Genomic DNA, 57,671 nt, shown 5'->3' on the forward strand with positions numbered 1-57,671 from the left:
GCATTAGAACCACCAATAGGTACAATATAAGCATCTTGCAATCTAAGGGATTCAACTAACGCTTGCATTTGTAAGCTTGGGTCGGTTAACTCATCACAAAAATAACAGCGGGCATTAAATAAATCTGTCAGTTGTTTATTACCATTTGTTAAAAATAATGAATTCAAACTCTGTAATGGGTTTTCTAATAATGCGACACATTCCAGACCATACATTGATGCTATTGCAGCTGTTTGGCGAACATGGTTTGATTGAATAGCCCCTGCCGTAACAATCACCTTAGACTTTTTTTGTATCGCATCTGCAATAATATATTCCAATTTTCGCAGTTTATTGCCCCCCATTGCTAGGGGGGTCATATCGTCACGCTTAATATAAATATCACGGCCTAAATATTCTGAAAGATTATTTAATTTTGCTAACGGTGTTGGTCCTCGAAGTAGATCTATTTTATTTATTGCAGCTAATCGTTGTCTAATGCTCATTATATTATTCACCTTATTAATATGTGAAACCTAAATAGAGATAAACCATCAGCGCAAAAGCGGCAGTCACCGTGGCATAAGGCATTTGGGTACGAATATGCTCAATATGGTCACAATCTGTTGCCATAGAGGCCACAATCGCATCACTGGAAATGGGTGATGTCATATCCCCATAAATTGAACCTGCTATTGCGGCACCAATCATATATTCAACAGGCATTCCGACTGAAAGCCCTAATTGCACACCGATTGGGATCATAATCGCAAATGTCCCCCACGATGTTCCAGTTGCTAATGACATCACCGCACTAATTAAAAATATAAAACCGATTGAGAAAGCCGGTGAAATGACACCAGAGGTAATTTCAGCTATATAAGCACCAGTGTTTAAATCTGAAGAAACGGTTCCCATTAAAAAAGCGAGGATCATCACTGAACTAATTTTTACCATGCTGGCATAGCCGATGTATAACTCTTTAAAGAAAGTCTCAATATTAAGCACACGACGCGCTAAGAACCACACAAAAGAGACTAAAGTTCCAAACATGACTCCCCAATATACCGATGTTGAGCCACTACCTTTACTAAAATCACCATTACCAGTGATATAAAGCGCAATAGGTACCATTAATACTGTTGATAAAATTGGAATAAAAAAGTTAAGAGAGGTATGGCAATTAGGATGCTCAATAATATCTTCATCATCCTGCTCAGTTTCTTCAGCAGACAATAAAGTTAAAGCTTGCTGCTCTGCGCGTAAATCCGCTTTTTTCATTGGTCCCCAAGAAACATTGGAGAAAATATAAAATAATACTGAAGCTAAAGAAAACCACGCCATGATATTAAATACCATTGAGCCTGCTAAAATTTCAAATGGCTCTCCAGTAATTAAACCTTTAGATATTTGTACACCAATAACACCCATCATTGCCGCTCCCCAGCCGTTAATCATGGCTGATGAACAAACTGATACGCAGGAAGTTTGTACAATATAGGACATTTTTTCTGGCGAAACACCGTATTTCTTCGCTAATGTTTTTGTTGATGCTCCAGCAATTAATTGGTTAATTGAACTTTCAATAAAAATTAATGACGTAATAATCATCGCCATTAATTGAACAGCTTTTTTATTTTTAATTAGCCTTGTTTTATTTGTTAATAATTTAACTAATGATCGCACACCACCAGTAACAACGACTAGCCGCATAATACCGCCAATCATTACCATAAATAGGATAGTTTTTGTATTTCCCGGTGATGCAAACGTATTAATAATACCATCGAGCGTTCCGTTTATACCCAATAATATATTATGGTCATATATAACGGTAAAACCAACTATAATCCCCAGCAATAACGATAATATAACTTGTCGTGTAAAAATGGCTAAAAGTATCGTCACCATTGGCGTGACGATGGTCCAAATTCCATAATCATTCATTAGATGCTCTCTTATTATATTTTAATTTTATTTTGATTTTAATAAATTAAGATAGTGCGTTTTCTAAATCATTTAATAAGTCAGTGATATCTTCAATACCTACAGATAAACGTAATGTGGTGTCATATACATGGATACTTTCCCTTTCTTCTTTTGTCATCGACCCATGTGACATCGTTGCCGAATGGTTTACCATGCTTTCAACACCACCCAATGATTCGGCTAATACAAAGTAATTAACTTTAGATAAAAACGTTTTAGTATCTTCAATATCCCCTTTCAATTTAATTGTCACAACTGCTCCACCTGTACGCATTTGCTTTTTACATAATTCATATTGAGGATGTGAAGCTAATCCTGGGTAATAAACCTGTTCCACTTTCGGGTGCGTAGACAAATAGCTAGCAACTTGCGCTGCATTGCTGCATTGTGCCGCCATACGTAACGCTAATGTTTTTAATCCACGTAAAGCAAGGTAGGCGTCAAAAGGAGAAGCAATTGCTCCTAAAGTCGTTTTTAGAAAATCAAGGCGGCTGGCTAAGTCTTCCCTTTGGGTGATCACAGCACCACCAATTAAATCGGAATGACCGCCAATATATTTACTTGCCGATAGCATCACTAAATCAGCACCTAATTCTAACGGCTTTTGGTTCCAAGCTGTTGCAAATGTATTATCAACACAAGTCAAAATATTATGTTTTTTTGCAAGTGAACAAATCGCATTGATATCAACTAACTCCAATAATGGATTAGTTGGGCTTTCAATCCAAATTAAACGCGTATTCTCTTTTATTTTTGTTTTAACTTCATCAAGGTTATTCAAATCTACATAATCTATTTGATGACCGCTATTAATGGTTGAAACTCGTTCAAATAACCGAAATGTTCCACCATAAACACCTTTCATCGCAATAATATGCGAGTCTTTTGGTAATAAATTTAAGACTAAACTTGAAGCCGCCACACCGGATGAGGTTGCTGTTGCATAACTTCCACCTTCAATTTCTGCTAATAAGGTTTCATATGCATAACGCGTTGGGTTGCTGCAACGTGAATAACAATATTCACCATGCTCTGTTAAACTTTGCTGAACAAAAGTACTGGCTGTTGTAATAGCAGGGAAAATAGCATGATTAACGGTATCTTGCTGCTTTCCACCATGAATTAAAATTGTAGCAATATTCTTAGTCATAATCTAAAACCCAATATAGTAAAATAAAAGTGATATCTTTATATTTGTTGCTAAAAAGAATATGCCATAGGGAAATAGAAAATTTTTTCTAAAAATTGGTGTCTTTATTCAAATTAAGAGAAAAATTTTCTATTAAAGAATTAATTTCCTTTTAATTCATAATGTTGATGCGTTTCCCATAAATGAGCGAGCCGTCACAATATTATTATTTTGTTTATCTTCCACAACCGACCAATCCATAAAAAATACATAACCCACTAAAACAAAACAATAAATGTTTTATTAAAGTTAAATATATCATCACGCAATGTAATTATTTAGTAGATATTCTGTCGTTGATTTAACATGAACCCTAGTACTCATACCTATTTTTCCTCTTCTTATACTGCACAATAGGCATATAAGAGAAAGTTATTCTCTTTTACTTTATTTCTTATAATGAGCTATATCACTTGAAAGCTATAACAATTCGATTAATGCAAATCAACACGCAAAAGAATGGCTATCAAGCAACAATATGCTCAAGGACTATTTATAAGATAGGCACAGAGACTAAATTTGATTGAGTTATTTTTAATTTAATCACCCCAATTTTTTGTTTAAAAAAAGTACAATAACTATTACAAACTATGATAAATGAAATGCTACCGCTATTTAAATTATTAGAAAAATGCATGACCACTATATATTTTATAAATTATTCTAATCACTTTTTCTTAAAGAATCTCTATTTAGCCTAGTGCAGAACTATTCATTATAAATTCAAATTTGCTCGAACAAATTCAGTAATGTATTCCATATTACATATCTTCGTAAAATTACTCTCTATATGGGTTTAATTTTTTAGTGAAGAATCATCTTGTATACAAATTATTTATTATGATACAGTCAAAAAATGCCTATGATTCAAGCATCAAGTATCGATATTGGTTATATCCTTTACTGTGATATGACTCGCTTGAGCATAAAAATTTGGGGCATTAGTTTTCCACAATACAAACAATGAGAATCAAAAAAAAACACAATTATTATTTGTAAATTTGAATTTTATCTTTTGTTCTTATCTTTAATAAAAGCCACGTTTTATTTAGCGAAAATCTGAATTATATAAATTTAACTTAATATAAACTCTGTTTTTATATTACCTAAAATTAAATTTACCACAATAAAAACAACTTAATTTTGTAGTAGAGACAATATAAGGAAACAATTATGAATAATAACTTTTCAGTGCATGAAGCCAGTATGCTTGCGCTACTTAAACAAGTAGTCAATATTGAATCAGGTTCTTATGACAAAGAAGGTGTAGATAACCACGCTGCTGTCTGGTGTGAAAAATATCGCGAAATGGGGTTCGAAGTCGAAATCATTGAAAATGAATCACTCGGTAATAATTATCGAATTTATCACCCATCAACAAAGGCTGATATATTAATTTTATTGCATTTAGATACCGTTTTTCCTAAAGGTACCGTTACTGAACGTCCTTTTAGCATTGAAGGTGACCGCGCTTATGGCCCTGGCGTGATTGATATGAAAGGCAGTCATGTCATGGTATATCAAGTCATGAAACAACTTTATGATAATCAAGACATTCGCTATAAAAATATTGAGATTCTCCTCAATTGTGACGAAGAAATTGGTTCTATTTCATCTCGCGGTGTCATTGAACAATGTGCTTTAGGAAAACGCTACGCACTTGTGATGGAACCTGCGCGTGCCAATGGCGCGATAGTGAGTGCTCGCCGTGGTGTTGGGACTTATGTGTTAAATATTGAAGGGAAAGCCTCACATTCAGGTATCGCACCTGAAGCAGGTATTAGTGCAATTCAGGAACTATCATATAAAATTCAAAGCCTACACGCACTCTCAGCTCATGATAAAGGCCTATCCGTTAACGTTGGTTTAATTTCTGGCGGAACCTCCGTTAATACTGTCGCACCGAATGCCAGAGCAGAAATCGATGTTCGTATCTCGTCTGAAGAACAGGGTATTGAAATCGATAAAAAAGTCAGGGAAGTGTGTAGTACACCAATATTAGACGGTATCAAACTCACCTTAACCGGCGGAATTAATCGCCCACCTATGGCTAAAACGGATGAAAGCACCGTTCTTATCAACATCATTAAAGAAGAAGCTGCACAACTAAATATTGATTTACTCGATGTTTCTACTGGTGGTGGCTCTGATGCCTCTTTTACTGCGGGTGTCGGAACTGCCACTGTAGATGGGTTAGGCCCGATTGGTGGTTACCAGCACAGTGATAAAGAATATTTAGAAATACCGTCGCTCACAGAGCGTGCTCAACTATTTTTCAATGTATTACAACGCATTACACAATAAAAAATAATCCAATAGGAAACTCTATGACAACGATGTCAACAAACACAACAACACCACCTAAAAAACGTTCTGAAGGCTTAAATCCTTATGTGCTTTTGTTTTTTATCTTAGTATTGGCAGGCATTGCGACGTGGATCGTTCCCGCGGGGCAATATGCATCAGAAACAAAAGTCATCACCATGGTAAAAGATGGTATAGAAACAAAAGTATCTAGTTCTTATACCATTCCCGGTAGTTATGAGCGCTTACCTGAACAACATGGCATTTTGCCAGGACAAATTTTCACCTCAATTGCCGATGGTCTAATCAAAGCAGCTCCTATTATCTTTTTGATTATTTTCACTGGAGGTGCTTTACATCTTCTTGAAGAAACTGGGGCTATCAAAAAAGTACTCAATAATATCTCGCGCAGTAAAAGGCTTAATGACTTTTTACTAATCAGTATATTCTTTGTCGTTTTTTCTATTTTAGGAACAACAGGAATTGTCGTTAACTCAATTATTGCATTTGTTCCTATCGGTCTTTTAGTTGCTAAATCCGTGGGAATGGACGATAAATTTGGTGCCGCTTTAGTCTATGTCGCGGCTTATTCGGGCTTTAACGCCTCAATCATGGCACCAATGACAGTTGGCCTATCTCAAGGTTTAGCCGACGTCCCGTTGTTATCCGGTCTCGGTTTTAGAATGGCAATTTATATTGCATTTGTTATCGCGGGTATTTTATTTTTAACGATTTATACCAAAAAATGCCGTAACAAGGGTATGGTTCGGCCTGATATTGAGATTAATACTGACGAACACCAAACCTCTAAAATTTCAGCTTTACACGTCATTACCCTTTCCTATAGCGCATTCTGCTTAATCGGATTTATTTTCGGTGCCGTTGAGTGGAGCTGGGGAGAAAAAGAGATGATGGCAATGTTTATCATTTTAGGCGTTGGCGTGGGTATTTTAAACCGTATGTCGCCTAATACCATTGCCACTGGTTTCTTAAAAGGTTGTGCAGGAATGGTAGGCGGCGCGTTTATCGTTGGTATGGCTCGTGCTATTGCTATCGTATTATCTGATGGCATGATTCTGGATACCATCGTTAATGCCATTATTTCAATGATGGACGGTTTACCGAAGACTTTATCTGCCCTTTCCATGTTCGCAACCGCAGCAATTATGCACTTCTTTATTTCATCTGGTTCTGGTGAAGCGGCAGTGCTTGTACCTATTTTCACGCCAATGGGAGATTTATTAGAAATTACTCGCCAAACGACGGTGCAAACTGTATTACTTGGAGAAGGTGTTGTTAACTGTATTAACCCAACATCTGGAATTTTAATGGCTGTACTTGCAACGGCAAAAATTCCTTATACACAATGGGTGAGATTTATTTGGCCATTAGTCTTCACATGGATAGCCATTTCTATTGTCGCTCTCATATATGCAGTAATGACAAATTTAGGTCCTATCTAAAATATCAATATTGAATAATCCACTCTTCTTAGCACCGCTTTTTAGTGGTGCTAAGGGTTGTTGATACAAAATAGAGTAAAAAGGTGTTTTTCTCGTCTTGTGTTATCAACCGCTGTTGTAAATTTTCCATTTCATCACTTCCTGTTGATTTGATTTTGAACTATATCAGTGATAGCCAGGTTCTACATTAATAACGAATTAAAAACAGACAGAGTAAGGTAGGAATAGTATTATTAGCGCCATTATGCCTTTTATTCTATTTGAGATTGTATTGTGACTTCATTTGCTGACCTAAATGCGCTTTCTGCGGAACAACTCGCTAACTTGCAAGAGTTAGGCTACCTAAACATGACGCAGATCCAAGCTGCCGCTCTTCCTCCGATCCTTGCTGGTAAAGACGTTCGAGCACAAGCTAAAACTGGCAGCGGCAAAACTGCTGCTTTTGGTCTGGGCTTATTACAACATATTGATGCCAAGTTATTTAAAACTCAGTCATTAGTTTTATGCCCAACTCGCGAACTTGCAGATCAAGTCGCCAATGAATTGCGCCGTTTAGCTCGCGCTATCCCTAATATCAAAATTTTAACACTCTGCGGTGGTGTACCTTTTAGCGTACAACGCGACTCCCTTGCTCATGCAGCACATATCATTGTTGCTACACCGGGGCGCTTACTTGATCATCTAAATCGTGAAACAGTACAACTTGATGCCTTGCAAACATTGGTTTTAGACGAAGCAGACCGAATGCTCGATATGGGCTTTATGCCAGATATTGAAACCATCATTGACTACGCACCAATTAATAGGCAAACATTATTATTTTCAGCTACTTGGCCAGATGAAATTGCACGAATTAGCCAGCAAATTCAAAATAATCCACAAACCATTGAAATCAATAGTGTTGATGAACTTCCCGCGGTTGAGCAGCAATTTTATGAAGTTGCGCGTCACGAAAAAATTACATTATTACAAAAGCTCTTGAGCCGTGAACAGCCCGCTTCTTGCGTCGTTTTCTGTAATACTAAAAAAGATTGCCAAGCTGTTTATGATGCCTTAACTGCAAGCAAACAAAGTGTCCTAGTGCTTCATGGTGATATGGAACAGCGTGAGCGTGACCAAACTCTTGTGCGTTTTGCTAATGGAAGTAGCCGTGTATTAGTGGCTACGGATGTCGCATCCCGCGGGTTAGATATTAAAGCCCTCGAAATGGTGATTAACTATGAATTATCATGGGATCCTGAAGTGCATGTTCACCGCATCGGCCGAACTGCACGCGCCGGTGAAAGCGGTTTAGCAATTAGTTTATGTGCACCAGAAGAAGCCCAGCGGGCCAATGCTCTAGAAGAAATGTTAAACATGAAGCTTAATTGGCAAGCCGAACCAACAGGTTTACGAGTCACTCCATTAGAAGCGACGATGGTGACCTTATGCCTTGATGGCGGTAAAAAAGCCAAAATACGCCCCGGCGACATTTTAGGTGCCTTGACCGGAGAAGTTGGCCTCAATGGCGACGATATTGGCAAGATTGTGATCCACCCTACCCATGCCTATGTGGCACTCAAACGTGAGGTTGCCGAACATGCTCGCAAGCATTTACAGCAGGGGAAAATTAAAGGGAAATCCGTTAAGGCTAGGTTATTAAAATAATCGGTGTGATTCGTGTTTCCTTCTGCACAATGTTAGTACGCAAGGAAACACGATAATTTTCTTACTTTTTTATGATGTGGCGTTATTCTCTTGCGGTAAGGCAGATTTAGGCAATCCAAAAATCTTATCAAAGGCCCAATTAAAAAAGAAAGTATAAATTGGGATAAAAATAATTAAGGCGAAGTCGAGTATTAACGCCTGTAAAAGACTAATTGATAACCACCATGCAATTAAAGGAATTAAAAAAATCACTAACGTTAATTGAAATAATATAGCGTGTACAAACCGGCGCCTAAAGGTTCTAATGCGTGATTTTTGTTTTGATTCCCAATATTCAAATGCAGTATTGAAAATAAAGTTCCAGCTCACTGCAATAGTCGTTATGACTAAAGCTAATGGGCCTGTTGTTTCCGCTGAATTACCGGAAAGAAAAGCCAATGCCAACGCTGAAATTAACCAGCCAATAACCTCATAAGCCGTTACAAAAACAATTTTACGTTTAATCCCCTGCATTTTCCCACCTCCAAAAATATCATTATCAACAAGGTGGTAAAATAAATATTATTCAATGATAATAAAAGTCAGCTTCTATCAATTTTATTGAAAGGTCAATCATGCCATTTAATAGCGATAACCTAACGATTTTTCTCACCGTGTTAGATAAAGGCTCATTTTCTGCAGCGGCTAGGGCATTAAAACGCGTGCCATCTGCGGTCAGTATGGCAGTCGCTAATCTAGAAGCTGAACTTGGATTTGAACTATTTGATAGACACTCTCGGGAGCCTAAACCCACTGAAAAAGCACTGTCATTAGCCCCCTATGCACGACATATTGTCGCTAACTTATCGCAGCTCAATACGTTTTCTTTAGAATTGACTCAAGGCGTTGAAAGCACGCTGACTATTGGTATTGCGGCAGGTATTAATGCCAATTTACTCTTTGACGCTCTACATATTTTAAGCCAGCGTTACCCTTTACTGCATATTGAGCTGATTACCGCACCTCAAGATGATCTTTTACCGTTACTACATGAACAACAAATTCATCTCGCGATTGTCTTTGGCGGTTTAAATGTTAATTCCCAAGAGCAATTTCATTACATTGGCGAAGAATCAATTATTGCCACCATTTCGGCTAAACATCCCTCTTTGCAAAATAAAACGTCACTCTATATCGAAGACCTTGTTGAAAGCCGCCAAATAATTATTGCAAGTCGTCAACGTGAATTGAGTGATATACGCATTCTAGTTTCTAGTAATTATTGGAAAACAGACAGTTTTTCTTTAGCTCTCGGTTTAGTCGAAAGTGGTATGGGATGGGGAAATTTTCCTTTATCACTGATTAAAGATAAATTACACGATGGTTCACTAAAACCCCTTGAGTTTAAAAATACTCCAAATGGCTTCAAACTGCCTATTCATGTGGTATGTTTGCAAGGTCATGCGCTTAAACGTGGTGCACAAGAATGCATTGAATTACTGAAAAATAAGGTAATTTAAACCCTCAATTATTTATTTTTCCTATTTTTAATTCCATAAATTAAATTATTTCTGGACACATTAATTCTTTTAAACCATCAACGAAAACGTTTGCTTTTTATTTTGATGGCTATAAAATGCGTCGGATTTTTTTGGCCTGATAAAAATAACTGGAGACAATCGTGCCTGACGATAAAAATTATAGCCATGGCCCCGTGCCCATATCCGCGCGGAAAGGCGGACTAGCATTAACCTTTGTGATGCTAGGTTTAACGTTCTTTTCCGCCAGTATGTGGACCGGAGGCGCTCTCGGTACCGGTCTTGATTTTCATGATTTCTTCCTCGCAGTTCTTATCGGTAATCTTCTTCTTGGTATCTACACCGCATTTCTTGGTTTTATTGGTTCTAAAACAGGCTTAACTACCCACCTTCTTGCTCGTTATTCCTTTGGTATTAAAGGCTCATGGCTCCCCTCTTTCCTATTAGGTGGCACACAAGTCGGCTGGTTTGGTGTCGGTGTTGCGATGTTTGCCATTCCTGTTGGTAAAGCCACGGGTTGGGATATCAACTGGTTGATTGGTATTTCAGGGGTCTTAATGACCGTTACGGTTTTTTTCGGTATTTCTGCTCTAACTATACTGTCAATCGTTGCAGTTCCTGCCATTGCGATACTCGGCAGTTATTCCGTCTACCTTGCTATCACTGACATGGGTGGAATGAGTGCATTGCAGGCAGTCGTCCCCGCAAAACCTATCGATTTTAACCTTGCCTTAGCCATGGTAGTGGGGTCTTTTGTGAGTGCTGGAACATTAACAGCTGATTTTGTGCGTTTCGGACGAAAACCTAAGATTGCGGTGCTTGTCGCCATTATTGCTTTTTTCCTTGGTAATTCATTGATGTTTATCTTTGGAGCTGCTGGTGCGGCATCATTAGGTATGGCAGATATCTCCGATGTGATGATTGCCCAAGGTTTACTATTACCCGCAATTATCGTTTTGGGTTTAAATATTTGGACAACTAACGATAACGCCCTATATGCGTCAGGTTTAGGGTTTGCCAATATCACCGGCTTATCCAGCAAAACCTTATCCATTGTCAATGGACTGGTTGGAACGCTATGTGCGCTGTGGTTATATAATAATTTTGTTGGCTGGCTAACTTTCTTATCTGCGGCTATTCCCCCTATTGGCGGAATTATCATCGCCGACTACCTCATGTACCGCCACCGCTACGAAACCTTTGATCGCAGTAAAATGCGTGATGTCAACATCAGTGCATTAATCGCCGTTGCCGCTGGGGTTATCGCAGGTAACTGGTTACCAGGTATTGTTCCTGTCAATGCCGTGTTGGGCGGTGCATTATGTTACGCTATCCTTAACCCATTATTAAATCGCCGCCATACTACTGATTCGGAGATGACCCGTGCTTAACCAAACTATCAAACATATCCATAATGTCCGTTTACCTGAGCGTGATGGCCTGTGGCGTATTGATATTGACAATCAAAAAATTCAAGCCATTCTTCCACAACCTCAAGGTGAAGTATTACCAGACAGCTTAGACGGTGAAGGTGGATTAGTTACGGCTCCCTTCGTTGAGCCACACATTCACTTGGATACCACTCAAACCGCGGGGCAACCAAGTTGGAACCAGTCAGGAACACTCTTTGAAGGCATCGAACGTTGGGCAGAGCGTAAAGCGATGCTCACCCACGATGATGTTAAAAATCGAGCGTGGCAAACCCTTAAGTGGCAAATTGCCAATGGTATTCAACATGTTCGTACTCATGTGGATGTGTCAGATCCGACATTAACCGCACTGAAAGCGATGTTAGAGGTAAAACAAGAAATCGCACCTTGGGTTGATGTGCAAATTGTGGCTTTTCCACAAGAAGGTATTTTGTCTTATCCAAATGGCGAAGCCCTGTTAGAAGAAGCGTTACGCCTAGGAGCCGACGTCGTTGGTGCCATTCCACATTTTGAATTTACTCGTGAGTATGGCGTGGAATCACTCCATAAAACATTTGCTTTAGCACAAAAATATGACCGCTTGATTGATGTCCACTGTGATGAAATCGATGATGAGCAATCCCGTTTTGTTGAAACAGTCGCAGCGTTAGCACATGCACAAGGGATGGGATCTCGCGTCACCGCAAGCCATACCACCGCAATGCATTCATACAATGGCGCTTATACTTCCCGTTTATTTCGCCTACTAAAAATGTCTGGAATTAACTTTGTCGCTAACCCACTAGTAAATATTCACTTACAAGGCCGCTTTGATACTTATCCAAAACGCCGTGGAATTACGCGAGTGAAAGAGATGCTAGCCGCGGATATTAATGTGTGCTTTGGTCACGACGATGTATTTGACCCATGGTACCCATTAGGTACAGCCAATATGTTGCAAGTACTGCATATGGGGTTACATGTCTGCCAATTAATGGGTTACCAGCAAATCAATGATGGGCTGAAACTGATTAGTGAATACAGCGCACGTACATTGAACTTGCAAGATTATGGTGTGAGTGAAGGAAACCGAGCTAGTTTATTAATTTTACCTGCAGAAAATGGCTTTGATGCCGTGCGTCGTCAAGTCCCTGTTCGTTATTCTGTTCGCGATGGCCAAGTTATCGCTAATACCCAACCCGCAGTAACCCAAATTCATTTAGAACAAACAGAAGCAATCCATTATGGATATTCTCCAAAAATCTAATCATTGAATTTTTATTCCTAAATGGCTCTCTATAATCATAGGTGAGCCATTTGCTCTACGCCTCATCATTAATTTCAATAAAATCAGCCCAAAAAACCAATCTTAATCAGATAAAAAGCAACAAATAACGTTTTTTTTCACACAAATGTCATTTCTATATACTAGACTTATTCCAATACTCATTGAAGAGCTTGAAAAGCTTTGATGAGCAAATAATTGTCTTATAAGAACTCTTTTTTTGGTTATAAGTGCCATTTCTAAGTATTAAGTGCAATTTCTATTGAAATTCAATGTGAACGTTTTATATTTTTTATAGAGTTATCTGAAACTGGATTTGAGCTTTATTTATAGCAACAATAACGCTAATACACTGACTGTCGTGCAGCGGTGGTCAATATTCCTGTTTTGCTGTACCACGAATACGTCACAAATAAAGTTCTCTGAATCCCACTTTGATAAAAATTGGAGATCAGATGAGTACTGAACAAGTCGTTAACCAAAAAACCACTATCGACTCTTGGCAACGCATTGCTACTGAATTATTGAGTGAAGCTGGCATTAAAATTAATGGCTCCCGCCCTTTCGATATCCAGGTACACAACCACCATTTCTTTAAACGAGTGCTACAACACGGCTCAATAGGATTAGGTGAAAGCTATATGGATGGTTGGTGGGATTGCGAGCGTTTAGATATATTTTTCCAATATGTCTTACGCCATAAACTCGATAAAAAAATACCTCATAATTTCAGTGATACATTGAAAATTGCTGTCGCACGTGTTCGCAATTTACAAACCCTAAAACGTGCTCGTATTGTTGGAAAAGAACATTACGACCTCGGAAATGACTTGTTTTCCCTGATGCTCGACCCTTATATGCAATATTCTTGTGGCTACTGGAAAGGTTTAGAAACGGTTCCTGAAAACCTTCCTCTCGCGCAAGAACAAAAATTAAATTTAATCTGCGAAAAACTGCAATTAAAACCCGGTATGCGATTACTTGATATCGGCTGTGGCTGGGGGGGACTCGCTGCCTATGCAGCAAAAAACTTTGGGGTTTCTGTTACGGGTGTCACTATTTCCGCTGAGCAACAAAAATATGCTCAAGCTCGCTGTGCAGGCTTAGATGTTGATATTAAATTAGAAGATTATCGGAATCTTAACGACCAATTTGACCGTATTGTCTCTGTAGGTATGTTTGAGCATGTCGGCCCTAAAAATTATGCGACTTACTTTGATGTTATTCAACGCAACCTAAAAGCTAACGGTTTGTTTTTACTTCACACCATTGGTTCTAATCAAAATAAAGTGAATGTTGACCCATGGACTAATAAATATATTTTTCCAAACGGCTGCCTACCTTCTGTGCAAAATATTGGCGAAGCCAGCGAAGGTAAACTGGTCATGGAGGATTGGCATAATTTTGGTGCTGATTATGACCATACTCTCATGGCATGGTATTCCCGTTTTCAAGCCGCTTGGCCTGAGCTCGAACATAATTATACGCCTCGTTTCAAACGCATGTTTTCTTATTATTTAAATGCTTGCGCTGGTGCATTTAGAGCACGAGATATCCAATTATGGCAAATACTGTGGAGCCCACAAGGTGTGAGCGGTGGCCTGCGTGTTGCGCGCTAAATCTTAGCCCTGAACATGGTCTTCAACAGATAAAAAGCAGCTAAATGAACCTTACTGGTTATTTGAAGAATCAATGCGCTCTATTCAACCATTGCTCAATAGCCTGTAAGCCTTGCTGTATATCATTTTTCAGTTGAGTATCCGCCATTGGCTGCTGCTCTAATAATGCACAGCTTTGTACTGCACTTTGCATTCCTAAACTAGCACAACTGCTTTTTAACTGGTGAGCAAGGCGTTTTATTTGTTCTGTGTTATTTTCTGCTCGTGCAATATCAATTTGGTCGATTAGCGGCAGGGAATGCTGTTTAAAAATACTCACCCATTCACGAATTTTTGAGAGCCCCATTAATTCAGCATCACTAATAAGCTGTTGCAAATCTACAAATTTTTCCTGAACACTAGAATCGGACAACGTATACTCACCGCCTGAAATATATTTAACGATCAACTGGTTTAACCTATCTCTTGGTACTGGTTTTTGAATGATACCGCGAAAAACTTGACTCGTCCGTTGGTGCAATGTTTCATCAATCACATGAGCACTAAAACCAATCAAAACCAATGCGGGGTAGGCTTTCGCTATTTGTTTAGCCAAGGTGATCCCATCGATATCAGGTAAACCAAAATCCACCAACGCTGCCGTAAATTGTTGCCCAGTTTGTAAAGCAGCTAATGCTTCTGCCGCAGAACCAACAGTGGTTACCTGTGCCCCACTTCGAGTTAACATTTCTCCACTTATTTTCTGAGTCAATGGGTTGTCTTCTATGAGTAATAAATGTACGCCTCGCATGTCTGATGGTAGATCCGCCGATTTACTAACTGGATGCGAGGCGATAGATAACGGTAATGTTAAACGAAAACAGCTTCCACTCCCTAACTGGCTACTAACCGTCAATTCACCGCCCATCGCTTGTGCTAAACTTGCACTAATTGTCAGCCCAAGCCCTGTTCCACCCCGCTGGCTATCGACTTGCACAAATGGCTTAAAAATATCAGTAAATCGCGAGTTATCAATGCCACACCCGGTGTCTTCCACTTCAATAAACCAATATTTGCCATAACGGCAACTACGCAAAGTAATCCGCCCCTGCTGAGTGAAACGTAGTGCATTACTGAGTAAATTCGTGATAATTTGCCGGATCCGGAGCGGGTCCCCTTGTAAGGCAGTAGGTAAATCATCTGCAATATCAGCAACTAACTGAATGGCATGATTTTTATTACTGGCATTCATTAAATACAAGGTACTTTCCAATAATGGCTTGGGCTCGAAAGGTTCCTCATTGATAGAAACATTTTGTCCCCCAGCTTCAATAGCAGAGTAATCCAAAATGTCATTTAAAATAGCCAATAAGGATTCACCTGAATCCGTAATTGCATATAAATCATCATGATATTGATTAAGCGCTTTATTTTCTAATAGCAATTGCGCTGTCCCCAAAATTCCATAAAGTGGCGTGCGAATTTCATGGCTCATTGCCGCCAAAAATGCCGATTTTGCCTGATTGGCTTTTTCTGCTTCAGCGCGAGCTTTGCGGTGCTCAACAACCATCACCCGCAGTTCTGCCGTTCTCACTTTGACTTGGTCCGCTAGTTGTTCACGCTGATTATTTAAAGCATGGACACTCGCACGAAATGCATCCATTAAACGGCCAATCGTATCAAGCTCTTTCACGCCTGCGGTTTCAGGAAATGCAGAGTCAATATCGCCCTCAAGCAAGCGCTGAAGCGCTTGGGTTTGCTGTGCCAACGGCTTTGTCACTAAGCGGTAAACCACTCGCCAAAGGATCAAAATCAATGAGAGTAATGAAACAATACTTAATGCTAACAACCAATTTTGCCCCCGTTCACTGGCTTGTTTAAGTTGCCCCAATGCGGTTTGGTTACGAAGTTCAATGATGTCAACTAATTGAGCTACTTCACTACTAAAACGTGCAAATTGGTCAATATTATTTTGCGATAAAATCTGTAAACGAGTTGTGATGTCGTTATCTTGGCGATACAACGTAATTAACTCGGTATAACGCTTAACGCTATTTAAGGCATTTTCTACCTGGCTTCTCACGGCAGGGTCTTCAATATATTTTTGCCGACGTTGTAAGATTTTGACTGCAGAATTCAGCTGATTTTCTAATTCTGCCATATTACGATTGGGTTGGTTTGAACCTAAATTAAGTACCATTTGCTGTACGCGCATAGCGCTTAATCGCAGCTCATTCATTTGGCTAGCATATTCAAGATCAATATCAATAAGTTGATCAAGGGCTTGCTGTGCTTGTTCCCCTTGTTTTCGCTCGATTAGGTCATAAATACTCACCTGCGTTGCACCAGCGGAGGTCGCTGCATTATTGGCTTGGCCATGCGCTTTTTGGGCGATATCACCCGCCGCAGCGATGATATGTTGCCTTAACTGTTGTTGCTCAGTGCGCAGTTTTAACCGCTGGCCAACTAATTCACCTTGTTGGCTTAATGATTGAGCGATTTCTTTTTCTTGTTGTTCTATATCTTGTGTGTTGAAGCCTTGTTCCCGTAATGTTTTCAGCAAATTAGTGATTTTAAGGCTTTGTGCCGTTAACATCCGTCCTTGCGCTAACCAAATACTTTCGCTATCTGCATTGGTGAGATTCTGCGCAGAAAATAGCTCCCAAGCACTTGCTTCACTCAATTGCCTTGCCATATTCATGGTTGGAATCAAAGCCTCGGTATTGGCCTGTTCAACTTGGCTAACAAAACGTAAGTTGTACCACCCCACAAGGGTGCTGATAAAGGTCAATACTGCCATCAGCGCAAAGCCCATCCACAATCGTCTAGTTAGTGATAAATTCACGGTTTAGTTAGCCTAAAAATTAAAATGGTTGAGTTAACTGCAAGAAAGCATTTAGGATAAAGGTTTCTGGTTTGTGAGGCTATCATGCGTGTATTGATTTTACTACTGTTCACATTTTACTCATTACTGAGCCTAGCAATGGCGCAGAATAGTTCTCTCATTCAGTGGCGTGATACACTACACTTTACCTCCCAACCACATAATCCCATTACCGCTACAAAAACATGGAAATTGTGTGCGCTTTATCCTAGCTTAAAAGATTCTTATTGGTTATCAATTAATTATGGTATGCAAAAAGCAGCCAAAAGCTATAGTATTGACCTAAATGTATTAGAAGCTGGCGGATATAACCAGCTAGCCACTCAGCAAAAGCAAATTACGCAATGCCAACAGTGGGGAGCAGATGCCATTTTACTGGGCAGTAGCACTACAGCCTTTCCAAACCTGAGCCAACTGGTAGGAAATACGCCTGTCATTGAAGTCATCAACGCGACACACGATAAAACAGTTAAAACCCGCGTGGGTGTACCTTGGTTTCAAATGGGCTATCAGCCGGGACGCTATTTAGTGCAATGGAGCCAAGGTAAGCCATTGAAAGTGTTACTTATGCCTGGGCCATTAAATGCTGGCGGTAGCCTTGAAATGGAACAAGGATTCAGAGAGGCTATTGCGGGTAGCCATGTACAAATTGTGGATGTTGCACAAGGGGATAACGACATTGAAGTTCAACGCAATTTATTACATGAAATGCTAGAGCGTAGCCCAGATATTGATGTCGTCGTTGGCACAGCTATCGCCGCTGAAGCCGCAATGGGTGAAGGCCGTAACTTAACAAAACCATTGAATATTGTTTCTTTTTACTTATCACATCAAGTCTATCGCGGCTTAAAAAGAGGCCGAATAATTATGGCAGCTAGCGACCAAATGGTTTGGCAAGGTGAGCTAGTCATTGAACAAGCCATCAAAGTATTACAAAAGCAGCCAGTTCCAAACAATATAAGCCCGCCAATTTTAGTGCTTACTCAACAAAATGCAGATAGTGAACACTTACGTAATTCATTATCTCCAGGAGGATTTAGGCCCGTATATCAGTATACATCGGCGGCTAAAAAATAACCTTCACCATGCTGAGTCACTAATAAATCAGCATTAATCTTGTGGCGTAAACGGCGAATAAGTACATCTACCGTGCGTAAATCAGGGTGATCAACTCGACGGGCTGATAACATACGTAAAAGACGTTCTCGGGTTAGAATCTCCCGTGGGTTTGTCACAAAAGCCACTAGCATTTCATATTCAGCACGAGTGAGTTTGATTGCTTGATGCTTAAATTCGAGCGTATGCATCGAAACATTTAGGCAATAGCCAGCGAACTGATAGCAATTATCTTGAGAAACAACCTGGGTTTGTGATGGTTTAGCAAGATCAATTCGCCAAAGTAAATTTTTGACACGAACAACGAGCTCCCTGAGTTCCAAAGGTTTAGTAACGTAATCATCTGCTCCCATTTCTAAACCCACAATACGGTCAATTTGGTCACAACGGCCTGTGACTAAAATAATTCCTACTGTAAAACGCTCACGTAGCGCCCTTGTTAACATTAACCCATTTTCATCCGGTAAATTAATATCCAACAGAATCAAGTCAACTACTTGCTGATCCATAATTTCGCGTAAACCTGCACCATTCCCCGTAACAGAAACACGATATCCTTCTTGCTCAAAGTAAGCCTGTAAACGCGCCTGAGTAACGGGTTCGTCTTCAACAACCACAATATGATGTGATGTCATTGATATACTCTCTTCTGTTCATATCTGTTCATATTTACCCATATCTTGCCGTAAGCTGTTCATCCTGACTAGTACCGCTATTCATATTAACTCAATAAGATCGCCTGTATTAAACCATATAATTACAGGGGCTATTATGCGGAAACTCTGGAGAGCGTTGCGAAAACCAAGTGCTCGTTGGTCAATGCTTACGTTAATCGTTGTCGGGATTGCAGTGGGTGTTGCGTTAATCGTTGTACCCCATGTTGGGATGAAAGTGACTAGCACCACCGAGTTTTGTGTCAGTTGCCATAGCATGGAACCCGTTTACGAAGAATATAAGCAATCCGTGCATTTCCAAAATGCCTCTGGGGTACGTGCAGAATGCCATGACTGCCATATTCCCTCCGACCTTCCAGGCATGATTAAACGGAAACTCGAAGCAAGCAATGATATTTATCAAACATTTATTGCTCATTCGATAGATACCCCTGAAAAATTTGAAGCCAAACGCGCCGAACTTGCAGAACGTGAATGGGCTCGCATGAAAGAGAACAATTCGGCCACTTGCCGCTCTTGTCATGATTACGACTCGATGGATCACGCCAAGCAAAATCCAGAAGCGGCTCGCCAGATGCAAATCGCTGCGAAAGAGAATCAATCCTGCATTGACTGCCACAAAGGAATTGCCCACCAATTACCTGATATGAGCAGCGGTTTTCGTAAACAATTCGATGAGCTGCGCGCGAAGGCAAATAGTGATTCCGACATTCTGTATTCACTTGATATTAAACCTATTTATGCAAATAAAGGGGATAAAGACCCTGCTGGCTCGTTACTTCCTGCCTCAGAGGTGAAAGTCCTAAAACGTGATGGCGATTGGCTACAAGTTGAAATCACTGGGTGGACAGAAACTGATGGCCGCCAACGAGTCCTATCCGAATTCCCTGGTAAACGAATTTTCGTTGCTTCTATACGCGGTGATGTTCAAGAAAATGTGAAAAATTTAGAGAGTACCGTCGTCGCTGCAACAGATACCTCATGGAGCAAATTGCAAGCGACCGCCTGGATGCAGCAAGGCGATATGGTCAATGATATCAAACCGATATGGGCTTATGCAGACTCTTTATATAACGGCTCTTGTAATCAATGCCATGGCGCGCCAGATATTGCCCACTTTGATGCTAACGGTTGGATAGGCACATTAAACGGTATGATTGGCTTTACCAGTTTAGATAAGCGAGAAGAGCGTACCTTACTGAAATACTTACAAATGAATGCATCTGATACCGCAGGATCTTCACACGGTGATAACGGAGTACAGAATGAAAAATAATCCAACTTTTCAAGCTTCTCGTCGACGCTTTTTGTTCCAGCTTGGCGGGCTCACTGTTGCGGGTATGTTAGGCCCTTCCCTCTTAACACCACGTAAGGCTAGCGCTGCAACGGCTGGTGAACAAACTGCGGTGGTACAAGAAGGCATTCTGACTGGGTCGCACTGGGGTGCAATCCGCGCTACTGTGGTTGATGGTCGCTTTATCGAAGCCAAGCCCTTTGAACACGATAAATTTCCATCCAAAATGATTGCAGGGTTACCTGACCATGTTCATGGTACTGCCCGTATTCGTTATCCAATGGTACGTGTTGATTGGCTACGTAAACGCCATTTAAGTGATACCTCACAACGAGGTGATAACCGCTTCGTACGTGTTTCTTGGGATGAAGCCCTTGATTTGTTCTATCAAGAATTAGAACGTGTTCAAACAACCTATGGACCAAGTGGATTACTCACTGCAAATGGTTGGCAATCGACAGGGATGCTTCACAACGCTTCAGGTATGTTAGCTCGCGCCATTGCGCTGCATGGCAATAGTGTCAGTACTGGCGGAGATTACTCAACAGGGGCTGCACAAGTAATTTTACCTCGAGTTGTTGGGTCGATGGAGGTTTATGAACAACAAACCTCTTGGCCGTTAGTCCTCAAAAATAGTAAAACCATTGTGTTGTGGGGCTCTGACCTGATTAAAAATCAACAAGCTAACTGGTGGTGCCCTGATCATGACGTTTATGAATATTATGAACAATTGAAAGAAAAAGCCGCTAACGGTGAGATAAAAGTCATCAGTATTGACCCTATAATCACCTCAACGCATGATTACCTTGGGCGTGCCAATGTTCAACATATTGCGATTAACCCGCAAGCGGATGTACCACTACAATTAGCCATCGCCCACACGCTTTACATTGAAGACTTACATGATAAAACCTTCTTAAAAGAATATTGTGTCGGTTTCGAGCAATTTGTTCCCTACTTAATGGGAAAAACGGATGGGCAACCCAAAGATGCACAATGGGCAGCTGAAATTTGTGGTATTGATGCCGATACAATCCAAGCTTTAGCTCGCCAAATGGCAGCAGATAGAACCCAAATCATTGCAGGTTGGTGCGTTCAACGCATGCAACATGGTGAACAATGGTCATGGATGATTGTTGTTTTAGCTGCGATGTTAGGTCAAATTGGCTTACCGGGTGGAGGATTTGGCTTCGGTTGGCACTACAATGGAGCAGGAACCCCTAGCCGTCAGGGAATTATTTTAAGTGGTTTTTCTGGCTCAACTAAAGTGCCCCCCATTCATGATAACAATGACTACAAAGGCTACAGCAGCACCATTCCTATTGCTCGTTTTATTGATGCGATTTTAGAGCCCGGAAAAACAATCAACTGGAACGGTAAAGCGGTTAAATTACCGCCACTAAAAATGTGCGTATTTGCCGGAACCAATCCATTCCACCGCCACCAACAAATTAACCGTATTATTGAAGGTTGGCGCAAGCTTGAAACGGTTGTTTCTATCGATAATCAATGGACATCCACTTGCCGCTTTGCCGATATCGTATTACCGGCAACCACGCAATTTGAACGTAATGACCTTGACCAATACGGTAACCATTCAAATCGTGGCATTATTGCAATGAAACAACTCGTTGAACCGCAATTTGAGTCACGCAATGACTTCGATATTTTACGCGACCTATGCCGCCGTTTTGGTCGTGAAGAAGCCTTTACTGAAGGTTTGGACGAAATGGGCTGGCTAAAACGTATTTGGCAAGAAGGCAGCCAGCAGGGGAAAGGCCGTGGTATTCATCTACCCTCCTTCGATGTCTTCTGGGAAAAAGACGGTTATGTAGAATTTGAGCATCCACAAATGTTTGTTCGTCATCAAGCATTTAGAGAAGATCCCGACTTAGAACCATTAGGAACACCGAGTGGTTTAATTGAAATTTACTCAAAAACTATTGCCGACATGCAATATGATGATTGCCAAGGCCACCCAATGTGGTTCGAAAAAGCAGAACGCTCTCATGGTGGTCCAGGTTCAAAAAAATGGCCATTACATTTGCAATCTGCACATCCCGATTTTCGCTTACACTCACAACTGTGCGAGTCCCCTGTATTACGTCAATATTATTCCGTTAGTGGCAAAGAACCGGTCTTTATTAGTCCTCAAGATGCGAAAGCTAGGGGTATACAAAATGGTGATATCGTTCACGTTTTCAACGACCGAGGGCAAGTGTTAGCGGGAGCCGTGGTTTCAGACCTATACACAAAAGGCGTTGCCCGTATCCATGAGGGAGCTTGGTATGACCCGACTAAGGGCGGAGAAATCAATGCGCTGTGCAAATACGGAAACCCAAACGTATTGACGCTTGATATTGGAACCTCTCAATTAGCGCAAGCCACCAGTGCACATACAACCTTAGTAGAGATAGAAAAATATACAGGACAAGTGGATAACGTGAATGCATTCGATGGGCCAATTGAAATGGTTGCTCAGTGTGAATATGTTCCTGCATCACAGGTGAATAAATGACAAAACAAAGCACTTTTGCACCAGAACAAATAGCGTGTATTTATGCATGGCTAGCACAATTGTTCTCACGTGAACTAGATAGTGCAACATTAGTGCAACTTCAATCTAGCGAGATGATGGATTGGTTTACGACTGTCGAGCAGGAACCCGTTCTAACTTTGCCAATTCAAGCAGTTAAAACAAAAGTCCAAGCGCTAATAATGCGAAATGATGCACAACTCGAATTAGCCGCCGACTTCTGTAGCTTATTTTTAATGTCTGATAAGCAATCAGCTTTACCTTACGCCTCAGTTTATCCAAACTGTAAGCAAGGTAATGAACAAATTAAGTACTTATTAGCCGAGGCTGGAATGGAAACTAATGAGGCATTTAGAGAGCCTTCTGATCATATTTCAATTTTTTTAGAGCTATTAAGTCACTTACATTTTTCATTAAATGAAGCCCATTTGGACCAAGAAAAAGTAAGGCAATTGCGCCTAAAAACCTTGTCACTTTTACTGCAATGGCTACCAATATTTAGCCAAAATTGCCAACGGTATGATGAGTTTGGTTTTTATGCCGCTTTGAGTCAACTGTCGTTAGCACTAGTTCAATGGGATAAGCAAACCTAGTAGATGCCATTTAAATAATTTATATATTATTCAACTATTATTAAATAAAGGGATATTGATAAATAATATCCCTTTTAAATCTGAGTCATAACACCTGAGTTACTGTAAAGAAATAAGTTTTTCACGGCTCAGCCCAGTGCTTTTCATTATTATCTCGATACTAACTCCTTGCTCCAAAAGATTCCGTGCAGTTGCTATATTTGCCTCTTCTTTGCCTTTTTTAAATCCCTCTTGCAACCCTTCTTGCCGCCCTTCTTGCCGTCCTTTATCTTGCAATCGTTGCGCAATATTCATGATTGTCTCCTTATGCTTTTCTGTTTGTTCACCTAAAACTTGAATAACTTGTTCAAAATTATGGGAGTCCAAGGCAATAAACAAATAATTTAGGATAGTTATGATGTCGTTATCACTATTATAATGTTTATTGAGTGCCTTCGCCAAGAGAGGGAGTACTTGTTGGAATTCATCCCGAAGATATTTATGTTTCATCGCTAATTCCATTACTGCTATTTTTCGATGGTTAACGAGTTCATTATCATCAATAACGGTAATATCTACGAGTGGAAACGGTTGTGTGTATAACTCATGTGCAATCTCTGGTAATGGAAAACACTCCGTCCAAAGTTGTGTATATGGAAATGAAAATAACGTTTGAGTAATACCACAAAATATATCAATGGCTTTATTAAAAAACACCAAAATAGCTTTTAGCACTAACGCATTCAAACCATCATAGTCAATTTTGATATGCTATATACTTTGCTCCTACAAGCTTAACGATTTTTTATTTCAGCCCTCTTTACAATTATTCCATGGTGCTAAATGACAATAGAATATAAAAACAAACACACATCTCAACTTTCAGCAGAGAATAGAGAGTCATTGTATTCCATGTTATATCAAAGCTTTGAGCAAGATTTTACCCATGATGATTTTGAACATGCTTTGGGGGGAATGCACGTCTTGGCTTATGACCAACAACAAATTATTGGCCACGTTGCTATTATTCAACGTCATATGGCAATCGGTAATACTCCAATAACGGTTGGCTATGTTGAAGCGATGGCGGTACGGGAAAACTACCGTCGCCAAGGGATCGGCAAACAGCTTATGCTGGCTACCAACCAAATTATTGCCGATTGTTATCAACTGGGTCTGCTTTCTGCATCAGATCAGGGCTTCCCTGTATATCAATCTGTCGGCTGGCAGGTATGGAACGGGCCATTATATGAGCTCAATCAAAGCCATTATATCCACTCTGTCGATGAAGAAGGTGGCGTCATGGGGTGGTCAAAAAACAATTTAATTGATTTTTCACAACCCCTATATTGTGACTTTCGCAGTGGAGACCAATGGTAGCCCTATTTGTAATAAAAAACAGATAAGCTACACAAATAACCTCGTTTTTATTAAGCGGGTACCAACCCCGGCTGTACTACGCTATAAATTTGTTTTTTCAATTCACCTTGCTTAGCCAACTGATAAACATGCGCAGCAACATCCGCACGCATCACTAAGCCATGAACTTCAACCTCTTGTTGAAGAACTGCTTTTCCCGTTGGCTCACCATGTAATAACCCACCAGGGCGAACAATCACATAATCTAATGAGCTAGTTTGTAACCATGACTCCGCAAGGGATTTTTCTCTCACAGCCTGACCAAATGCAGCGCGTGACCGGGCAGACAAATAAGGCCATGAATCCCCACAACCTAATGATGTGACTAACACCATACGAGATATCCCAGCTTGTTCTGCACAATCAATCACCGTACGGTGAGCTAAATAATCTTGACTCCCTCCCATGGTTGAAATAACTGTGGCAGTTGTTCCTGCTGCATGACAAGCAGCCTTAACCACTTCACTATCACAAGCATCACCAATGAAGACTTGCGCACCTACCGCCTCCAATGCCTCTGCAGACTGCTTATTACGCACAACAACGATGACAGGGCGTTTCTTTGCAATTGCCAACTGAGCAATTTGACGACCAACACCTTTTCCACCCGCGCCAAAAATTAACCATGGAGCCATATCTTTATTCCTTTATATTTTGAGTGATTATAAACCTAGCTGTGTACCGTAAAGACAAAATTACCACAACAGTAATGATAATGCGCATTGTTTGCATTTGTTTTTTTTGATTTATTTACCCCACCATTGTCTACGAACGATGATGAAATAATAAACAATACTAACTTTAATGTTTTTAATGTAATCCATTCAATCAAACGCATTAAAATGTGACTAATTTAACTTTTTTATCAAAAAATAATTACCATTAAAATTGATAACCCAACAAATTAACTACAAAAATAAATCGTAATATCAACCACTAACAGCAAGATCAATATCACTATCTCATTGATACCCATAATTATTTTAATGTTAATGCGAAGAATTATCATTTGCATTTATATTATTATTTGATTTAATACAACTCGTCATATATATGCGAAATAATAATTTCTTAATCAATAGTATCGTTAATATCTTTAATAAAAATGGAGTATTTCGATGAAAAAGTTAAATATTATCGCTCTAGCACTCGCAACCTGCACAGTAACTTTTGGTGCTTCTGCAGCAATCGGTTCTGGCCAAAGCCAACCTTTCGATGCTAATCAGCCTTCCGTCCGTGTTGGTGCAACAGAAGGAACCGGTGGTGGTCATGGCGGTGCTGCGGGTGACCCAGGTATTGGTGTGCAATCTGTTTATGGTGGAAAAACCATTTCTTTCTCAGGCTTAACTCGAATGGCACCAATACAGGCAGGAAATGAAGCACATGTTATTTCCATGCCTAATGGACCTGGTTCGCATGACAAAATGGGCGTTTTTAACTTTGCCAAAATTGCAGATGCAGAAGTCTATTTTGGTGAATGGTCATCGACAGGACAAGTTAGTGACACCACACATACCGCTTACTATTCTGGCAAGGATGTCACCACCAATATGCCTACAGCTGGCACAGCGGAATACTCCGTTAAAGGAATAAGCCAATACAATGGAGGCGCACTAACCGCAGGGACTCTGACAGCCAACTTTGGTACTAAATCCTTAGCAGGGAATATTGGTGCAACCAATATTGATGCCACCATTAAAAACAATGCCACTTTCGCCGGGGCGGCCACTCTTAATGGTGAATCAGGCTCAACAAATGGACACTTCTTTGGCGATCAAGCTAAGCATATTGCTGGTGTCACTCAATTTGAAGATCACAGCAAAGATATGGCCTTTGGTGGAAGCCGTGGGAATATTTCCCAGTAACCCGTAAATCAACCTTGGTGGCCAACCATAAAGCGTGACAGGCAGTTGGCCACTGCCTTTTATTACCGAAGCTAATCCTATGCGATATCTGTTATTAACTCCTGCTATAATGATGCTTATAGCCGCATTCTCTGCATTTCCAGCCAGCTTGGACACTGACCGAGAACAATTGTTATGGCAAAAAGACAAACAAAACTATCGTGATAAAAGTGCAGTAGTCCCCAATAAAGACCAATTGCTTCTCCCAGATGACCTATCAATTAACTTAAATGGGGAAAATTATGCCCTTGAGAATAATGCCCAAGAGCTCGGGCAAGCCATTTATCTGGCAATTAACCACAGGCAATTTGAAGACGTACAGCGCTTATTACCCCGCTACCAACAACTCGCTGATGCGGATCCACTACTCATTTTATTTGCAAAAGCAGAAATTGCTAAATCGCAAAATCATTACCCTGAAGCGATTGCCCACTACCAACAAATATTGGCACGGTCGCCAAAGTTTCTTCGCATAAAATTAGAACTGGCCCGGGCTTATTTTGAAGATAACCAAAATAAAGAGTCTTTGGCTTTATTCCAAAATTTAATCAACGATAAAACACTCGCATTACCTACGAATGTGAAGCAAACCATCCAGCAATTTATTAGTGCTATCGAAAACCGCACCGCTTGGACTGGCAGTCTCTCCTTTGGCTATAAATACAACAGTAATATCAACCAAGTTCCAGATAAAAATAAAGTTTGGGAAACGCCAGGGGGAACCTGGAAAATGGCTAACCCCAAATCATCACCGGGACTCACCTATGATGCAAGTCTGAGTAAAATTATTCCTATCTCGGGCAATCATTCCCTGCAAATCAAGGGGACATCTTATGGTGACCGCTATCCGCACTATGCTGAATTCAGTGAAAACACGTCTTCTTTAGCAACTTTATATCGTTTTAATGATGCGAACACCACTATCGCATTCGGCCCATTAGTTGAGTTAAAAACGGTCAATGAAAAGCGCCGTTATTTAGGCATAGGGGGAAAAATTGAAGCTGACTACCAATTTTCACCTCGTGTGCTCCTAAGTACCTCCGCTGACTACCAACAACTTCATTATCAAAAACCGTATGACAGTGCCAATGGTAATCGAAGTAGCCTACATCTAACCGGTGTCTATGGTATTACCCCAGATACCTCCCTCTTTTTGGGGGCTGATGCGACTCGTCTCACCACAGAAGTTCGTAGCGATGATTATGACCAATTGGGTATCCGAGGCGGCTTTTATCACGTGCTAACACCCGATATTCATTTACTGGCACTTGCAACTTACCGAGAAAGCCAATTCAAGGCCTTCAACCAAATGTTGAATGTTAAACGCCATGATAGAGAAGCGATGTATTTTGCGCGTCTTAGTTTTCCAAATTATTCATTGCTCACATTTACGCCTTATACCAGTTACCGCTTTCGTGATAACCGCAGTTCTGCAGATGGAATTTACTCCTACTACCAGCACGAAATTTCTATTGGGTTAGAAACCCGTTTTTAAGCGTTATGGCATAGAGAAAAACACAATGTATAAATACAAATTAACACCTATTACTACTGCAATTATTACTGCTCTTTTTATTCCAACAACCGCTTTAGGGGAAAAAGAAGAACACATCGGCACCATTACTGTTCAAGATTCAGCAAAAACTATCAAAGAACGGGATCAACAAGGTTACGATGATCAATATGATGCTAAAGGTTCTAAAATTTATTTAGGAAAAGACCTTGTTGAACGCTATAAAGGTACCAGTACCGCGGATGTGCTTAATAGTGCAGTTGGTGTCTATAGTGGTGATGCAAGAAACAGTGGTGCGTTAGACCCGAATATTCGAGGCATTCAAGGGCAAGAACGTGTTCCTGTCACGGTTGACGGCACAGAACAGTCGTTAACCGTTTATCGGGGTTACAATGGGGCAAACAACCGTAACTATGTGGACCCAAACCTCATTAGTAGCATTGAGATTGAAAAAAGTGGTTCTCTTGCTGGTGATATAAAAACCTCTGTAGGTGGTGGGATAGCCATCAGAACCATAGGAATAGATGACGTTGTTGCACCGGGTGAAAAATTTGGTGTCAGCTTAAAATTGGAAACCAGCAGTAATTCTACTCGTGAGCGTGTTCCCCACTTTGGTTATGGCGAAGATTACCGAGATCACCCTGAGATTTATAAAAATAATAACTATGTTTTCTCTGATCCAGTCGTCAACATCACACCGAAATCCCGAGGAAGCGCTCAATTCTTTAATTTTAAAGATAATGGCGGAAGAATAGCGGTTGGGACTCGACAGGAAAAGTTTGATTTAATGGCCGCCTATGCTTATCGCCGGCAAGGTAATTATTTTGCGGGGAAAAATGGCGCTCACCGTTATAAAGAATCGGTTCAATTAAATGAACAACAAACAGTACAGCAACAGCTTGGTCCAGACCCTTACTTACCTTTTGCTGCCAATGTATTTCGCCCCGGAAAAGAAGTTACGAATACCTCCAATGAGTTGGAATCCTATTTAGTTAAAACTAATTTATATCTCACTGAAAACCAAACATTACATCTTGGTTTTCGCCGAAGTGAAAGCACCTATGGTGAAATCATGCCATCACGTTTAGGATTTGCTGAGCTTGAAGGAAAACAAGTATTACCCCAATGGCCATTAGCTCACTTTACGGTCAATGCTTATAATGCCGAATATAAGTGGAAACCTGAAGATAATCAATGGATTGACCTAAACGCAAATGTGTGGATGACCCATTCCGTAGGGGATACCAATACCTCAGGTGGCTACCCACGAGAACCCAAAGAACGCGATTGGGGCTTCGAATATGGTTATGGTGGTGGAAAAGACCCTAACATTGATGGTTCATTAATTAATACCGCAGCAACTAACTCTGAGAATGACCGTATTGGCTTTAATTTGCGCAATACCATGGCACTCACGCCCGATCTTGATTTAACGATCCGCGGTTCAATGCTCAAAGAAAAATTGGACTCTAACGACGTACCGCCATCTCAAACCGCCAGCCCTTTTATTGCCCTTCCTCGTAAAGGTCATCGCCAAGAAACCAGTATTGCCTTTAACTTTAACTATCGCCCAACGAGCTGGTTAGAACTGGATGCGGGAGCAAAATATATTGATGGCTGGACAGAAGATGATTATTTAAAAGAACAAATGCGCAATCGCACCAAGGGCTTCCAAAACCCTGACGAGCGCCTTGCTAAACAAATAAATTACAACCGAATTTTAACCAAAGAAGAGTATAACGAGGCTGTTGCCAATGGCTACCAAGCGTTTAATGGTGGTTATAAAAACAGCCAAATATTACTTAAAACATTAGGGTTGGAAGATACCGACTATACCGTTTTTATTACTAAAAGAAACAACGCTCAGCGCCCAGAAGAAAATGGTGTTTTAGACGTTAATTTCCGCGCCGAATGGAAATCAGATAGCGATGGACGCTATACCACCAAAACAAACCCTTTCCATAACGGTACTTTTGACTCTCAAGCTCGTGCTGTTGACCCTGTTACTGGCAAGGAAGTTTATGTCTATGGTTCAAGTTATTCACACCCAGCCGATGACATCAAGCGCGAACTCACTGAAGAAGAAAAATGGAAATTCTCAGGCAAACAAAAAAGCCATGGCTGGGCTCCCGCTTTTGGTGCCAATATTTGGTTATCTGATAACGACCGGGTTTATGCACGCTATATAGAGACGGTTCGCTTACCGAGTATTTTTGAAAACAGCATTGGGTTTGCAGGGGAAAGTGAAGCCCGTAAAGAGAAAATGTTATTTAAACCCGAACGTGCAAAAACCTTTGAATTTGGTTATTCACGTAATTTACAAGGTTTACTCGGCGCTGAACGCCACGCTGACGTGAAAATAGGCTATTACCATACTGTCATTGAAAATGCTTTTGACCGTGATGGACGTCTTAATTTTGTTCAAGTAAAAGAACATAAAACAGCAGGAATTGAAGCTTTGGCACGCTATGATAATGGCGGTGTATTTATGGATATTGGTGTCGATTACCGCCTCAAAAATGAAGTCTGTGATGATTCGGCTCCAGCCAATCTTGACCCGGCTAATCGCTATAATATCTCCCAATGTACAACTGCAGGTTTCCCTGGCGGTTTTTTACGTACACAATTACAGCCTAAATATGCCATAAATTCCAACCTAGGCATGCGCTTTATGGATGAGGCCCTCGAAGTGGGAACTCGCTTACGTTATACCAGTAGCGTACAAAATAAAGATGAACGCAAACTGATGCAGCAGTTCCCGGGGAGTTATTCGATGGCGAATAATAGCCCAATGCACTGGACGCCTACCTTTACTGCAGATGCCTACGCAAGTTACCAAATTGACAAAAATATTAATGTCGAATTCTTAGTGACCAACTTAACTGACCGTTATTATATCGACCCACTGACGCGCAGTATGATGCCAGCCCCCGGGCGCACACTACGCTTAGGATTAAATGCGCAATTTTAGATAAATATTGTAGGTTTATCGCTCTACAAATATCCGCTGCTAACTATAAGTTGGAGCGGATATTCGTCATTTCAGCACTAAAAAACTAGCCGCATAATGGTTTCATCAAATTCATCTTGGTCAACAACGGAAAAACCAAACTGTTCAAAAAATGGTTTCATCATGTCATTGCCTTCGATATAACAAATTGATACTGATTGATATTTACCTAAGCTTTTTATTTCATCGAGAACAAGTGGAATAGCCAGAGAACCAAAGCCTTTTCTTTGGTGTTTAATATCAATCATCAATTGGCCAATAAAAACCTCTTCGGGCCGACCATTTTCATGGTTTGAATAATATTGAACAAAGCCAACGGGCTCATTATCAACATAGATACCACGATTAATATAGTAATCAAAAAATTTTGAGGCTGCGATTGACTCTGAGTTAAGAGCCACAAAGTCTTCCTGTTCTTTAGTTATTTCAAGACATATAATATCCACCCAATTATCTTTGGTGATATCTTTTAACGTAATAGTCATAAACACCTTTCTTTAGGTTTGCCGTTCACAATGCCGCTGCGATAAAAAGACGATTTAGTGTAAATTAACAACAAACACTTTTTTGTTCGCGCAATTCGTGCCTTTATATTTTTCGATATTCAATAAACAAATAACAGGTAAACATGTTACGGATAACATGAATTTCAGCAAATAGACTAAAATAAAATTTCGACTCATTTATTGCTTTCAAATTAAGAAATATTCAGAATTGAGATCCATGTCAAATATCACTGCCAAATACAATATTATTGTAATTTATCAAATTTTTTTGAAGAAAATCCGCAAAAACAAATCAGTTTATTAATCTAATAATTAAATTAAATTCAGACTAAAATAAAAATAAAAACCCAAAGAAACCATAACAACCTCCAATTAAAATTCAATTTTTATCATTATATAAATTTAGTAAAAATAAAACATTGCCATAAAAAAATAAATAAAACCTGAACAACCTCACATTTACTGGGTATTTGATAATTTCTCGCATTAACACACCAAAAAATCAAAATTACTTATGAAACAGCATGTTAAATAATTAATAATAATTTGTATCAATCTGAAAAATAAAAATATTTTTAATATGAAAATGCAAAAACATTTCAATAACTACATCTTTATTAATAAATATTAATTTATTGATTTTAACCATGCCTTTTCGGCATGGCTAAGAGACTTTCGGAATATTGTCAGGAAAATAGTTTCATGGATAGTATGAATACGAAAATGATGCATTTTTATTATAAATATATACGAAAAACTCTTAAAAACATTTCCAATGAAAGGTAACACTATGGGTATATTAAAAGATAGTAAGTTGCTTTTGGTTAGCTTACTTATCATTCTTCTTTCGGAAGCTATAGGGCAAATTAAAATCAGTTTAGTCATGGTTTTTCCAATGCTTTATTCCATGTTGATGGGTGGTATTATCAGTTTTCCAAAATTCAAAATCCTTAGCGAAAAAAATATGGCACACGCGAGCTCGATAATGAGTGTTGCGTTAGTTATCTTAATTGCAAAATTAAGCACCTCCGTTGGTGCATCTTGGGAAAAAATAATTCAAGCCGGTGGCGCATTAATCTTGCAAGAAGTCGGTCACTTTATCGGTACTATTTTGCTCGGTTTACCACTTGCTATCATGTTAGGCATGGGCCGTGAGGCTGTTGGTGCCACCTACTCTATCGGTCGTGAACCCAATATTGCCATTATCGAAGCCAAATATGGTTTAAGTTCACCAGAAGGCCGCGGCGTTATGGCAATGTATATTTGCGGGACGTTATACGGTGCGGTTTGGATGGGTGTTATCGCCAGTGTTATCGCAGGACTCGATATTATGAGCCCACTTGCTTTAGCCATGGGTGCTGGTGTGGGTAGTGGTTCGATGCTAGCAGCATCTGTTGCCCCATTATTGGAACTTTATCCTGAACACGCCGCAGATATTCAAGCATTCTCATCCTCTGCAAACTTGATGTCTTCGGTATTAGGTCTGTACATCTACATCTTCTTCTCCTTACCGTTTGCCTCTTTCTTGTATAACAAATTGAAAAGAAAACGTGCAACCGCATCAGCAGATACAGAATAAGGATATAAGATCATGAAAAAGATGGCAGAAATTGCAATAATCATCGTGTTAGTCATCATCTTCACTTCACTGGGTGATGCACTCGGCGGTTCAATTTATGGCCGTGGTAGCTTTGGCGCAGTCTTTAGTGACTCACTTATCGCCATGGCATTATTAGGAGGTATGTCATTTGTGGCATACTTAATTGCACAAATCCCACCATTAGGTAAGTTACCTGTGATTTTCTGGGTATCTTTGATTGCTGCAGGTTTGTGTTCACCGTTATTCCCTTACGATAAAGAAATGATCGCAATGACAGGTAAAATCTCACTTGCCGTCATCAGTACGACAGTACTTGCCTTTGCTGGTCTTTCACTCGGTAAAGATATCGACAAATTTAAAGCCATTTCATGGCGGATCATCCCAGTTTCACTGGCGGTCTTTACGGGAACATTCTTATTCGCTGCACTTATTGGTCAAGTGACACTTTCATGGAGCGGCGTTATCTAACAATAGGAAATATTTACCATGACAATGACCAAAGACCAATTGAAAGCCATCGTCTGCGAGACAATTGCATCCCATAAAGGGGATATCAAAAAATTGGCTGAAGATATTTGGGCAGAACCTGAGCTCGGCTATAAGGAAGTTAAAACAGCAAAAAAAGTGGAAGCTGCATTTTCTGCCTTAGGCGTTAATTACCGTAACCAACTCGCATTGACGGGGGTTAAGGCTCGCCTTAAGGGTGGAAAAGGGAGTAAACATAGTATTGCTGTGATTGGTGAGCTCGATGCAATTATTTGTGCGGAGCACCCAGAAGCTGATGATTTAACGGGCGCTGCCCATTGCTGCGGGCACAATGCACAAATAGCTAACATGATGGCAGTCACTATTGGTCTGGTTAAGTCAGGTGCTATGCAATACCTCGCGGGAGACGTCGTTCCTTTCGCCGTTCCCGCAGAGGAATATGTTGAACTAGCTTATCGTAATAAACTGATTGAGCAAGGAAAAATCAGTTATATCGGCGGTAAACCTGAGCTGATATCTCTTGGTGAGTTTGATGATATCGATATGGCAATGCAAATTCATTTAACCAGTGTCAAACCTGAACGTGAGACTGGTTTTATTGAAATGTCGACCACCACCAATGGGTTTATTGGCAAGCTGATTAACTACAAAGGCAAAGCATCCCATGCGGCGGCTGCCCCTCATCTGGGCGTTAATGCACTCAATGCGGCAATGATGGGGATCATGGGGGTGAATGCAATTCGCGAAACCTTTCAAGAAAAAGATTATATTCGTTTCCATCCTATCATCACACAAGGCGGTGATTTAGTGAATGTCACCCCAAGTGATGTCCGTATGGAAAGTTATGTCCGAGCGTCAAATGTTCCCGCAATGATTGATGCGAATGAGCGTATTACTCGCGCATTGGTTGCTGGCGCAATGTCAGTCGGTGCAGAAGTAGAAGTCAAAGATTTACCGGGTTACCTGCCGCTATATAACAACGATACGTTAAACGACTTATTGCAGCACAATGCCCACGACTTGATTGGCGAAGAAAATGTTTGGGTTGCTGGCCATATGACTGGAAGCACAGATACAGGTGACTTATCACATATCATGCCAGTGAGTCACCCGTGGATTGGCGCAATTCGCGGTGGCTTGCACGGTAAAGATTACGTTGTTTTTGATGATGATATGGCCTACATCCGCCCTGCGCAAATGATGGCAATGGCAATTATTGACCTATTATTTGATGATGCATCCCAAGCTGACGAAATGTTAGCTGATTACACCCCATTGATGAGCAAAGAGGAATATCTCTCATTTATTGGCTCTTTTAAGAACTAATTATAGAAACATGTCCCTTATTAATGCGTTAATCGCAATAAGGGGCATATAATCTTTCCAGCTTTAATCCTATCTTTATAGTTTCCCCTCTCATTAATTCAATATATTTTATATTCGTCATCTCATGTAAAATAATTTGTAAAACCATGCTATCTACGTCCTATTTCAAATAATAAAATTTAGCGTAAACTCAATAACCGCCTCTCTTAAATATAAAAATCTTTAATATAAAAACCAGAAAATACAAATTCAACATACTGATATTAAAGGAATTTAATTATTTTTGCATTTCCTGATGATTATTTTATTAAATTACCATCCTTATTATTCATGAGCCATGCAATACTGATATGATATAAATACGATCTCCATCACGCTCACTTTTTTAATATCCACGTTAAAATTCACTCTATGAATTGTTAGATAAAATAACATCTATCAGAAGTGATTTATTTCTGAATCTAGCGCTTAAAATATACATAAATTAAATGAGTACGCTGTTTCTTATTCATGCTCACACCAGGGGCTCCTTAACAGCATTAAAAACGCTTTTTGTATACGGGATAAAACGTAATGACCAATAAATACAATATCAGTGAAAAGCTCTTTGCTTTAGAAACGTTTAGCAAAAAAACACGTCAGGATTTACATAAGATCCCTGAATTATCTGGGCAAGAATTCAAAACCTCACAATATTGCCGTGAATTGATGGAAAGCTTTGGCTATAACATCCGTTTATTTGAAGGTTACACCGGTTTTACCGCTGAATTGATTATCGACCCAGCAAAGCGCTTGATTGCCTATCGTACCGATATTGACGGCCTTGAAATGCCTGATTTAACATGCAATGAGCACAGCTCTGTCCATGAAGGTTGCGCTCATAACTGTGGCCATGATACCCACATGACCATCGCCTTAACGGCAGCAAAATACCTTAGCGAAAACCGTTCTGAACTCACTCATAACGTCCGTTTTATCTTCCAAATGGCCGAAGAAGACATGCGAGTACCGGGCGCTAACAAAATGGTAGAAATGGGCTGTATGGAAGGTGTTGATGAGGTTTACGGCTTACATAATGATGCCGCTTTTGAAACGGGTTATATTAAATTCAATTCCGGGGTTATGTCTTCTTATGGCTCAGCGTGGACGCTAGATGTTCATGGCGTTTCAGCCCACGGCTCAACCCCTCATAAAGGGTTAGATGCTATCCGCGAAGCAACACGTATCATTGATTATATGGACTACATTGTTGCCAAAAAAACCGATCCTTTCAGCCCTGCCGTATTTGGTTGTGGAATGATTAACGGTGGAACTATTCCAAATGCGTTGGCTGATCATGTTCAGGCACGCGGTACCATCCGTTCAATGGATGAAGAAACCGACAAAATTTTAAAAGCCAGCTTTCATGAAATTGTCGCTCGTAGTGAAGCCGGCGGGTTTAAAACCACATTAGAAGCAAGCGGTTATCCCGCTGTCGTCAATCACCCGCAAGCCGCAAAAGTGATTTATGATGCTGCTGCTGCATTCTTACCTACTGAACAGATTGATGCGAATGGTAAGCCAATGACGGGTAGTGAAGACTTCAGTTATATGATCAATGCCACTAAAGATAAACTCGGTGCCATGTACTTTTTAGGAAGTGGTAATCAAGCAAAAGGGATTAATAATTATTTACACGCTAACCCTTATTTTGTTGATGACGATTGTTTGCTGATTGGCGCTCAAATTTTTATTAATATTGCCACTCGTTAGGATAAAAATAACACACACAGCAATTTCAAAGCCGAGTAAATCATATTACTCGGCTTTTTTCTTATAGCTCAGGTAATTCTCTATACAACCTATCTCGCTCACTTTGTTCTGTAGGCACCCATTGATTCGGCTGATGAATATAGTTCAAATCAAGGTGAGGTGCATAATTAGAGATAAAATCATACATATAATCTTTTAAATGCATATGCCGGTTAATGCATACGTGTGTATAACTTGGCTTCACTAAATGGCTGATATCAATACAGCGTAATGTATCGCTATCTTCCTCTGGGTCAAAAGCAACCGTTGAAATAATACCTACCCCAGCACCACGTTTTACATAGTATTTAATAATTTCGGTATCTACCGCAGTTAAAACAACATTTGGCGTTAATTTGTGTTGGTAAAAAACTTGGTCAAGCTTTGAATGCCCGGTAAAACCAAATACATAGGTAATTAATGGGTAACCAGCAAGGTCTTCAATAGAGAGTTGTTCACATTGAGCCAATGGGTGATCATGCGGGACAATAATACTGCGAGACCATTGGTAGCAAGGCATCACCAATAAGTCATCATAGAGGTGCATAGATTCGGTCGCAATAGCAAAGTCCACATCCCCATTATTCACCATTTCTGCAATTTGGGCGGGAGCCCCTTGGTGAAAATGCAGTGAGATATTGGGATAACGTGCGTTAAAACGTTCAATCACTTGGGGTAATTTATAGCGGATTTGTGTGTGTGTGGTTGCGATATGAAGATTTTGTTTTATCGTGGTATCTTCATGTGAAACGATACTTTTAATTTTATCGAACTGCGCCAGAATATCACACGCGACGTGATGAACTTTCTCACCAATCGGGCTAAGAGACAATAAGTTATTATTTTTCCGATTGAATAATGAAACGTTCAGTTCATCTTCCAATATTTTAAGTTGCTTACTGACAGTCGGCTGAGAGGTATATAATTTTTCAGCCGCGTTGGTGATATTGAAATCACTTCTAACCACTTCAACAAAACTTTTAAGCTGACTAATGTTCATTGCTGATTTATCCAATGCAAAATGGATTAAAAAATAGAGATATAAATCCAGAGTGAGATGCGACATCTTGGTTGTTATGTACAGTAATTATACCATAACGAATGGATTAGCAAGAACTACACTGTTGCTTATTCCCAAGCAAACCGCTTCTCTTTTGTAATCAAGCAACCTGACATTAGTAAATGAAAAGCAAATTATTCACTCAAGATCACTAAAATTAAAATAATCACAAAATAAATAGTCATTTTGTGATAGCCATCTTACCTACTTTGTTTTTTACGCCATTTTCAAAAATATCTGGCTAAACAATACAATTAATCCTAATTCATTTTACTTAGATTGGGGGCGCCAATTTCTTATTAATCAATTGGTAGACAGGTTAATTATGCCACTAAGAATGGCATTATAAATAAATTATAGGTGCAAACATGAAAAGAATTAAAACCAAGTTTCTTTTGTTATTTTATATAATTATTTCAATAACCTCCACCAGTGCTTTAGCTACATCAGATAGCGATGCCCTTTATTTTTACCTTGTTAGACATGGACAAACTTATTCTAATATTAAAGAAATGACCATTGGTGGAGGCGGTAATGCTCAGCTTACAACCAAAGGGCGCTATGATGCACGCAGCCTTGGTTTAGGTTTAGAAGATGTCGATTTTATCGCCGGATACAGCAGTACATTAGGTCGAGCTCATGAAACCGCCAGTAATATTTTAACTGGCCGTAACATGGATATTATTGAGATTGAGAACTTAAAAGATATTTCTTGGGGTAACGCTGAAGGCGGTAGAATTGATGACTTAACGAGCCAATACGGCCATTCTGGTAATGAATTTGAATACTACTTTGGGAACTATAAAGATAAAAACTTCAAATCTGTCGTCAACACTGAAAGCATGTATGACTTTTCCCAACGCTTCGAGTCTGCATTATTAGATATTGCTAACCGTCATAAAAATGAAACTGGTAATATTTTAGCCGTTGGCCACTCATCAATGGCATTTTACTTGCAGAAATATCGTCAAGATAAGCCATTATCAGGGTTAAGCAATACTGCCGTTTCGGTATTAAAATATAAAGATGGTCAATTTACGCTTATCGACTTTAATAATACGGATTATTTAAAATCAGGTTATGCAAAACAAGAGAAACTTCCGCCTCTTGAAATCTCGATTGTCATCAACCCAATGACTATTTTAAATGATGCCAATGTAATGGAAGGCACCTCAGACTCCGATCTCAGTAAATCAGGTGTTGCGGCGGTTAATCAATTGAAACAACACATTAACCCTACTGACTATTTGGCGGTTTATAGCAGCACATTAAATAGAGCCAAATATACTGCAAACCACTTATTTGAAAATAGCACCCTACCAATCCAAATTAATCGTAATTTAGATGAAATTTTCCTTGGCCTTTGGGAAGCGGAGAAAATCAGCACATTAGAAAAAGACCCTAAAGGCCAGTTTACCAAATTACATTCAGGAAAAAATGTGTTGAGCTTTGAATCCCCAGTCGATGGTGAAACAGGAGCTATTGCAGCCTACCGATTAGAAAGCTTACTTAGAGATATTGGTATCCAAAATGAATTCCATACTGGAAAAATCATGGTGGTTACTCACCCGATTATTTTCAGTGCGTTTTTAAATAAAGTTCAGCCAGAGTACCAATTCATCCCTAAAAAAGACTTACAACTGATTACCCTGCAATATAAAAATGAAAAATTCAGTGTCAAAAACATCCAGTCTTTTAATGGTAAATAAGAGAAATTAACACCTTATAATCGCCAATAAAAAACCTCGCCATTGCGAGGTTTTTATCTCTTCAGAAAAGCTCAAAACGAATTATACATTTTTCCTTTCGATAGTTTCTTCCCCCCAATATAGCCTATCCGCAGTGGTCTTCGAAAAGGCCAGAGGTAAAACTTCATCAGAACCTTCCTCCCAAATTTGTTCTGCTAACACTTCATCATTATTCGCTAACTCAAAAATAGCTTGAGCAATTTCAATTGAGGTTTCTCTAACTTTAGCCCATTCAGCTATATCGTGAGGCTCTTTCATTATTCGCTCCTGATTAAATGGTTCTGGTAAAAATACTGAGAGATTTCAAGTCTGTGAATAAGATCACTACGACTTTAAATATATTGCCATTTTTCCCTTTTAGTGGCGCTCCATTGAACGCGCTCACTATTCACTCTCTCTAGTATATGACTATAAGTTAAGTAATAGAGATAAAAAAGTCATGAATATTCGCCATGTTGTTGCTATTGATTTAGGCGCATCTAGCGGTCGAGTCATGTTGGCTTGCTATGATGTGCATAATAAAAAATTATCATTAGATGAAATTCATCGTTTTACAAACCATTTGATCACTGAAGGCAACCATTGCTATTGGGATCTTGACGACATTGAGAACCAAATCCTGATTGGCTTACACCGTATAGAACAATCTGGCATCAACATTGACAGCATCGGGATCGACACTTGGGGTGTTGATTATGTCCTACTTGACCGTGAGGGTCATACCGTTGGTCGCAATTTCTCCTACCGAGATAACCGCACGCAAGGTGTCATGGAACAAGTTCAAACCGATCTCGGTGTTCAAAATATCTACCAAAAAACAGGGATCCAATTTCTCCCTTTCAATACCTTATATCAATTGAAGGCATTGCAACAATCACACCCCCAATGGTTGGAACAAGCACACCATTTATTATTGATTCCTGATTATTTAGCATACCGTTTGACCGGGCAAGTCAACCATGAATATACCAATATTACCACCAGCCAAATGGTTAACCTGCAAACAGGTGATTGGGATGAGGAGTTAGTCGAATATTTACAATTGCCACGCCGTTTATTAGGTGAAATCAAGCAACCGGGTAATGTCATTGGCTATTGGATCACACCGAAAGGCCAAAAAACCCCCGTGATCGCCGTAGCAAGCCATGATACGGCCAGCGCTGTCATTGCGGCTCCAATAGCCGATAGCCATAGTGCTTACTTAAGCTCAGGAACTTGGTCATTAATGGGCCTCGAGCGCACATCCCCTTGTACATGTGAAAATGCATTTGTTGCCAACATTACCAATGAAGGAGGAATTAATGGCCACTACCGAGTCCTAAAGAATATTATGGGGTTATGGTTATTCCAACGCATTTGTCTTGAACACGATGTGCAAGATATTTGCAGCCTCATTACCTCAGCAGAAGCTATCCCAGCATTCACGTATCTGATCAACCCGAACGATAACCGGTTCTTGAACCCGGAGTCGATGAGCCAAGCCATTAAAGAAGCTTGTCAGGAAAATCAACAATCCGTTCCAAATACTGCCGCTGAGCTAGCTCGTTGTGTTTTCGACAGCTTAGCACTGCTTTATCGTCAAGTGTTCCTTGAATTACAGCAGATAAATCATGCCCCATTACAACAACTGCATATCGTCGGTGGTGGCAGCCAAAATGCCCTACTTAACCAACTCTGCGCCAACACTTGCGGGGTTCCTGTGAGCACAGGTCCGATTGAAGCCTCCACCTTAGGAAACATTGGGTATCAGTTGATTGCCCTCAACACCATTCCAGATGTACCAACCCTGCGCACCATTATTGCAGAAAATACCGAACTTTGTTGGTTTCAACCTCAAAGCATCGCACTGGACGAACCTTGGAAACGATTTAAAACCATTACGGGCTAACTCAGGTTATTAACCGTATATCGATAAGTTATAAGGAAAATTTCATGTCTAATTACAAAGAAAGTTATCTTATTGCCAAACAACGTTTTGCTGACCTTGGTATCGATACTGAACTAGCGATGCAAGCTATGGCTGACTTGCCTGTATCAATGCACTGCTGGCAGGGAGATGACGTAGCCGGCTTTGAAAAATCAGCAACCGCTTTAAGCGGCGGTATTCAAGCTACAGGTAATTACCCCGGCAAAGCGACTAATGCGATTGAATTACGTGCAGATATGGATAAAGCAATGAGCTTAATTCCGGGCCCTAAACGCGTTAATCTGCACGCTCTTTACCTCGAAGCTGATACCGCCGTCGAACGTAATGAAATTGAACCTCGCCATTTTGCCAATTGGGTTGATTGGGCGAAAAAAAACCATATCGCGCTCGATTTTAACCCATCTTACTTTTCCCATCCGCTAAGTAGCGAAGCGACGCTGACTCACAGTAATAAGGAAATTAGAGACTATTGGATTGGTCATGGACAAGCTTGCCGCCGTATTTCTGCATATTTTGGTGAGTCATTAAACAGCGCTTCCGTGATGAATATTTGGATCCCTGACGGCATGAAAGATCTCCCTATTGACCGCTATGCCCCTCGTCAACGCTTAGTCGAGTCATTGGATGAAATTATCAGTGAAAAAATTGATATTAAATATCATATCGATGCCGTCGAAAGTAAATTATTCGGTATTGGTGCAGAATCTTACACCGCAGGCTCCAGTGAGTTTTATTTGGGCTATGCCATCACACGTAAAACCGCTTTATGTTTAGATGCAGGGCATTTCCATCCAACTGAAGTCATTTCGGATAAAATTTCAGCGGTCATTCCTTATGTTGAACGTCTATTACTGCACGTCAGCCGTCCTGTGCGTTGGGACAGTGACCACGTCATTTTACTCGATGATGAAACTCAAGCCATTGCCAATGAAATCATTCGCCATAACTTAAAGAACCGTGTGCATATTGGCCTCGATTTCTTTGACGCATCAATTAACCGTATTGCCGCTTGGGTCATTGGGACTCGTAATATGAAAAAAGCGTTACTTCGCGCCTTACTTGAACCAACCACAAGACTACGCCAACTCGAAATTGAAGGAGACTTCACAGCTCGCCTCGCGCTGTTAGAAGAACAAAAATGCCTGCCATGGCAAGCTGTTTGGGATGAATACTGTGAACGCAACAATGTTCCTGTCGGCGAAAAATGGTTAGATGAAGTTAAAAAATACGAAAAATCAACATTATTAACACGTTAAGGTGAATTGTATGCAAGATATTCTGACATCTTGGTTTGTTCAAGGAATGATAAAAGCCACCAGCGATATGTGGCTCAAAGGCTGGGATGAACGTAATGGCGGTAATGTGAGCTTACGACTCACTGAAGATGATGTTTCGCCATTTAAACACACTTTTCACGCTGACCCACGTTATATCGAAGCGACAGAGCCAGTTAAAGAGCTCGCAAACCAATATTTTATTGTTACAGGCTCCGGTAAGTTTTTCCGTAACGTTGCCTTAGACCCCGCAGATAACTTGGGTCTGGTTCGTATCGATAACGAAGGTCAGGGTTACCACATTGTTTGGGGCTTTGTGAATGGTGCAATACCAACCTCTGAATTTGCTGCACACTTTCAATCGCATATCACACGTATGCAAGCCACTAATGGCACTAACCGAGTCATCATGCACTGTCATGCAACTAACATCATTGCATTAAGTTATGTTTTACCGCTCGATAGTGCATCCATCACTCGTCATTTATGGGAAATGAGTACTGAATGTTTGGTGGTTTTCCCTGATGGTATTGGTGTGCTGCCATGGATGGTCCCCGGCACAGATGGTATCGGTTTAGAAACAGCGGAACAAATGAAACAACATGGCTTAGTACTTTGGCCATTCCACGGTATTTTTGGCTCTGGCCCAACTTTAGATGATGCTTTTGGTTTAATTGATACCGCAGAAAAATCTGCGGAGATATTGGTAAAAGTTCTCTCCATGGGTGGTAAAAAACAAACTATTTCAACAGAAAATCTGATTGCGCTTGCCAAGCGATTTAATGTCACACCAATGTCTGATGCATTGAAATAAAACCTGTTTCTCTGTGGATACTCCTTTCCTTCCACAGAGAAATTAAAACGATAATAAACAGTGAGGAATAGTTCATGGGCAGTGGAATTTTACTCGGTATTTTTTGGCATTTTGTCGGCGCAGCTTCAGCTGCCTGCTTTTACGCACCATTAAAGAAAGTTAAAAACTGGTCATGGGAAACGATGTGGTCCATTGCCGGTATTTTTTCGTGGATTATTTTACCTTGGACCATCAGTTATATTTTACTTCCTGACTTTTGGGCCTATTACAACTCTTTCAGTGCAAGTATTCTGATCCCTGTATTTTTATTTGGCGCCATGTGGGGGGTTGGTAATATTGGTTATGGCTTGACCATGCGCTATTTAGGTATGTCAATGGGGATTGGGATTGCCATTGGTATTACACTCATTGTTGGTACCTTGATGACCCCTATTATTCAAGGCACATTTGGCGAGCTGATTGCCTCGACTGGCGGAAAACTAACGATTCTTGGTGTCTTAGTGGCTGTTCTAGGGGTTGCTATCGTTTCCTATGCCGGGTTACTGAAAGAAAAGGCGACCGGAGTGCAAGCTGAAGAGTTTAACCTGAAAAAAGGCTTATTACTGGCAGTCATGTGCGGTATTTTCTCAGCCGGTATGTCATTCGCCATGAGTGCAGCCGTCCCTATGCACGAAGCTTCCGCTGCCCTCGGCGTTTCTTCTCTTTATGTCGCATTACCAAGTTACGTCATCATCATGGGTGGCGGCGCATTAATCAACTTAGGTTATTGTTTTATTAGGCTTATTTATCGCCAAGATATCTCTTTCAAATCAGATATCTCTGTCCCCAAAGCCCTACTGATCAGCAATATTTTATTTGCCATTTTGGGTGGCGGTATGTGGTACTTCCAATTCTTCTTCTACGCATGGGGACACGCCAATATCCCATCACAATACGGCTTTATGAGCTGGATGCTACATATGAGTTTTTATGTTCTGTGTGGCGGTATTGTGGGGTTAGCCCTAAAAGAATGGAAAGGCACTGGCAGAAAACCTGTCCGAATTTTATGTTTAGGCTGCTTAGTGATTATCTTAGCTGCAAACATTGTTGGCTTGGGAATGGCAGCATAACGTAACGACTTTTTATTTTAATCGATCGGGAGGTCAGCGATGACCCATAGAATGATACTCAATGAAACCTCATACTTTGGCGAAGGGGCTATTAACCACCTTGTAGAGGAAATTCAAAAACGCCAATTTAACAAAGCACTGATTGTTACGGATGCGGATCTGGTTAAATTTAATGTTGTCAGTAAAGTCACCCAATTATTAGATAACGCTAAATTGGACTACGCCATTTATGATGCCGTTATTCCTAACCCAACCATTGATACCGTCCAACAAGGACTAAAACACTTCAAACAATTTAATGCAGATTATCTTATCGCTATCGGTGGTGGTTCCCCACAAGACACCGCTAAAGCGATTGGGATTATTATCAATAACCCACAGTACGAAGATGTGGTGAGCTTAGAAGGTGTCGCTCCAACCCAAAATCCAGCGGTTCCAATTATCGCCATCCCAACGACCGCAGGAACCGCGGCTGAAGTCACGATTAACTATGTCATCACGGACAACAAACTGTGCCGTAAATTTGTGTGTGTTGACCCCCATAGTATCCCTATAGTAGCCATTATTGACCCATTAATGATGGCATCCATGCCTGCAAGCTTAAAGGCTGCTACTGGCGTTGATGCCCTCACTCATGCCATTGAAGGCTATATCACGAAAGGAGCTTGGGCACTTACCGATGCTCTGCACCTTAAATCCATAGAGTTGATCAGCAATTCGTTACGGCAATCCGTTAAGGGCGACCCGCAAGGCGTTGAAACAATGGCTCTTGCACAATATATGGCTGGAATGGGCTTCTCTAACGTTGGTTTAGGGTTGGTGCATGGTATGGCTCACCCACTTGGGGCGTTTTACAATACACCTCATGGCGTCGCCAATGCCATTTTATTGCCTCATATCATGGCGTATAACGCAAATTATACAGGGGAAAAATACCGCGATATCGCCCGTGCAATGGGCGTAAAAAATATAGACTCCCTACCACTTCAAGAAGCCAGAGATACCGCCATTGCAGCTGTCTTTGCGCTAAACAAAAACGTTGGTATTCCTGAAAAACTGCGTGAAATCGGCATGAAACCAGAGGATATTCCATCCCTTGCTCAAGCCGCCTTTGATGATGTGTGTACTGGGGGTAATCCACGTGATGCAACATTAGAGGATATCGCTGAATTATATCAAGCGATTTATTAGAGGACAGTATCATGATAAAAAAAGCATTTGTGATGCAAGTTGCTCCTAACGCTCACCAAGAATACCAGCGCCGACACGATGAAATTTGGCCTGAATTAGTGCTTACACTCAAAGAACACGGTGCACATCACTATTCTATTTTCTTAGATAACAATCGAAATTTATTGTTCGCCTATGTGGAAATTGAATCACAAGAACGCTGGGATAGCGTTGCACAAACAGAAGTATGCCAAAAATGGTGGAGGTATATGTCGGATATTATGCCATCAAACCCTGACAACAGCCCTATCAGTGATGAGTTAAGATCGGTATTTTATTTAGACTAATATCCCCCAGACAGTGCTAGTCTTTGGCTAGCACTTACCTCAATTTATTTTTCTGTAAAAAACAGCGTCGATATGCGCTTGCGGTCATATTCATTTTTCTATGGAAAACACTCGAAAAATAATTACTATCCTCATAGCCACATTGCCCCGCGATTTCACTGATAGACAATGAAGTACTACGTAATAATAATGTCGCTTGGCACAGACGTAATTGTTGCAGATATTCCATTACCGTCATTCCTGTTTTCGACTTGAACAAACGCTGTAATGAACGCGCGGACAACTGGTGTTCCTGAGCAAAATTATCTAATGAAAATGGTGTATTTATACTTAAATTTAAACAGTTTATTAGCTGATCCATTTGATGTAATAAGCTTATTGGCGCTTGGTCAGGCTGATACCTTAAACGGTAAATATAAATTGCCAGTTGTAAGAATAACCCTTCACAAAGATGAATCGATGGAATATCAGGCTTTTGGCATTCTGATGCTATTTTTTCAATAATTGGCGTTAATGTTGGTAAACTCGAAGGCGGTAGCTTCCAATGCCTAGATATTGCTGGCTGATGGCCTAATGGCACATACTTTTCAATAGATTGTTGAATCAAAAACTCATTAGGCTTATATAATATATTTACCAGTTTTAAATTATTTACAGAGTGATAGCCATGACGATCCTCTGCGTTAATATAAAACAGATCACCACACGTAATCGGGTAATCATCACCATTCCAATGGTGTAAGCCATTCCCGGAAAAAACAATCACAAACTCATTAAAATCATGGCTATGAATAATAAAATCTTCCTGAGAATTCCGTTTTTCTACCGTCACGGTATTTTCAGTTCGAATAAAATAATCGCTGCTGTTGAGAGTGATAATTTTTTGTATCATGGTCACCTCAAAAAAGTGTAAAGATGATCATGGCGATCTTTGTTAATTACTGCAATGACGCAGGTCACGAGGTGTGAAATTATACTCGCTCTTAAAACGCGTTGAAAAATACGCACTATCATTAAAACCACTTTCCAGCGCAATATCTGTAATAGTTTTCTCTGAAAAACGGATTTGATAATATGCTTCAGATAGCCTTAATTTTATTAAATAATTTTGTGGCGATATGCCTAAATTATTTTTCATATATCGATGAAAAGTACGCAGCGAAACCGAAAACTGAGTGGTTAAACTTTCCCAATCAATTTCTTCCATAAAGTTTGCATTCAACCATCGTAACATCTGAATAATACGCTGTTCATTATTCCCCTCACCTACGTGGTTATAACGTCCCTCTTGCAAGTTCATAATTAACTGTAAGAACAAACTTTCAGTATAAGCAGGGTCAGAACCATCACTTTCGTTAAGTTTATCAATAAGCTGTTGCGCTTTATTGCAATGCTCTTTATTTAATAGCCAATGGGAAATGTTTTTTTCAGTGTCGGCAGGAAAAAAATGACTGATATTGTTTAAATAAGTAAAGGCAGAGTCTGAACGATATAACACATTAGTTAAATTGAGGTTAGAGACATTATCAAATAAGTGATAATCGCTGGATTTAATGTAACACACCATACCTGGGCATAATGTATAAGGCCGCCCATTAAGTACATGCAGGCCAACGCCTTGAGTCACCAAAAAAATCTCACTAAAATCATGTGTATGCTCAGGAAAAATAGGCTGAGGTACCCTTGGTTCAACCGCAATGTGCTGCTGTGGTGTGATAAAAAAATCTTCGCTATAGAGTTTCATGAAAGATCTCCCAATAAGTACTCCTCACCTGTATATTCACTGTTGGGTTTATGTCGCGATATTCCATTTACCGTAAATACCCCTACCCTTTCATTCTAGTGATCTTATCCAAAATCACCTTGAAATTACTGCCAAGCAATCACTTGTTATTGGCAATATTTTCAAGAGTCCATCGAATAAATGTGCGAAATGTGACATTGAATACACCAAAGCTACTTCATCTAAGATTACTGTTTTGTAAGAGAAGGCAATTTTCAGGTATTTTAACTCTCTGGCTTATAAAAATAGGATTGGTTATCAATAAACTGTTATCGAATGTAAACATAACCTTATGTTTTCACTTATTAGTTTCTGGATCTATGGCTCCCGATAAAGATCGGTTCATTATTACCGCCAAATGGATAAGTCTGCTTTACTATCACAATGATTTTTCGATTTTAAAGAAACTACATGAGAGGTACGTATTTTTGATCCGCGGTCTGAGTACTTAATTTCATCTATCAATTCCTATTTAAATGAAACGCCCATATCGTATTATCAGAATCGATTTCTATCAAACTGGTCGAGCTTAGTACATTTATAAGAAAGTTAATCTGATAGAAAAATAGTTTGTAGGTATTCATGAGGGCTACTTGGGAAGACTATAAGGTAAAAACCAGCTAATCCACTGAATTTCAGGTATAAAAAAAGACATCGGTTGATGTCCATTGACTTCGGAATGGTACGCCCTACAGGATTCGAACCTGTGACCTACGGCTTAGAAGGCCGTTGCTCTATCCAACTGAGCTAAGGGCGCATTGATAATGCGGGCAGCCTATCTGGCTGATGGCGTTGAATTATACGGTTGCTGCGCGCTGAGTCAATGGCTTTTCGCTACTAAAATAACTATATGCTCATTTTATGTAATAGTTTGAACTGACAATGACCTTAACTTCTGACAAAATAGAGTCATTACCGTGTCTCATATATGGATTAAGTTACAGATGTTAGCAAAAATTATTGATGGGAAAACGATTGCGCAGACAATTAGGCAAGAAGTTGCTCAAAAAGTACAATTACGTTTAGAACAAGGAAAACGCGCCCCTGGGCTTGCTGTGATTTTAGTTGGCGCTAACCCCGCATCACAAATCTATGTCGGCAGCAAACGCCGTGCTTGTGAAGAAGTCGGTTTTATTTCACGTTCTTATGATTTGCCAGATACAACAACAGAAGCTGAACTACTCAAACTGATTGATGACTTAAATCAAGATACTGAAATTGATGGAATTTTAGTTCAACTACCATTACCTGCGGGGATTGATAACGTCAAAGTCATTGAGCGTATTCATCCAGACAAAGATGTTGATGGTTTTCATCCGTATAATGTCGGTCGCTTGTGCCAACGTGCGCCGCGCCTTCGCCCATGCACCCCTAAAGGAATTGTTACTCTACTTGAGCGCTGCGGTATCAACACTTATGGTTTAAACGCTGTAATTATTGGCGCATCCAATATTGTTGGTCGTCCAATGAGCTTAGAGCTTCTGCTAGCGGGTTGCACTACAACAGTAACGCATCGCTTTACCAAAGATTTAGAACACCACGTTCGCCATGCTGATTTAGTTGTTGTCGCAGTGGGGAAACCCAATTTTATTCCTGGTGAATGGATTAAACCTGGCGCGATTGTGGTCGATGTCGGTATCAACCGCTTAGATAGCGGCAAAGTCACAGGAGATGTCGATTTTGACGAAGCCGCGAAAAACGCAGCTTGGATCACCCCAGTGCCTGGTGGTGTTGGCCCAATGACCGTTGCGACTTTAATTCAAAACACCCTTCAAGCATGTGAAGAGTACCACGATATTTAATGTAATTTTGGAGTAATCATGGATATATTCAATTTAAATGGGCACCCACACGTCGAACTGTGTGATTTGCTAAAAATTGAAGGCTGGGCGGAAAGCGGTGCAATGGCAAAAGCCATGATTGCAGATGGCTTAGTTGAAGTTGATGGTGTGGTCGAAACACGTAAACGCTGTAAAATTGTCGCGGGTAAAATCGTTTCAATGGGCAGCCAAAAAATTAAAGTTGTAGAATAATACATTTAGGTAAGCTGAAAAATTTCAGCTTACCTCTCTTTGCATAATAAATAACCACCTCCCTTTCCCCCTTTGTTCAAAATAATCCGATTTATTGTAAAACGACCAAAGCTCTTTTGAGGTTTTAGAAGATTTTTTCTTTAGCCATATTTAGTGTATTAAACATTCAAATAACCAAGCATATTGATAATTTAACTTATTGGTTTACAAAAACAAAAAGCTTCAGCAATTACTTCAGCTTTGTCATAAGACAGATAAAAAACACTCAGTTCCTCCCCTTAAAAAATTTAACTTAGCTCTCATTTTTTGTATTTCGTACCTTAGCAACATAGACAAGACTAAACGATTCAGCTAACCTTGTTAACGATAACATGATTAACAAACAATCAGATCCGCTTGCAAGTCTTCTGGCTGATCCGGCAATAAATAATAATCAGGAGAAATTATGTTTAACTTACCAATAAGCGATATCCACCTTGCAGCTGCTGCATCTGATAAAAAAAATGCAATAGAACAAGTCGCTAAGGCTCTCGAAAATGCAGGTTATGCAAAAAGCGGTTACGCACAAGGAATGCTTAACCGAGAAACCCAAGCTCCCACCTTTTTGGGAAATGGTATCGCAATCCCACACGGGACAACGCAGACACGGGACCAAGTGTTGAAAACAGGTTTTGCTGTTTTCCAATTCCCTAATGGTATTGACTGGGGTGATAACCAAACTGCTTATATTGTTATTGGCATTGCGGCTCAATCCAATGAACATCTCGAATTACTTCGCCAGTTAACCCACATTATCAGTGATGAGCACACAGCTGACGCGATGGCCAAAGCTGACACCCCTGAAGCCTTAAAGCAACTTCTAATGGGTGAACGCCAAACTCAACCAGTGAAACTTGATGACTCAATGGTCACTGTTAGTGCTCAAGTTGATAATATAAACACATTAAAAATACAAAATATTATTAACTTACAAAACGCTCAAGCTGTTAGTACCGACTTTATTACCCAAGTTCTCACCCAAACACCTTCGTATTTAGGTCAAGGTATTTGGTTAAGTGATAGCCCTATTGGAAATATTCAGAATGCGATTGCGATAACGACCGTAAAAAAACCATTTAGCTTTCAAGGTAACCCAGTCAATGCCCTAATCACTCTCTCTTACGCTAATTATCAGATAGAAACTTTTTTACTTAAAATAAATAATTTATTGAAAAATAAAGAATTAAATCTAATTAACAACACTGATAACGTTAACAATCTAATTAATTTATTGCGTAGTGAAGATTCACACACGGAAAGTGAATCATCAAGTACATCCGGAATCACTCAGGACTTCACCGTTCTTAATCCACATGGGCTACATACGCGCCCGAGCACCCAGTTAGTCACCACCATTAAGCAGTTCGAAAGCACTATTACTGTGAGTAATCTTGATGGTACTGCGACTCCCGTAAATGGTCGCAGCTTAATGAAAATCGTCAGTTTAGGCGCTAAATGTGGGCACCGTTTACGAATTCACGCAGAAGGTACAGATGCACAAGAAGCTATCGTTACCATTGGCGAGGCAATTAACTCAGGACTTGGAGAAGAAATCGCATGAGCAGAAGAGTCGCAACTATCACGTTAAACCCCGCCTATGATTTAGTTGGGCTTTTACCTGATATTCATAGAGGTGATGTGAATTTAGTCAAAACTGCTGGGCTTCATGCCGCTGGAAAAGGCATAAATGTGGCCAAAGTACTTAAAAACTTAGGAATTGATGTCACTGTTGGTGGTTTTTTAGGTAAAGAAAACCAAGATGGTTTCCAAAAAGCGTTCAGCGAAACAGGAATTGCTAACCGCTTTCAGGTTGTCGAAGGCCGCACCCGTATCAATGTAAAACTGACAGAGCACACCGGTGCAGTTACCGATTTTAATTTTTCAGGCTTCAGTGTCACTAAAGCGGATTGGCAACGTTTCGTCACCGACTCACTCAGCTGGGCGGGTCAGTTTGATATGATTTGCGTCAGTGGAAGTTTACCTCAAGGCGTTGATTTAAAAGATTTTACTCAATGGATGTTACGCCTTAGAGAACAATGCATGTGTGTCATTTTTGATAGTAGCCGTGAAGCTTTTGTTGCTGGACTCAAAGCTTCTCCTTGGTTAGTAAAACCGAATCATCGTGAACTTGAAATTTGGGCAGGAAAACCTCTTCCCACTCATCAAGATATTGTTGATGCCGCAAATCAACTTCGCGAACAAGGTATTGCCCATGTGGTGGTTTCTTTAGGCGAAAAAGGTGCCATGTGGGTCAATTCATCAGGCGCTTGGTTTGCTAAACCACCTGAATGTGACGTTATCAGCACCGTTGGCGCAGGGGACTCAATGGTAGGAGGGTTAATTTACGGGCTAATGATGAGGCAGACAAGTGAGCACACACTACGCTTAGCTACTGCTATTTCTGCACTTGCAGTCTCCCAACCCAATGTCGGTATCACAGACCGAGCGCAACTTGCACATATGATGACAAAGGTTGACTTACAACCGTTTACGGCTCAATGAGGATGAAAAACATGAAAATATTAATCGCTCCAAGCCACCAGCAAGGCCCTGCTATTTGCTGGCTAGCCATCGATGCCTTAAAGAATGTATCTGCCTTACAAAATATCACCTTCACTGAACAGCTTACTGATGCTGATATTGTGATTTGTTTTGACACTCAGTTGCCTGAAGATTTCAATTGTGCAGACAAAAAAATCTATTTCGGCCACCCCGATGTCGCTGTTAGGCAACCTGCTGAATTCCTGACATCAGCAATTAATGAAGCCACACTTTGTGAACAACAAATTGCCGAACCGCAGCACACAAAAACTTTCTCTATATTAGCCGTTACAGCTTGCCCTACAGGGGTTGCTCACACTTATATGTCCGCAGAAGCACTTGAAGCTGAAGCAAAAAAACGAGGCTGGAATATCAAAGTAGAAACCCGTGGTTCTGTAGGGGTTGGAAATGAAATTACACCAGAAGAAATTGCACAAGCTGATTTAGTCATTGTCGCTGCTGATATCGAAGTCAATGTGGATAAATTTGCGGGAAAGCCAATGTACCGCACCTCTACCAGTGCAGCATTGAAGAAAACAGCACAGGAATTAGATAGAGCGATAAAGGAGGCGAGTACATTTTCGCCACAAAATGGCAAAAACTCATCACAATCAAGCCAATCCAACGAAAAACGCGGAGTCTATAAGCACTTACTCACAGGTGTGTCTTATATGCTCCCGATGGTTGTGGCAGGAGGATTGTGTACTGCACTTTCATTTGCTTTTGGTTTAGATGCATCCAATGTAGAAGGCTCTCTGGCCTGGGCGCTTAGCCTAATTGGTGGGCAAACAGCCCTTGCATTAATGGTGCCTGTACTATCGGGTTATATCGCCTATTCCATTGCTGACAGAACAGGGCTAACCCCAGGTTTAGTCGGTGGGGTACTTGCGACCACCTTAGGTGCAGGTTTTTTAGGCGGGATCATTTCCGGTTTCCTTGCGGGCTACAGTGCTCACTTTATTAGCACTCGATTAAAATTACCGCAAACAATGGAAGCGTTAAAACCGATTTTAATCGTGCCATTGATTTCGACTTTATTTACCGGTTTAGCCATGATCTATGTGATTGGTCACCCTGTAGCGTGGTTGATGGACTGGTTAACCAACTGGCTAAATACCATGGGAACCACCAATGCAGTGATCTTAGGTGCAATATTGGGTGCCATGATGTGTACGGATATGGGAGGTCCGGTCAACAAAGCTGCTTACGCCTTTGGTGTCGGCCTATTAAGTTCACAAACCTACGCACCAATGGCAGCGATTATGGCTGCAGGTATGGTGCCGCCACTGGCAATGGGGATTGCCACATTAATAGCGAGACATAAATTTGTTCCCGCTGAACGCGAAGCAGGTAAAGCCTCTTTTGTTCTCGGTTTATGTTTTATTTCAGAAGGTGCTATTCCGTTTGCCGCCAAAGACCCTATCCGTGTTCTTCCTGTTTGTATCATTGGTGGTGCAATAACTGGGGCGCTATCCATGTACTTTGGTATTCAGTTGATGGCACCTCACGGTGGTTTATTTGTGCTGTTAATACCCGGAGCTATTAATCATGTATTGATGTATTTATTCGCGATAGTAGCTGGTACGGTGGTTTCTGGTGTGCTTTATGCCATTGTCAAAAAAGCAACCCCAAAAGAAGCTCAACAAGAAATGGCAAGTATCGCTTAATCACCAGATTTAAGTTCCATTCCTAGTCCCTGTTGGTAGTCTTATTCCCCCCTTAACTGGGGGGCTTTTATTTCACACTAAAAATAAAAAACGGTTAGATATCAATACATAACCGTTTAAATATGCAGAATTTTTTAAGTCCATCAGTACTCGAAAGGATAACTTGGGGAGCATACAAAAGTATGTGACCCAAGTAGCCAAGTGATGGCAACACCGCCACAGCACGAAATATGACGCGTATTATTTGCGACGCCACGTAGTACCAGTAGCCCCATCCTCAAGCACAACCCCCATAGCTGTCAGCTCATCACGAGCCGCATCTGCTTGCGCCCAATCTTTATTTTGACGCGCATCTAGGCGTTGTTGAATTAATGCCTCGATTTTTGCCACTTCTGCATCATCTTCAGTCTGTGCGCCGCCTTTTAAGAAACTTTCTGGGTCTTGTTCTAACAAACCAAGAACGCTAGCCAGTTCACGAAGTTGTGCCGCCATCGCATTGGCCGCTGATATATCTTCTGATTTCAGACGGTTAACTTCACGTACCATGTCAAACAACACGGAATAAGCTTCTGGTGTGTTAAAGTCGTCATTCATCGCCTCAATGAAACGTGCTTTAAATTCATCACCACCAGCAGGAACTGCCGATTTATCGGTACCGCGCAATGCCGTATACATACGCTCAAGCGCAGTGCGCGCCTGTTTCAAGTTTTCTTCTGTGTAGTTAAGTTGGCTACGATAATGGCCTGATAACAGAAAATAACGCACTGTTTCTGCATCGTAATACTCAAGTACGTCACGAATAGTGAAGAAATTATTGAGAGACTTAGACATTTTCTCTCTATCAACCATGACCATACCGGAGTGCATCCAGTAATTCACATAAGGGCCATCATGAGCACAGGTAGATTGTGCGATTTCATTTTCATGGTGTGGAAACATTAAATCTGAGCCGCCACCGTGAATATCAAAATGGTTGCCTAATGTTTTACTGTTCATTGCCGAACATTCAATGTGCCAACCTGGACGACCTAAGCCCCATGGGGATTCCCAGCTTGGTTCACCTTCTTTAGACATTTTCCACAAGACGAAGTCCATTGGATTACGCTTTACATCAGCCACTTCGACGCGAGCACCTGCTTGCAACTGCTCTAAATCTTGACGGGATAACAGGCCATAATTTGGGTCGGTTTTCACCTCAAACATGACATCGCCATTCGCAGCAACATAAGCATGTCCACGCTCAATCAAGCTTTGGGTTAATTCAATGATTTCACCAATATGACGCGTTGCGCGTGGTTCGCTATCAGGGCGCAAAATATTCAATGCATCAAAATCTTTATGCATTTCAGCCAACATACGTGTTGTTAGCTCTTCGACGCTTTCATTATTTTCTGCTGCACGTTTAATGATTTTATCGTCAATATCGGTGACGTTGCGCACATAATTTAAGTCGTAACCCAAATAACGTAAATAGCGGCTAATTGCATCAAATGCCACAAATGTACGGCCGTGGCCGATATGACACAAGTCGTAGATAGTGATGCCACACACATACATCCCAATCTTCCCTGCGTGGATGGGCTTAAACTCTTCTTTTTGACGACTTAGTGTATTAAAAATTTGTAGCATCTGAACTTTTCCATTTATTTGAAAAATGATTATCGATTTCTACCGATAAAATATCATGTTATTGAACCCCGATCACCTTAAGAATGCAAGGGTTTACCCCGCTTCCTTTTCAGTTTATTCATTAGGTTTAATACACACCTATTATGCTATAAACTACCCGCTAAGCTTCCTTCCGCTTCAAGTCAGGTTTTATCTGTGATATAAACGTGCTGATCTCAACGCTTTCGCAAGTTAGCGCACAAAAAACAATTATTCAGGATAGCTATTATGGTTACATTTCATACCAATCACGGTGATATTGTTATCAAAACGTTTGACGATAAAGCCCCCGTTACAGTCGAAAACTTTTTAACTTACTGCCGTGAAGGTTTTTACAATAATACCATTTTCCATCGTGTTATTAATGGTTTCATGATCCAAGGCGGTGGTTTTGAGCCAGGCATGGAACAAAAAAACACTAAAGCACCTATCAAAAACGAAGCTAACAACGGTTTAAAAAACAGCCGTGGTACCTTAGCAATGGCTCGTACTAACGACCCTCATTCAGCAACAGCACAGTTCTTTATCAACGTTGCTGACAACGACTTCTTAAACTTCCGTTCAGAACGTCCAGATGGCTGGGGTTACTGTGTATTTGCTGAAGTGGTTGAAGGTATGGACGTTGTTGACAAAATCAAAGGTGTCTCAACTGGCCGTAGCGGTTTCCACCAAGACGTTCCACGTGAAGACGTTATCATTGAAAAAGTGACTGTCAGCGAGTAAACCTGACGCATGTCCACTTACATCATTGCAGATTTGCATTTAAGTGAAGATGAACCGGCGATCACCGCCGGTTTTATCAACTTTATTCAACAGCAAGCCATCCATGCCGAAAGCCTGTATATTCTCGGCGATTTTTTCAATTATTGGGTGGGCGATGATGACAACAACCCGCTACATCAACAAGTTGCCAACGAACTAAAACAGCTTACAGATCGCGGAATACCCTGTTATTTCATTCATGGAAATCGGGATTTTTTAATCGGTAAACGCTATGCGAAACAGTGTGGCATGACCCTATTACCGCAAGAAACATTGCTCGAACTTTATGGTAAACGTATTTTAATTTTGCATGGTGATACATTATGTATAGACGATGCCGCCTATCAAAACTACCGTAAAAAAGTTCACACACCTTGGGTCCAACGGCTGTTTCTGCTACTCCCCCTCTTTGTGCGTCGCCGTATCGCGCAAAAAATGCGACAAAATAGCCAATATGCAAGCAGCATGAAAGCCGAGTCGATTATGGACGTCAATTCGCAAGCCGTTATTGATGCATTACAAAGGCACCAAGCGCAATGGATGATCCATGGCCATACTCACCGCCCTGCTATTCATGAGGTGAATATCGGTGGTGAATTGCATTATCGGGGTGTATTAGGTGCATGGCACTATGAAGGTTCTGCTTTTGTCATTAGCGAGCAAGGCATTGAACTGATTTTCTTTCCATTCGAGTAATTTTAATTAGCCCCAGAATTTC

General features: G+C 40.4%; 46 protein-coding genes, 1 tRNA gene and 1 pseudogene (1 of these 48 cut by a window edge). 33 read left to right on the plus strand and 15 right to left on the minus strand.

Features of this window, described 5'->3' with window-relative positions:
• The 3 genes in view from PR767_RS05775 to PR767_RS05785 are tightly spaced (at most 46 nt apart) and all read right to left on the minus strand, a layout consistent with a single transcriptional unit that may run on beyond the window.
• Positions 1-485, minus strand: the start of a protein-coding gene (locus PR767_RS05775; protein WP_004913413.1) for a D-cysteine desulfhydrase. The gene continues 514 nt to the left of window position 1, outside the view; only the first 485 of its 999 coding nucleotides appear in the window; it begins with the start codon at positions 483-485; its stop codon lies off the left edge, out of view.
• Between the two features lie 16 nt (positions 486-501).
• Positions 502-1,926: a Na+/H+ antiporter NhaC family protein gene (locus tag PR767_RS05780; RefSeq protein ID WP_109912727.1), complete on the minus strand. Its 1,425-nt coding sequence runs from the start codon at positions 1,924-1,926 to the stop codon at positions 502-504.
• Positions 1,927-1,972: 46 nt separating this feature from the next.
• Positions 1,973-3,118: a trans-sulfuration enzyme family protein gene (locus tag PR767_RS05785; protein ID WP_109912728.1), complete on the minus strand. Its 1,146-nt coding sequence runs from the start codon at positions 3,116-3,118 to the stop codon at positions 1,973-1,975.
• Positions 3,119-4,330: 1,212 nt separating this feature from the next.
• Between PR767_RS05785 and PR767_RS05790 the strand changes: the two genes are divergently transcribed.
• The 3 genes from PR767_RS05790 to dbpA all read left to right on the plus strand — a co-directional run bounded on the left by PR767_RS05790 (position 4,331) and on the right by dbpA (position 8,571).
• On the plus strand, positions 4,331-5,461 hold the full coding sequence (locus PR767_RS05790; RefSeq protein ID WP_004913419.1) for a M20 family metallopeptidase: 1,131 nt from the start codon (positions 4,331-4,333) through the stop codon (positions 5,459-5,461).
• A 23-nt stretch (positions 5,462-5,484) separates the two neighbouring features.
• Positions 5,485-6,924 carry a YfcC family protein gene (locus tag PR767_RS05795; RefSeq protein WP_272520004.1) on the plus strand — a complete coding sequence of 480 codons (1,440 nt, stop codon included), beginning with the start codon at positions 5,485-5,487 and terminating at the stop codon, positions 6,922-6,924.
• Between the two features lie 273 nt (positions 6,925-7,197).
• Entirely contained in the window at positions 7,198-8,571 is a 1,374-nt protein-coding gene (dbpA, locus tag PR767_RS05800) for an ATP-dependent RNA helicase DbpA (RefSeq protein WP_110732119.1), read from the plus strand.
• A 69-nt stretch (positions 8,572-8,640) separates the two neighbouring features.
• Here the strand turns inward: dbpA and PR767_RS05805 are convergent, their stop codons facing one another.
• A complete protein-coding gene (locus PR767_RS05805; RefSeq protein ID WP_004262335.1) occupies positions 8,641-9,084 on the minus strand; it encodes a PACE efflux transporter in 444 nt (147 codons plus the stop codon).
• A 101-nt stretch (positions 9,085-9,185) separates the two neighbouring features.
• Between PR767_RS05805 and PR767_RS05810 the strand changes: the two genes are divergently transcribed.
• The 4 genes from PR767_RS05810 to cfa all read left to right on the plus strand — a co-directional run bounded on the left by PR767_RS05810 (position 9,186) and on the right by cfa (position 14,401).
• Positions 9,186-10,070 carry a LysR family transcriptional regulator gene (locus PR767_RS05810; protein WP_164528526.1) on the plus strand — a complete coding sequence of 295 codons (885 nt, stop codon included), beginning with the start codon at positions 9,186-9,188 and terminating at the stop codon, positions 10,068-10,070.
• Between the two features lie 161 nt (positions 10,071-10,231).
• Positions 10,232-11,479, plus strand: coding sequence for a cytosine permease (gene codB / locus PR767_RS05815; RefSeq protein ID WP_109912731.1), 1,248 nt, complete (start codon positions 10,232-10,234; stop codon positions 11,477-11,479).
• The gene (locus tag PR767_RS05820; RefSeq protein ID WP_004913433.1) at positions 11,472-12,764 is read left to right on the plus strand and encodes a cytosine deaminase; all 1,293 of its coding nucleotides are present in this window, start codon (positions 11,472-11,474) and stop codon (positions 12,762-12,764) included. Before codB ends, PR767_RS05820 begins: the two co-directional genes overlap by 8 nt.
• A gap of 473 nt (positions 12,765-13,237) precedes the next feature.
• Complete coding sequence (gene cfa, locus PR767_RS05825) at positions 13,238-14,401, plus strand: cyclopropane fatty acyl phospholipid synthase (RefSeq protein ID WP_272520005.1); 1,164 nt, start codon at positions 13,238-13,240, stop codon at positions 14,399-14,401.
• Between the two features lie 70 nt (positions 14,402-14,471).
• Here the strand turns inward: cfa and torS are convergent, their stop codons facing one another.
• Positions 14,472-17,225: a TMAO reductase system sensor histidine kinase/response regulator TorS gene (gene torS, locus PR767_RS05830; RefSeq protein ID WP_196718820.1), complete on the minus strand. Its 2,754-nt coding sequence runs from the start codon at positions 17,223-17,225 to the stop codon at positions 14,472-14,474.
• A 93-nt stretch (positions 17,226-17,318) separates the two neighbouring features.
• Between torS and torT the strand changes: the two genes are divergently transcribed.
• Positions 17,319-18,341 carry a TMAO reductase system periplasmic protein TorT gene (torT, locus tag PR767_RS05835; protein WP_375372865.1) on the plus strand — a complete coding sequence of 341 codons (1,023 nt, stop codon included), beginning with the start codon at positions 17,319-17,321 and terminating at the stop codon, positions 18,339-18,341.
• Here torT and torR read toward each other — a convergent pair.
• The gene (torR, locus tag PR767_RS05840; protein WP_004913440.1) at positions 18,314-19,015 is read right to left on the minus strand and encodes a two-component system response regulator TorR; all 702 of its coding nucleotides are present in this window, start codon (positions 19,013-19,015) and stop codon (positions 18,314-18,316) included. The two genes, torT and torR, sit on opposite strands and share 28 nt — an antisense overlap.
• Positions 19,016-19,151: 136 nt before the next feature.
• On the opposite strand from torR, the gene torC reads away from it, so the two are divergent.
• The 3 genes from torC to torD are packed head-to-tail and all read left to right on the plus strand — an operon-like array spanning position 19,152 to position 23,477.
• The gene (gene torC, locus PR767_RS05845; RefSeq protein WP_036958495.1) at positions 19,152-20,330 is read left to right on the plus strand and encodes a pentaheme c-type cytochrome TorC; all 1,179 of its coding nucleotides are present in this window, start codon (positions 19,152-19,154) and stop codon (positions 20,328-20,330) included.
• Complete coding sequence (torA, locus tag PR767_RS05850; RefSeq protein WP_272520006.1) at positions 20,320-22,866, plus strand: trimethylamine-N-oxide reductase TorA; 2,547 nt, start codon at positions 20,320-20,322, stop codon at positions 22,864-22,866. The genes torC and torA overlap by 11 nt, the downstream gene beginning before the upstream one ends.
• Complete coding sequence (gene torD / locus PR767_RS05855) at positions 22,863-23,477, plus strand: molecular chaperone TorD (protein WP_272520007.1); 615 nt, start codon at positions 22,863-22,865, stop codon at positions 23,475-23,477. Before torA ends, torD begins: the two co-directional genes overlap by 4 nt.
• Positions 23,478-23,576: 99 nt before the next feature.
• On the opposite strand, the pseudogene PR767_RS05860 reads toward torD, so the two are convergent.
• Positions 23,577-24,116, minus strand: a pseudogene (locus PR767_RS05860) (Rpn family recombination-promoting nuclease/putative transposase); the annotation flags it as partial.
• Positions 24,117-24,299: 183 nt separating this feature from the next.
• Here PR767_RS05860 and PR767_RS05865 point away from each other — a divergent pair.
• On the plus strand, positions 24,300-24,836 hold the full coding sequence (locus PR767_RS05865; RefSeq protein WP_272520008.1) for a GNAT family N-acetyltransferase: 537 nt from the start codon (positions 24,300-24,302) through the stop codon (positions 24,834-24,836).
• 50 nt (positions 24,837-24,886) lie between these two features.
• Here PR767_RS05865 and PR767_RS05870 read toward each other — a convergent pair whose 3' ends face one another.
• Entirely contained in the window at positions 24,887-25,510 is a 624-nt protein-coding gene (locus tag PR767_RS05870; protein ID WP_109912738.1) for an SDR family oxidoreductase, read from the minus strand.
• A 483-nt stretch (positions 25,511-25,993) separates the two neighbouring features.
• Here PR767_RS05870 and PR767_RS05875 point away from each other — a divergent pair, with 483 nt between their 5' ends.
• From PR767_RS05875 to PR767_RS05885, 3 genes are all read left to right on the plus strand, one after another.
• Entirely contained in the window at positions 25,994-26,740 is a 747-nt protein-coding gene (locus PR767_RS05875; protein WP_004913462.1) for a Slam-dependent surface lipoprotein, read from the plus strand.
• 79 nt (positions 26,741-26,819) lie between these two features.
• The gene (locus tag PR767_RS05880) at positions 26,820-28,274 is read left to right on the plus strand and encodes a porin family protein (RefSeq protein ID WP_272520009.1); all 1,455 of its coding nucleotides are present in this window, start codon (positions 26,820-26,822) and stop codon (positions 28,272-28,274) included.
• Positions 28,275-28,299: 25 nt separating this feature from the next.
• Entirely contained in the window at positions 28,300-31,263 is a 2,964-nt protein-coding gene (locus PR767_RS05885; protein ID WP_198641404.1) for a TonB-dependent receptor domain-containing protein, read from the plus strand.
• 77 nt (positions 31,264-31,340) lie between these two features.
• On the opposite strand, the gene PR767_RS05890 is transcribed toward PR767_RS05885, so the two are convergent.
• Entirely contained in the window at positions 31,341-31,787 is a 447-nt protein-coding gene (locus PR767_RS05890) for a GNAT family N-acetyltransferase (protein WP_004913470.1), read from the minus strand.
• A gap of 811 nt (positions 31,788-32,598) precedes the next feature.
• Here PR767_RS05890 and PR767_RS05895 point away from each other — a divergent pair.
• The 4 genes from PR767_RS05895 to PR767_RS05910 all read left to right on the plus strand — a co-directional run bounded on the left by PR767_RS05895 (position 32,599) and on the right by PR767_RS05910 (position 36,972).
• Positions 32,599-33,387, plus strand: coding sequence for a DUF3100 domain-containing protein (locus PR767_RS05895; protein ID WP_004913472.1), 789 nt, complete (start codon positions 32,599-32,601; stop codon positions 33,385-33,387).
• A 12-nt stretch (positions 33,388-33,399) separates the two neighbouring features.
• On the plus strand, positions 33,400-33,876 hold the full coding sequence (locus PR767_RS05900; protein ID WP_004262394.1) for a hypothetical protein: 477 nt from the start codon (positions 33,400-33,402) through the stop codon (positions 33,874-33,876).
• 18 nt (positions 33,877-33,894) lie between these two features.
• Entirely contained in the window at positions 33,895-35,220 is a 1,326-nt protein-coding gene (locus tag PR767_RS05905; protein WP_004913476.1) for an amidohydrolase, read from the plus strand.
• A gap of 573 nt (positions 35,221-35,793) precedes the next feature.
• Entirely contained in the window at positions 35,794-36,972 is a 1,179-nt protein-coding gene (locus tag PR767_RS05910) for a M20 metallopeptidase family protein (RefSeq protein WP_196723739.1), read from the plus strand.
• A gap of 61 nt (positions 36,973-37,033) precedes the next feature.
• On the opposite strand, the gene PR767_RS05915 is transcribed toward PR767_RS05910, so the two are convergent.
• On the minus strand, positions 37,034-38,011 hold the full coding sequence (locus PR767_RS05915; RefSeq protein WP_272520010.1) for a LysR substrate-binding domain-containing protein: 978 nt from the start codon (positions 38,009-38,011) through the stop codon (positions 37,034-37,036).
• Positions 38,012-38,439: 428 nt separating this feature from the next.
• Here PR767_RS05915 and PR767_RS05920 point away from each other — a divergent pair, with 428 nt between their 5' ends.
• Positions 38,440-39,780, plus strand: a complete 1,341-nt coding sequence (locus tag PR767_RS05920) for a 2-carboxy-D-arabinitol-1-phosphatase (RefSeq protein WP_115166824.1) — start codon at positions 38,440-38,442, stop codon at positions 39,778-39,780.
• Positions 39,781-39,861: 81 nt separating this feature from the next.
• Here the strand turns inward: PR767_RS05920 and PR767_RS05925 are convergent, their stop codons facing one another.
• Entirely contained in the window at positions 39,862-40,077 is a 216-nt protein-coding gene (locus tag PR767_RS05925) for a YccJ family protein (protein ID WP_004913488.1), read from the minus strand.
• A gap of 181 nt (positions 40,078-40,258) precedes the next feature.
• Here PR767_RS05925 and rhaB point away from each other — a divergent pair, with 181 nt between their 5' ends.
• From rhaB to rhaM, 6 genes are all read left to right on the plus strand, one after another.
• Entirely contained in the window at positions 40,259-41,707 is a 1,449-nt protein-coding gene (gene rhaB / locus PR767_RS05930) for a rhamnulokinase (RefSeq protein ID WP_272520011.1), read from the plus strand.
• A gap of 44 nt (positions 41,708-41,751) precedes the next feature.
• Positions 41,752-43,002: an L-rhamnose isomerase gene (locus PR767_RS05935; RefSeq protein WP_124725139.1), complete on the plus strand. Its 1,251-nt coding sequence runs from the start codon at positions 41,752-41,754 to the stop codon at positions 43,000-43,002.
• Between the two features lie 10 nt (positions 43,003-43,012).
• Positions 43,013-43,834, plus strand: a complete 822-nt coding sequence (gene rhaD, locus PR767_RS05940) for a rhamnulose-1-phosphate aldolase (RefSeq protein WP_004913496.1) — start codon at positions 43,013-43,015, stop codon at positions 43,832-43,834.
• A gap of 74 nt (positions 43,835-43,908) precedes the next feature.
• The gene (gene rhaT, locus PR767_RS05945; RefSeq protein ID WP_004913498.1) at positions 43,909-44,943 is read left to right on the plus strand and encodes an L-rhamnose/proton symporter RhaT; all 1,035 of its coding nucleotides are present in this window, start codon (positions 43,909-43,911) and stop codon (positions 44,941-44,943) included.
• A 39-nt stretch (positions 44,944-44,982) separates the two neighbouring features.
• A complete protein-coding gene (gene fucO, locus PR767_RS05950) occupies positions 44,983-46,134 on the plus strand; it encodes a lactaldehyde reductase (RefSeq protein ID WP_004913500.1) in 1,152 nt (383 codons plus the stop codon).
• An 11-nt stretch (positions 46,135-46,145) separates the two neighbouring features.
• Entirely contained in the window at positions 46,146-46,460 is a 315-nt protein-coding gene (gene rhaM / locus PR767_RS05955) for an L-rhamnose mutarotase (RefSeq protein ID WP_117162772.1), read from the plus strand.
• Positions 46,461-46,494: 34 nt separating this feature from the next.
• Here the strand turns inward: rhaM and PR767_RS05960 are convergent, their stop codons facing one another.
• From PR767_RS05960 to PR767_RS05970, 3 genes are all read right to left on the minus strand, one after another.
• Positions 46,495-47,352 (minus strand): helix-turn-helix domain-containing protein, encoded by an 858-nt coding sequence (locus tag PR767_RS05960; RefSeq protein WP_004913509.1) that lies wholly within the window; start codon positions 47,350-47,352, stop codon positions 46,495-46,497.
• Between the two features lie 42 nt (positions 47,353-47,394).
• Complete coding sequence (gene rhaS, locus PR767_RS05965; protein WP_109912082.1) at positions 47,395-48,204, minus strand: HTH-type transcriptional activator RhaS; 810 nt, start codon at positions 48,202-48,204, stop codon at positions 47,395-47,397.
• Positions 48,205-48,923: 719 nt separating this feature from the next.
• Positions 48,924-49,000, minus strand: a tRNA-Arg gene (locus tag PR767_RS05970).
• Positions 49,001-49,187: 187 nt separating this feature from the next.
• Here PR767_RS05970 and folD point away from each other — a divergent pair.
• The 5 genes from folD (at position 49,188) to fruA (ending at position 54,523) form a co-directional block, all read left to right on the plus strand.
• The gene (gene folD / locus PR767_RS05975) at positions 49,188-50,045 is read left to right on the plus strand and encodes a bifunctional methylenetetrahydrofolate dehydrogenase/methenyltetrahydrofolate cyclohydrolase FolD (protein ID WP_004913518.1); all 858 of its coding nucleotides are present in this window, start codon (positions 49,188-49,190) and stop codon (positions 50,043-50,045) included.
• An 18-nt stretch (positions 50,046-50,063) separates the two neighbouring features.
• On the plus strand, positions 50,064-50,276 hold the full coding sequence (gene ybcJ / locus PR767_RS05980; RefSeq protein WP_004913522.1) for a ribosome-associated protein YbcJ: 213 nt from the start codon (positions 50,064-50,066) through the stop codon (positions 50,274-50,276).
• A gap of 445 nt (positions 50,277-50,721) precedes the next feature.
• Positions 50,722-51,876: a fused PTS fructose transporter subunit IIA/HPr protein gene (gene fruB, locus PR767_RS05985; RefSeq protein ID WP_272520012.1), complete on the plus strand. Its 1,155-nt coding sequence runs from the start codon at positions 50,722-50,724 to the stop codon at positions 51,874-51,876.
• Positions 51,873-52,817: a 1-phosphofructokinase gene (gene fruK, locus PR767_RS05990; protein WP_004913528.1), complete on the plus strand. Its 945-nt coding sequence runs from the start codon at positions 51,873-51,875 to the stop codon at positions 52,815-52,817. The genes fruB and fruK overlap by 4 nt, the downstream gene beginning before the upstream one ends.
• A gap of 11 nt (positions 52,818-52,828) precedes the next feature.
• A complete protein-coding gene (gene fruA, locus PR767_RS05995) occupies positions 52,829-54,523 on the plus strand; it encodes a PTS fructose transporter subunit IIBC (RefSeq protein ID WP_004913531.1) in 1,695 nt (564 codons plus the stop codon).
• Between the two features lie 240 nt (positions 54,524-54,763).
• Here the strand turns inward: fruA and cysS are convergent, their stop codons facing one another.
• Positions 54,764-56,152, minus strand: a complete 1,389-nt coding sequence (gene cysS, locus PR767_RS06000; protein ID WP_109912078.1) for a cysteine--tRNA ligase — start codon at positions 56,150-56,152, stop codon at positions 54,764-54,766.
• A gap of 267 nt (positions 56,153-56,419) precedes the next feature.
• Here cysS and ppiB point away from each other — a divergent pair, with 267 nt between their 5' ends.
• Together ppiB and lpxH are read left to right on the plus strand one after the other, a co-directional pair.
• On the plus strand, positions 56,420-56,914 hold the full coding sequence (gene ppiB / locus PR767_RS06005; protein ID WP_004913539.1) for a peptidylprolyl isomerase B: 495 nt from the start codon (positions 56,420-56,422) through the stop codon (positions 56,912-56,914).
• A gap of 9 nt (positions 56,915-56,923) precedes the next feature.
• Positions 56,924-57,649, plus strand: a complete 726-nt coding sequence (gene lpxH / locus PR767_RS06010; protein ID WP_110732201.1) for a UDP-2,3-diacylglucosamine diphosphatase — start codon at positions 56,924-56,926, stop codon at positions 57,647-57,649.
• Positions 57,650-57,671 lie beyond the last annotated feature (22 nt).

Source organism: Providencia sp. PROV223 (assembly GCF_028479245.1).
GTDB classification, from domain to species: Bacteria; Pseudomonadota; Gammaproteobacteria; order Enterobacterales; family Enterobacteriaceae; genus Providencia; species Providencia rettgeri.

Coding starts and splice junctions, on each gene's coding strand:
- PR767_RS05935 (WP_124725139.1), top strand. CDS start 41,752: ATGTCTAATTACAAAGAAAGTTATCTTATTGCCAAACAACGTTTTGCT.
- torR (WP_004913440.1), bottom strand. CDS start 19,015: ATGACATCACATCATATTGTGGTTGTTGAAGACGAACCCGTTACTCAG.
- rhaB (WP_272520011.1), top strand. CDS start 40,259: ATGAATATTCGCCATGTTGTTGCTATTGATTTAGGCGCATCTAGCGGT.
- PR767_RS05890 (WP_004913470.1), bottom strand. CDS start 31,787: ATGACTATTACGTTAAAAGATATCACCAAAGATAATTGGGTGGATATT.
- fruB (WP_272520012.1), top strand. CDS start 50,722: ATGTTTAACTTACCAATAAGCGATATCCACCTTGCAGCTGCTGCATCT.
- PR767_RS05960 (WP_004913509.1), bottom strand. CDS start 47,352: ATGATACAAAAAATTATCACTCTCAACAGCAGCGATTATTTTATTCGA.
- fruK (WP_004913528.1), top strand. CDS start 51,873: ATGAGCAGAAGAGTCGCAACTATCACGTTAAACCCCGCCTATGATTTA.
- ppiB (WP_004913539.1), top strand. CDS start 56,420: ATGGTTACATTTCATACCAATCACGGTGATATTGTTATCAAAACGTTT.
- rhaS (WP_109912082.1), bottom strand. CDS start 48,204: ATGAAACTCTATAGCGAAGATTTTTTTATCACACCACAGCAGCACATT.
- PR767_RS05880 (WP_272520009.1), top strand. CDS start 26,820: ATGCGATATCTGTTATTAACTCCTGCTATAATGATGCTTATAGCCGCA.
- PR767_RS05910 (WP_196723739.1), top strand. CDS start 35,794: ATGACCAATAAATACAATATCAGTGAAAAGCTCTTTGCTTTAGAAACG.
- PR767_RS05895 (WP_004913472.1), top strand. CDS start 32,599: ATGGGTATATTAAAAGATAGTAAGTTGCTTTTGGTTAGCTTACTTATC.
- PR767_RS05925 (WP_004913488.1), bottom strand. CDS start 40,077: ATGAAAGAGCCTCACGATATAGCTGAATGGGCTAAAGTTAGAGAAACC.
- ybcJ (WP_004913522.1), top strand. CDS start 50,064: ATGGATATATTCAATTTAAATGGGCACCCACACGTCGAACTGTGTGAT.
- PR767_RS05865 (WP_272520008.1), top strand. CDS start 24,300: ATGACAATAGAATATAAAAACAAACACACATCTCAACTTTCAGCAGAG.
- cysS (WP_109912078.1), bottom strand. CDS start 56,152: ATGCTACAAATTTTTAATACACTAAGTCGTCAAAAAGAAGAGTTTAAG.
- fruA (WP_004913531.1), top strand. CDS start 52,829: ATGAAAATATTAATCGCTCCAAGCCACCAGCAAGGCCCTGCTATTTGC.
- rhaM (WP_117162772.1), top strand. CDS start 46,146: ATGATAAAAAAAGCATTTGTGATGCAAGTTGCTCCTAACGCTCACCAA.
- PR767_RS05780 (WP_109912727.1), bottom strand. CDS start 1,926: ATGAATGATTATGGAATTTGGACCATCGTCACGCCAATGGTGACGATA.
- PR767_RS05805 (WP_004262335.1), bottom strand. CDS start 9,084: ATGCAGGGGATTAAACGTAAAATTGTTTTTGTAACGGCTTATGAGGTT.
- rhaD (WP_004913496.1), top strand. CDS start 43,013: ATGCAAGATATTCTGACATCTTGGTTTGTTCAAGGAATGATAAAAGCC.
- PR767_RS05790 (WP_004913419.1), top strand. CDS start 4,331: ATGAATAATAACTTTTCAGTGCATGAAGCCAGTATGCTTGCGCTACTT.
- PR767_RS05875 (WP_004913462.1), top strand. CDS start 25,994: ATGAAAAAGTTAAATATTATCGCTCTAGCACTCGCAACCTGCACAGTA.
- PR767_RS05900 (WP_004262394.1), top strand. CDS start 33,400: ATGAAAAAGATGGCAGAAATTGCAATAATCATCGTGTTAGTCATCATC.
- PR767_RS05905 (WP_004913476.1), top strand. CDS start 33,895: ATGACAATGACCAAAGACCAATTGAAAGCCATCGTCTGCGAGACAATT.
- torA (WP_272520006.1), top strand. CDS start 20,320: ATGAAAAATAATCCAACTTTTCAAGCTTCTCGTCGACGCTTTTTGTTC.
- PR767_RS05920 (WP_115166824.1), top strand. CDS start 38,440: ATGAAAAGAATTAAAACCAAGTTTCTTTTGTTATTTTATATAATTATT.
- cfa (WP_272520005.1), top strand. CDS start 13,238: ATGAGTACTGAACAAGTCGTTAACCAAAAAACCACTATCGACTCTTGG.
- PR767_RS05795 (WP_272520004.1), top strand. CDS start 5,485: ATGACAACGATGTCAACAAACACAACAACACCACCTAAAAAACGTTCT.
- PR767_RS05870 (WP_109912738.1), bottom strand. CDS start 25,510: ATGGCTCCATGGTTAATTTTTGGCGCGGGTGGAAAAGGTGTTGGTCGT.
- PR767_RS05785 (WP_109912728.1), bottom strand. CDS start 3,118: ATGACTAAGAATATTGCTACAATTTTAATTCATGGTGGAAAGCAGCAA.
- torD (WP_272520007.1), top strand. CDS start 22,863: ATGACAAAACAAAGCACTTTTGCACCAGAACAAATAGCGTGTATTTAT.
- lpxH (WP_110732201.1), top strand. CDS start 56,924: ATGTCCACTTACATCATTGCAGATTTGCATTTAAGTGAAGATGAACCG.
- fucO (WP_004913500.1), top strand. CDS start 44,983: ATGACCCATAGAATGATACTCAATGAAACCTCATACTTTGGCGAAGGG.
- PR767_RS05885 (WP_198641404.1), top strand. CDS start 28,300: ATGTATAAATACAAATTAACACCTATTACTACTGCAATTATTACTGCT.
- torC (WP_036958495.1), top strand. CDS start 19,152: ATGCGGAAACTCTGGAGAGCGTTGCGAAAACCAAGTGCTCGTTGGTCA.
- PR767_RS05915 (WP_272520010.1), bottom strand. CDS start 38,011: ATGAACATTAGTCAGCTTAAAAGTTTTGTTGAAGTGGTTAGAAGTGAT.
- rhaT (WP_004913498.1), top strand. CDS start 43,909: ATGGGCAGTGGAATTTTACTCGGTATTTTTTGGCATTTTGTCGGCGCA.
- folD (WP_004913518.1), top strand. CDS start 49,188: ATGTTAGCAAAAATTATTGATGGGAAAACGATTGCGCAGACAATTAGG.
- PR767_RS05810 (WP_164528526.1), top strand. CDS start 9,186: ATGCCATTTAATAGCGATAACCTAACGATTTTTCTCACCGTGTTAGAT.